Origin of the sequence: Sphingobacterium sp. UBA7253, assembly GCF_002472745.1 — a bacterium.
Classification (GTDB): Bacteria; Bacteroidota; Bacteroidia; order Sphingobacteriales; family Sphingobacteriaceae; genus Sphingobacterium; species Sphingobacterium siyangense.
Window position 1 is genome coordinate 1 of record NZ_DKSP01000249.1, and the last position, 43,110, is coordinate 43,110.

The window sequence follows — 43,110 nt, forward strand, 5'->3', positions numbered from 1 at the left end:
ACAGAAATCCAATCCTAAAATTTATTTAGGACAGATGTGACACAAAGAAAAATATTATAAAACTAACAAATAGAATGGCACAGATATTGAACATAGTTTGTTATACTTGAGAAAGTATACTTTTCATAAATTTAGGTTAATAATTGGTTAGGTTAAACACTTGAAGTTCCCCACTTCAAGTGTTTTTTTTAGCAAAAACTCAATCGAAGTAACATCAAATCCACTTCCCCCATCTTTTTTTAATTAGGACACTTTCCTTCATTAAAAGGTATATTAAAAATTTAAAACAATACATTGTATTACTATGTATTTTGTTATATATTTACTTCCATGAACAAAGAATTTATTGACAAATGGATTTCACAGCTAAAAAAAGGAAGTCTTTCTTTTGTTGTATTAGGTATTCTTGCCTATGATCAGGAATACTATGGCTATGATCTTATCCAGGAGGTCAAGAAGAAAACGGCCATTGATATTGCTGAAGGAACTTTATACCCCTTATTGATCCGTTTAAAAAACGAAGGCCTGGTCGAATCGAAATGGGTACCTCAGGAAACTGGGATTCCAAGAAAATATTACAAAATAACAAAGGAAGGCCAAAGTACTTTCTTAGAGATGAGAACGTACTGGACAAGCTTAAACCAACATTTAACCACTTTGACGCATGCATTATAACCAGATACCCTTTACAAATAGATTCTCAGCTCGGCTATATCAAGACTACATGTCAACAGCAACGGCTCTTGTAAAAAAATTAGCCTTGGAGCAAAGACAGGATATATTATGTGAAATCAATAGCCACATATTTGAGGCATTGCAACAGCAGCTTCCCCCACAGTTAATCCATGACGCCATGCCTAGTCAGCTCCAAGAAATCTTAGATAAACTCGGGTTACCAGAGACTTTTATCAAGGAAATGATTTTGTCAACGTCGATTGCCCCGTCAATAAAATCTCCTCGTAAATCCGTATCCTTATTACGGGTACCTATCATGCTCACACAAGGGATCGTAAACATGATTTATTATATCATCTATACCCTTATGCTCATCGCCGTATTTCTAGTCGTGGCCAAATTTATTGATCCTCAGGGAGTCGGATTCTTCTATGCGCCCAACAAGTTTTTCATATTCGGCAAACTTATTTTACAGCATGAAGAAGCCCTGCGTTACGAACAATTGGGCAATTATTTCATTCCGGCATTTCTATTTATCATCAGTGGACTTTACTATTCCTCCACGTTAATTTTGAAACTCAAAAAATCTATTCCCCATAAATTATGAAAAGAACCACAGTGTTATTGTTCCTCTTAGGAACCCTATCAAGCCCTATTCTCAAAGCCCAGGAATTCACAGCTGTTCGCATGGATAGCCTGATGTCCGTCATGGATAAAAATAATGTCTGGATGGGCAGTATTGCAATCAGCAAAGGCGATCAATTACTCTATCAAAAGGCAATTGGATATGCAGATGTAGCGCAGAAAAAGAAAGCGAACATAAATACGCGTTATGGCATAGGTTCAATCTCCAAAACTTTCACAGCAACACTTGTACTAAAAACAGTTGAGCTCGGAAAACTGAAGTTAGACGAACCAATATCTGCATTCTTTAAAGATATTCCAGACGCTGGAAAAATCACCGTTCGCCAATTGTTAAATCATAGCAGCGGATTACACAATATCACGGATGACAACGATTATTTGACATGGAATACTAAACCACAGACAGAGAAAGAACTTGTTGAACGCATCGTCAAAGGCGGAGCCGACTTTGCTCCCAGCAGTAAACATGCATATAGTAATTCAAACTACATTCTACTTACCTATATCTTAGACAAAGTTTGGAAAAAAGACTATGCTTTTTTATTGAAAGAATACATCTGTAAGCCATTAAACTTGCAAGAGACAACCTTTGGCCGTCCACAAAATAACAGCAGGGATGTTAGCGAATCTTATCGATTCACTCACGAATGGACCCTTGAACTACACACGGACAATTCTGTTCCGCTTGGAGCCGGAGCCGTTTGGTCAACTCCGGCAGATCTGGGCAAATTTTTCAATGGTTTATTTAGCCATAAAATAATCAATGCTGCAAGCCTGGAAGAGATGAAAAAAATAGATCAGGGCTATGGATTGGGTTTATTCCAATTACCATTCTATGAACATATAGGCTTTGGCCACACAGGTGGTATAGATGGATACTCCTCGGTAGCTGGTCATTTTGATGATGGTAATTATAATGTCGCTATCATTAGCAATGCCAACAATTATAATAATAATGAAATATTAAAGTTCAGCCTTGGCGAACTTTATAAAAAACCTTTTCCACTTCCTGATCTTGCGGAAATACAATTGACAGAGGAAGAAATTTCAAGCCTCGTCGGCGAATACAAAAGCGAACAGCCTCCTATTCAGATAAATATTACGAGAGAGGGCAACAAGGTGCTGGGTCAAGTTGTCGGTCAGCCGGCATTTCAACTGAAACCCAAGGATAGAAATACGCTGGTCCAACCGCAATTTGGCGTAAAAATAGTTTTCGAACGTAGCGAAAACAAAATGACACTCTACCAAAATGGGCATACTCTTGTATTGAAGAAATAAGGAGATACTGCGGTTAACTAATGTAAAGATTCATGGCCTTTATTTGGCACTATCTTACATTTTTCATTAGGTAGTTATGAAGTTTATATCGACATCCTCAATGAGGACCGAGGCCCGCGTCATCACGCAGTATCGCTAAAAGAGCAGCGGTTGAACTAAACCGCTGCTCTTTCAATTACGGTGTTTTACAGTTTTTCCAAATAGAAATCATCACCATACACCGTACCGTTCAAGGGTTTATAGAAATAGACCGTAGCAGTAGTATTATTGGCTCCAGTTGTAAAAGTTACCGAATTATTGGAGTAGCTGGTCGTACCTATAGTCGCATCGATCGCAGTTCCCCCATAATTTTTGACACCAATACTGACCGACTGGCCAGCTGCAGACACTTTGGCGTAGCCACCGAACCGATAAGTCGTATTTGGCGTTAAACCGGTCAGGTATTGTTCAATGGATGTCTCTCCGCCTGTTTCGCGGATACATTTGGTTCCTGTCCGGGCATCGGTGGAAACAACCGATGATCCACCGCCCCATGTTGTCCATGGATAGATGACACCGCTTTCGAAATCGCCATTACTAAATAAAGGCAGCTTATATACACGTACGTAATCCACCTGCATACTAAAGGGCAAGTCAGCATTTGTGATCGCCCCTGGCCATCCCGCTCCACCAGCCTGATTTAGAATCAGATAAAAAGGAACATCAAATGGCCATTGCTGCGTCCCCCCACCGGAAACTCTTGCGTAGGTATACTGCAATACATTGTTGATGTAAAATCGAATGTCGTTCGGACTCCAGATCATTGTATATAGATTGTAATCTGTCGTATTATAGGTGGCAGATTTCGATGCTGTGCTCCCACCATTTGCATTGGTAACTGAGCCATTATGGATCGTATGGTACATCACACTTTCGTTGTTGACATGCTCCATAATGTCAATTTCACCACAGCTAGGCCAGCCGCCATACGCTGTAGCGGGTTCGGGCATCATCCAAATAGCAGGCCATGAACCTCTTCCTTGTGTAAATTTAGCCCTCACTTCAACTTTTCCATAAGTCATACTAAATTTCCCCATCGACTTAACTCCTCCAGCATGATAAGCAACAGGATCTCCGGCTACAACGGCATTATCCATACGCAATACGAGATTGCTCCCATCTTGGGAGGCATAAGCTGGCAAGGAGGTCATATACTTATTCCATGCGACAGTGCCCCTGTCAGCATAAGACCATTTTGTGGAATCAAATCCCCCACTACTATTAAACTCATCCGACCAGATCAATTCGTAATCTGTTGTCGCTACGGTAGTCGCATTTAATAGCTTAGTCGAGGCCTTCGCCTTACTCACTTCCTGAATCGGATTTTTTGTTGCTGTAGAGTCTTTTTTGCAGGCAAAAATAGACAGGCTAGTTGCGATTAGGCTCAGCACCAGCCAAAATTTGGTTTTTCTCATTTAGTTTTGGATTATTGGTTTTATTTAAGTTTATATCGTCATTTGACAGCTTGTGGAGCAAGCTGCATAATAATCGAAGATTCATTTTTTTCTTTCATTCCTTCCTGTTTTAACCAAAAGGAAGAAATGAAAGAAAATGCATATTATATCGATAACACAATGTGCCCGATTACTTAAAATTTACGGGCAAAAAGACAATTTTGCTGTAATTTTCTTTTTCAAATAAAACGCCGAGTTTATTTTTATTTAAAAGTACTAAATCGGAATAAGCGGCATAATCCCCTTTCACACCCTCCGGCGCTTTGGCCACAACCTGATTAAAATACCATGTTTTGCCCTGATCATTACTTAATCGAACGGTTAGATTGTCTCTTCTATCGGTTGATGCAGCATTACACACAGCCAATATATATTTTCCTTTCTTTTGCCAGGAAAGCACTGAACCCTGGTTGACCGGATCGGGTAAGTTTTTATCATAATAGGTTGTATCCCAAGTAACCCCACCATCATTTGAATAAGACACAATCCTCGATTTGACATTACCTTGCTGATTACGGGAATTCATATACAGCCCTGTATGCGATATCTGCGCAGCCATTGTCTCATTTGATCCCTCAAATTTCACGCTTGCCCCTATCTTGAATGTCTTTCCATGATCGTCCGAGTAATACGAATGCGCAAAATAGTCCTTGCCATTTTCTTTCGGATTTCCTTCAGAATGGTTAGCAGGAATATAAATACGTCCTCTAAACTTACCAGAATCAAATTGTAAAGCATGTCCGGGCGTATTTGCGTAAGTCCGCCAGTCTTCCTTAAAAATATATTGTGCATTTACGGATGGTTGATTGGGACGATGCGTCTCAAGCGTTATGTTTTCTGGATTAGACCAGGTCTTACCACCGTCGGTCGAACTAATTGACCAACATTCTCGCAAACCATTTCCTTTACGGACTTCTCCCTCATGATTATTACCCGTATTATAAAAAAGAAACAGGCGTCCTTTCGGATATGCCGGATCCAATAGATCCACTACCGGAGCTGGATTTCCGACCTGCAAATTATCATTGTCAACAGCAACTTGCAATGGGCCCCATGTTTTTCCATTATCCTGACTAATTTTATAAACAATATCTACATTACCAAAATCGCCGGCATGATCCACCCTACCTTCTGCAAAAGCAATTAACCGTCCGCTTTTATCCTTTACAATAGCAGGTATGCGGTAGCTTTTATAGCCATCTTCGCCTGAAACAAATACATTCACTTCCTGAGCGTGGCAAATTCCTGCCAACAGTGCAAATACCAACACTGTCCCTAATTTCTTCATATCTATATAAGTTTTATTGTTACTCCTATTTAAAAAATTCATCTGTGTTAATACAATGCGATCGGTTATTTATTACTCCCTTTCAATCGGTAGGCAAGTAAACATCCATTTTAGTGGATTTTGCCAATCTCTCCCATTTAATTCTCCCACAGGAAGTTTCACCACAACTGTATTCCAGCCTTTCTCCAGCAGAACAATGCTTGGACTTCGGTAGCTGTAACCTTCATCAACCAATGGGAGCTCCAAATTTCCTTTTTGGCCAGCATGTTGCCAATTCGGTGGAAGCACTTCACGCCCGTTCACCCAAATTTTGCTCATTCTATCGTCCCAGGTTCCCAAATTTGGTGAATCACTGGCATATGAACGGGAGAGGTCGTTAAAACCGATCCAAAAACTTTGGTTTCCCCCTTTTTCACTCCATACTTTGCTCACAGCATATACGGTACTATTTTCAAGCGGCCGATCAATAGCCCCTTTTACCACATCAGCCCACCAATGGCGTAATACGATAGTCCCACCACAAAACTCACCGATCTTTTTTAAATTTGTAAATTTTCCTGTCGCTTCATTTTTTAAGACCATGCTCAGATCACCTTTATTTTCCACAGGCCCATACAACATCCATTTTTGCCCACTTTGTGCGTAATACGGAAAAATAAGATCTTTAAAATACAATCTTTTATGTTGGAGCAAACGCTTTTCAAATTCAGCAAATTGCGTTAATCCCTTTACATCCGTTTTGATATTACTACGCCATTCAAAATCTCCTCCTCCTCGCCAGCTTCGTTCCGCAAAAGTCAGCAAAGCCGGGTAAACAGCATTCTGATGGAATACATCACGTTCATGATGGACTGCACGATCGGGCCAGGAACATAACGTCGCACCCATTAACTTTTCATTTTCTGACGATTGACCACCTAATTCCCTATAGAACAAGGTCGTCACCGTTTCCAAAGGATCCATATGATTGATATACAAATGCTTTGAATCAATCACTTCAAAAGGTGAGTCATTGGTAATAGCCTGTGGCCCACCCATCCAAAACTGGCGGATTGTGTGTGCCTGCAAATTACCACCAGGCTCCCAGCCGATGGTTTTTAGACCTAAGTCCTCCGTCCATTTTGTCATCATCGGCAAAAATGCTTGGTTGTGAATTTTCACCTCATCCCCCCCAATATGCAGATAAGGTAGCCCGGGATAGGTGATCGCAAATTCCTTCACCAGTTCTTTGATGATCGCTATGCCGCTATCGCTCTGCATATCGGTTTTAAAATTACGGCGAAATGCTGCGGAATGCCCTGGCATATCAATTTCGGGTACGAGCTGAATATGACGATCACGACAATACCGGATCAGCTGCTGCATATCGTCGACTGTATAATACTTTCCCTTCCAACGCTCCATATTTGCCGAGTCGGTCAAACCGGGATATTTTTTGCTGATCAGTCGCCATGCAATATCCTCGGTGAAATGAAAGTGAAAAATATTCAGCTTATACCGCGCCATCATATCGATCTGCTCCTTCAACACCTGCATAGACTGAAAATTTCTTCCCACGTCTACCAAGTAGCCACGCCAACGAAAAGATGGATAATCTGTAATGACGCAATACGGCAACTTACCATCGCTGCCTCCCAGTTGACGCAAAGTTTGCAGAGCATAGAAACCCCCTTTACTCGCTCGGGCTTCAATGTTTACTCCCCTTTTATCTATAACGATGCGATAGCCTTCCATAGAAGACGAGGGAAGTTTCATTTCTTTATTGCAACTAATCGTTATAGCTATATTTTCCTTGCTATCGAAGTCTATGCGCCTTACATCCCAATCGCTTAGCAGCGCTGTCAAAGTTTGTCTATCTGTAGTTGACACTGCTCCTTTGGTGCGTACACACACAATATGTTTGACCTGGTAATACCCGGTTTTCCAGGTAACAGACTGCGGCATGGGAAGCAAAGGTCTGATAGTTTCGGACATACCATATAGCGGAGAGATCATCATGACAATCATCATCAGCCTTTGGAGGAACTTAGTTGTCGCTACAGTTTGTCGCCTCATGTTATCCCTTAATCGTGTTAAATTCCTTTAGTATTTTCATACAATACCACTCTTGACGAGGGAGATGGAATGGTCCTTTAAATAAATTACCTTTTGCCGTCTGCGCAATCTTCCCATCACGATGCAGATAGCCATACCATTCACCATTGATTTTATCATGAAAATGATCGTAGGCATACTGATTGATCTGCTGATGCCAACTTTTATATTTCTCATTTCCGGTCATTAGGTAAGCGAGTAATGTTGCTATAATCGTTTCATTCTGCGGCCACCAAAACTTCATATCCTGCCAGTATTCTTGTACCGGCTTTCCATAGACATCCCGAAAGTATAGTATACCACCATATTCTGTATCCCAGCCGCGCTCCCACATATAATCCAACATACGACAGCCCAGGTCAATCAGATGCGGATCGTTCGCCCGATATTTCGCTTCATGCAAGATAAACCACGCTCCTTCGATGGCATGTCCAGGGTTGAGTGTACGCCCGTCAATATGATCAACAATTTCACCTTCAGGACCAACCTGTTCCATCACACAGCGGATGTCATCTTTTACAAAATCACGTTCAATCTGCGCGATAAAATTACTGATAACGAAATCACAGCGTGGATCTCCAATTGTTTCGCGAATTTGCTGTGCTGTATTGATCATAATCATCGGCACACCGATCCCTTTCATTGGTCTGGTCTGTTCGTATTTTGGTTCCACCAATCTTTCTCCCTGTGCATAAGCTAGACAAATTCCAAACAGCTCACGTGCTTCCGCAGCAATATCAGTATCTCCCGTCGCTTTTGCATAGGCTGCAAAGGCGATTGCCGCAAAAGTCTCTGAAAAGAAATAACGACGCATACGAATTGGGTTACCGATGCGGTCTACATGAAAATACATTTTGCCGTTTGCATCAAAACAATGTTTCTTCAAAAATTCATAGCCTATCCGGGCCCCTTCCAGCCATTCCTCTTTTTGCTCAACCGTGTTGTAAAGTGTGGCCAGCAACCAGCATGCCCTTCCCTGTATCCAGACGGCTTTATCTGTATCAATCAAAGCCCCATCATGATCACGCATAAATAGGTAGCCGCCACATTCATGGTCAATCGATCGTGGAAACCAAAATGGTACAGTGTCTTTTAAAAGCTGATCACGATAAAAAACTTCCAACTCCTTCAAGTAATCAGTGTCTATTATATTTGCGGTATCTTTTATACTTGTCTGTTTCATCTGTTCTAGTTTTTGTGTCAATTTATTTATGTTTAGTTGATCGTCTTATGTTTAGTTGATCGTCAAATCAAAAGTGGACACTGGCGTTCCAATTTCATTTTGAAGATTTGCCCTGCTAAAAGGTTCATATCCATACAGGATTCTACTGATTCCGAAACTTGGTTTAACGATTTCGACGACATTGCCCGATAGGATATTTGCATTTACATCAGAAATTTCCCCCTTATTGTCCATTACCTGAAAACCTTTCACAGGCGCATTCCCCGGGGTTATTAATTTTATACAATGATCAAATGTCAATAACAGCTTATCATCACGAAGCGCATACCTGACCAGATCAGGATGATCTGCATTCAATTCAACACCATATACATGTTTACGCACTAAATTTGCCAACCTTCGGCCTACCACAATCTTTTCACGGGGATGTACATCCAAAGAATCACCTACATCGATCGTTACGGCCATGTATGTACCAGCAATGGCTTTCTCCAGTAAGCGTTGTGAGTTTCTAAAATCACCCCATGAAGGTCTATCTATACTTGTGAGCTGAACAAAGAAAAAAGGTAGATCTTGGTGAAAACTCTTCCGCCAGGAGGAAATCAATGTTTTAAAAAGACGTTCGTGAAGTTCTATATTATGCGCATTGCTCTCACCTTGATACCACAGTATACCTTTCAATCCTGTGCTCAACCATTTGCTGACACCCGCTTCAAAATTGTAAGCTGGTTGATACGGATGGCGTTGATTTTTCACCTTTGAAACTGCTAGATTTTGACTGGCGCGCTCACGGCAGAAATCCTGCAGGAAATCTGATTTTTGCCAGTTGTGAATATAAGAGGCAAGCAAATCGTCGTTTTCCAATGATTTTCGATCAATCCATGATTCGGTATTAGACCCACCTACCGATAGATCAATAATACCAATGGGAATATGCTGTTCGCTGGCGATCTGCTGGGCAAATGAATAAGCAACAGCTGAGAATTGCGCGGCCTCCGCCCCGGTAGCTTGCCGCCAGGCACCGCTGAAAAAGGACAAATCGTTTACTTTCCTTAAGGTCGCGGTATCCCATGCAACAGCATTGGTCTCCACAAGGCTGCGGCATTTAAAAAGGCGCACATTCTTTAAGTGCGGTGCATCTTTGATCAGCTCTTCGCCCTTTGTGGCTCCACGAAGTTGAAAAGCCATATTTGATTGTCCCGAAGCAAGGTATACATCGCCAAAAAGAATATTTTTCAACACTATTTTCTGCTTGCCCGAACGCACTGTTATTTCATAAGGTCCTCCGGCTTCCATTTTAGGCAACTTTATTTCCCAGAAGCCTTCGGGATTGACTTGGGTCTTATAGTTTTTCTTATTAAATGCAAGAGTGATCACATCGGCGGCAGTACCTTTACCATAGATGCTATTTTCCCAATTACGCTGGAGCACCATATCCGAACCGATGGTTTCGGCCACTTGCAAATCTTGGAGAACAGGGATCAATACATGCGCGACCTGTTCAGCAATCAATGCAGCTCCTTCCCTGTTCGGATGCAAGTAATCGTCAAAAAGATCAATCCGATACCGCAGTGGGCTGTTCAGATCGATCAGTCCCACTTGGTTATTTTTTGCTATCTGCGGTATAAGCACCTGAATTTGATCATACCAATCGCGTGTCCCGGATAAGAAGCGCGGATGACCACTAAAAATAGGAGTCAATCGACAGATGTAAATTTGTGCTTTGGGATTAACGGATCGTATGGAGTCAATCAGAGTCGCGTAATCCGATGCAAAGGAGTTCTTATAATTTGGCCAGTTTCTCGGATCAGTATCATTGAGTCCCAGGTGTATAATGGCAACATCAGGTTTATAATCCAAGGCTTTTCTGTATTCTTCCGTTTTATAATAAGGTCTATGCCCCTTACGTAAAAGTGTGGCCCCTGAATGACCAAAATTCCTCACTTCAAACCGCTGACCCAGCAAAGCCTGAAGCTGGCCCGGATAAGAGTCCTCTTTAGAATTTCCGAGCCCATAACCAAAGGTTACGGAGTTACCGATACAAGCTACTTTTGTCCGGGGTTGTCCCACTGCAATGGAGATGGAGACCATCAAACCTAAAAGTAGACCTCCTTTTTTTGAAATATAGGTATGCAGCGTGCTGATTAAGGATTTCATTTTCATCATCTATTCATTCAGGAAATAAAAGCGATTACTTCTCCGTTGTTTTGGGTTTGAGAAACAGGAGTTGCAAGAGTAGCGCTAGCAGTACCGCTGCCCCTAATAGTGCAAAGCCTAACCCAAAATGACCTTCATCCTTAAATTTCCCTAACCATTGCGTAATTACTGCTCCAGCAAACACGCCCACCATATTCATAAAACCATAAGCGGTTGCGCGCAATTTTTTAGGAACAACCTGACATAGGATAGGCATATTGTTGGCGTCGAATATGCCGAATCCAATTCCAAAACAGACTGCGGCTCCAACCACCGCAGGTAAGGTCTGGCCTAATCCCAAAAACAATAAAGCTGGTATGGTTAATCCAAGCCCAATTGCACTGGTATAAATGCGGCCGCGGATATGCTTTTGTACCCATCGGTCACTTAGTATTCCGCCGACGATAACTCCAATAAATGATGAGATCGCGATTGTGATGGTCGACAATGGACCAGCTTTGGCCATTGGAATATTCAGGCTATCGGCAAACAAGGTTGGCAACCAATTTTTGATGGCCCAGCCGGGTAAGCTTGGAGCCGCAAAATAAAATAATAGAATCCAAAACGCCACATTGGAAAATAGCAACAATAAACTTTTGGGAAGAGACAATCGTCCTTCCGAAGCAGGCTCCTCGAGGGATGGCTCATGTTTCTTCTCCACAAGCAAGATCGCTAATAGGACCGCATAACATATTCCGATAATTCCAAACCAATGAAAAGCGGTATGCCATCCTTTTGAAGCGGCCAATGTAGCACCAAAACCACCCAAGGCCTGACCTGTATAGAGTCCGGTCATATGTAAGCCAATCGCTAACGATCGATTTTTTCCGGTATGGTAATCCGCGATCAGCGAAAGAGCTGTGGGGATATACAATGCTTCACTAAATCCCATAATCGCCCGTAAAACCAATAGCATTGCATAATCGTGCGCCATCCCCATGCCATACGTTACGGCCGACCACACAAAAAGACTGCCTACGATCAGCCATTTTCTATTACTGCGATCGGCAACGATACCGGCTATAGGACTCATGATACCATAGATGTAAAGAAAAACGGCCATCAATACACCAAAAGTCTCGGCACGCTGCAGCTGTGGAATATCGACCTGCATGGCTTCACGCATAGTTGATAGCATCTGCCGATCCATATAATTCAGCAGAGCTACCCCCCAAAGGAGGGCTACAACGAGCCATGGGTAAAAAGATTTATGTCGTAAAGAAGAGATCATTTCAAGTTTATCAGGTTTATATTGAGTTCTTTATATCTTATTTTTTCAATCCTATTTCTTAGAAAATGTGGCTACTAAAATCTCCGGAGTACGAACGCCTGCCTTAATTTCGCCACTGGGCAAGATGATCATGTCGCCCCAAACAACAGCTGTCGTGGTTACAGGTCCATCCGACGGCAAATCCCCCATCCGCTTCCATTCCGCCGATTTCAGATCATAACGCCATACTGCTCTGCCAAAACCGGGATGATTGATTTGCAATTTATTCTTGGCATCAATCAATTTCTGTCGCCGTGATGGATTTGTTTCCTTTTTAGCATCAAAGATCAGCGCTTCCACCTGATGAAAGGTATTGCCCCGATCTGCACTCAACAACCATATTCCTTGGTCGGGCAATACACAAGCTGTTCCTGCTGCAGCAGGGAAAGGAATGTCGGTCCGTTTGGACCAAGTACTACCACCATCGGTTGAGCACCACAGTTCATGGTATAATGTTGAAGGGCTCTCTGGATGAGCCTTTCTTCCACCAAGCAGATAAAGGCCATTTTGACTATCAGACAACAATTGCAAATGGGAGACTGCATAGGGTAATTTCCCCACACAGACCCATCCTTTTTCAAGATGTGCTAAATCCAATTTTAACACTTGATCCGATACAGCATCAGGCCTTTCACCACCGGCAATAAAAAGTTTATTTCCATGAACTACCGCTCCCATATTAGCCAATGGAAATGGGAGGTTCGGAAAGTCTGACACCGTAATTTTCTTGGTAGAGCCATCATATTTAATCATTCTACAGGCGGCTGTTTTTCCATCAGGAGTCTCTCCACCGATAACCAGCAATCCATCGGGTAGACTTAGGCTGGCACCATAAGCAACCGCTATAGGAAGACTGTCCTGGGCTATTAAGCTCAGTCGTCCCCCTTTTTTTCCGTAAATAAAAACATCTTTTTGGATCTCTTTCGCCCCACCTTCCCAAGGGGGTAAATGCGGGAAATTCGCCCCACCAGCAACCAGGAGACAATCGCCTGTGACACCAGCTATTGGTCCTGCCATACCAATATGCCCCTTTCCATCTTGCATAGCTGGCAATGTAATGCCTTTATGCCATTCCAATCGACCACCCTGTGCATGAACAGCACCTGTAAACAGTATTCCCACAATAACTCCCATCCAATGTTGTTTTGTCATATCTATTTATTCTTGAACCTACAGTTCAGCCTGTAATTTCCCTCTCGATGTAAGCACTCATGATACCCATCTCGAGAGGGAGATCTATTTTACTGTGCACAAAACGTCTGAAAATTAAGTTTGTTCACATCACTCTCAAAGAGTTCAAATTGCTCCGCAGAAATATTCTTTACGGGTAGTCTAAATGCTCCGCAGTCAAGGCCAATCAATTTCATATACGATTTTCCTACTGAAATACCACCATACTTTCCTAACAATGTGATCATATCGATAGATTGCTGCTGCAAAGCATTAGCTTTTTCAAGATCTCCCCGGTCATAAGCCTCTATAAGCTCAAGATATAAAGGTGCAGCGTAGTTATAGGTACTTCCGACAGCTCCTTTGTTACCCAATACCAAAGCGGACAGCATATTCTCATCTCTTCCCCATAACATATCATACTTCCGATCTGCATAATTCAGACAGCTTAGAAAATCCATAAAATCTTCGTGCGTATATTTGATTCCCTTAAAATTTGGTATTACGCCATCAATTTTCTTCAACAGGTCGATCATCTGGAAGTTTCCACCGGTCAATACCGGGATATGATAATAATAGAAAGCCGTATTCGGGGCTGCACTAGCAATTTCGACACAACATTTTGCCAATTGTTCCACATTAGCAGGTTTGAAATAAGATGGTGAAGTAAATGAAACAACATCTACCCCTGCTTGCTCGGCCAGCCTAGCCAATTGTTGGCATTCTTTGATATTCGTTCCGCCAAGAAGCATCATGAGTGTAAATGCATTATCCTCTTTCGTTAATCTGGCCCAAGCAGTCATGACCGCAACTTTTTCCTCAAAAGTCAACGACACCCCTTCTCCGGTAGAGCCACAAATAAAGGCACCCGTTACCCGATTGCGCTTTAACATCGCATAGTATTGCGGAATCAGCTCAAGATTCAATTCTCCGTTTTCATCGAAAGGAGTAAATGGCGCTGCAATTAATCCTGAGATTTTTTGGTCTAGCATATGGTATTTTATATAAATAGTTAACAATATCCTGCCTCAGATCCTCGCATAGCGTTGAGACAGGCTATTCGTTTTTAGGTTCCCTTGTAACCCGGATTTTGCTGATCATTTAATTTAGGATCTGCAGTAAGTGTCCCCAAGTCTATTGGCCATAAGATTTTATGCTTCTGACCATCAATGTTGTTCAATACGCCGACTAAGTTTAAATCTTTACGAAATAACAAAGGCTTTCCAGTGACATCCTGCATGCGTCGCAAATCGAACCATCGCTTGCCCTCGGACACAAATTCTTTCGTACGTTCATAGAAGATCGCTAATTCGTTTGCCTCAAAACTGCCATTTATAAACAAAGGCGCTTTTCCAGCATAGGCGCGGTTACGCACAGCCATGATTTCAGCAGTTGGATCCTCGCCCAATTTATTCTTAATTTCCGCCAACAATAGATAAGCTTCGGATAAGCGATAAACAGGATAATCATCGGTATAGTTACGAACACCGTCTATCAAAGTTCCCAAGAATTTTCTAAATACTACTGCAGATGTATTTCCTTTATTAAAATTCAGAAATGTTGCATTTGCCCTTGTATCAGCTTTTTCATACAATCTATAGAGATCCATTTTATACTCATAACGGATCAAACCTGTAGCCCCGGTCTGAAGAGGATCTTTTGGAATTGCCAGTCCATTATCATCTACATAACCAGTAATATCATCACTTGCTGCATAAATGAAATTACTGAAAAATGAAGTTGCTTCTCCATTTAGGTAACGAAGTACAAAGATCATCTCAGAATTACCTTTCATCGCTGGTACACTGGCAGATTTAAAGGCTTCTGCAAAATTGCTGACGAGCGTATATTTAGGAATTACTTCTTCTATCGCGGCTTTCGCGAGTTTTAATTCCGCAAGACTATTCTCTGGGGCCTTTCCATCCATATCAACTTTGGCCGACCATAAGTACACCTCTGTTTTCAACATTTTTGTTGCTGCCAAAGACCATTGTGCTTTTTGATTTTTAGTCTCATAATTTCCTGAAAACGATTTTTCCGATTTATCAACTTCCGATTTGATAAAGTCTAAGGTTTCTTTTTCCGTTTCTGTTCGCGCTTTGTATGCCTCTTCCGCTGAGGTCGGGGTATTAATTGCGGCTTGTGGTTCTGTCACCAAAGGCACCCGGCCATAGGTTCTAAACAGATAGAAATAATAAAAAGCACGCAGTCCGTAGGCTTGCCCCAAATAATAGCCCTTTTGCACATCTGTCAAATAATCAGCTTTCTCTACCTGATAAATAAAATTATTAACCTGAAAAATTGGCGCGTACAATCCAGCCCAGCCCGATATGCCAGGAGAACTTTCACGAATATCCTGTGTAATTATCCCTGCTGAGTTCAATGATGCTGTTCCTGTAAAACTGGTACCATCTCTTAAGGTTCCCCCACGCAGTTCACCCAAATTCCATAGGTTTTGCTGTTGGCCACGCAATTGAGTATGAAGCCCCAGCATGGCTCCAGCGACCTGCTCATTGCTTTTCCAGAAACTCCCACTGGCAAAGTAATCCTCGGGACTAAGGTCTAGGTCAATTTCTTTACAAGAAGAAAACAGAAAAACTACAAGACCTATATATATAAATATCTTTTTCATAATTTGGAATTAAAATGTTAATTGAAGCCCAAGTATAAATGTTTTAGGAAGAGGGTACCCACCGCCATTTTGCCCAACACTTCCACTTTCAGGGGAGAACAACGTATTTTTTGACCAATAGTGTAAGTTTTGGCCTGTCGCGGAGATGCTTAAATCTTCCATTTTTAATCGGTTAGCAATGGATTTTGGCAATCGATAAGACACATTGATCTCTCTAAATGCCAGATAATTCCCCTTATTATAAAACATACTACTTTCCCGACTGGTATTATTTTTAAATAATTGATCAGCCCAATAATAAGTCGGATATTTTGCGTTTGGATTTTCAGGTGTCCATGTATCAAATACACTTGTTGTCGTATTGAATGTTCCCTGCATCATTCCAAGAAACCAAGCTCTCGGTCCATCATAAGCAACATATCCCAATGCATAATCAAAACGGGTACTCAAACTAATATTCTTCCAGCGTAAAGCAGCCCCAAAACCGCCCGTCCATCTCGGTACTGTATTTCCCATATACACCCTATCATAAGAATTGATTATACCATCCCCATTTACATCCTTCCACATAACATCGCCTAAAGCTAATGGATAGTATAAATTCTTCTCACTGCTGGACATCGCATTATAGACATCAGGATGTACCAATGTACGCGCACCGATCAGATCCTTCAATTGCAAGGCATAGCTATCCAACTGTTCTTTTGTCCGAATGATCCCGATGGCTTCATAAGCATAAGCAACATTCGGGTCTTGTCCCTCCTGATTCCCCCCTACCCAAACGAGTTCTTTGGATTTTGGATCATAAACCTGTAAACCGCCTTGCCTGTTATTTTCAACACCATTAAATGGTAGTTTTAAGATTTTGTTTTTATTGTAGGCCGTATTCCAGTTAAAGCTCAAATCCCAGTCTTTTCTCCGTAGAATTTGATAATTCACCCCAATCTCGACTCCCTGATTCTGCATATCGCCATTGTTGGTCGTAATTGTGGTAAAACCGGCTGAAGATGGTAATGATAGGCTTGCGATCTTATCTTTAGTTGTTCGATGATAATAGGCAAGACTCAAATCAATCTTATTTAAGATTCTGGATTCAAGTCCTACTTCTTTTGTAATCAGACTTTCCCATTTGAGGTTTGGAATTGAAAGCGTAGACATTGTGTACCCCACTTGCCCATCATACTTGTTTGTGCCATATGAACCTTGAAGTGTATAAGATCCGATTCCACTGACATTACCATTTCCCCCATAACTAGCGCGTAATTTTAACGTATTTACGATTTTATCAGTCCCTAAATAATCCTTCAAGAAATCTTCATGATGTAGTGCCCAACCGATTGAAACTCCAGGAAAGGTTCCCCATCGATTATTTAGCAATGTCGAATAACCATCTCTACGTGCAGTCAATGTCAAAAGGTATTTTTCTTTATAGTCATAGTTTACGCGTCCAAAATAGGACATGATACGTTGTCGATCATGGTATGAATCGATACTTCTTTTATTGGCATCTGGACTCGTTAATCCAAGATCCATAAAGTCGTCTGTGGGAGCCCCACTTCCAGCCGCTGTAAATCCATTGTTATAAGTATCAAAAAATTCAGAACCCAACATAGCGTCGATATGATGCGAACTCGCGATTTCAGTTCTGTAATTTAAAACGGCATTATAGGTTTGATTATATATTTTATCATAGGAAGCCGAGGAATTTCTTGTGCGAACATAATTTCCTGGGCTGGCTAGATAGTCTCTATTAAAGGACTCCGAAGTAGATTGGTTGAAAAACCAGTTACCACTTACACGTAAGCTAAGGTTCTCTAAAAAATTAATTGTAAAAGCTTGGGTAAGCGTAAGCTTCTGATTTAGGTTTTTACGAATGAACTTATCGTCATTTACCACAGGATTCCCATCTTGATAATCTCGACCAACGAGTAGATCACCATTGGCGTTCGTACCACGCATTGTTGGAGGAGCCCCCAATGCCCGCGTCATATAGTTTCCTTCTCCGTTAATAGCGTCACGCCATTTTGTATACGCGAAATTCACACCTGATAATGAATGTAGCCAAGGCTTAACTTTATATTCACCATTCAATACAAAAGTTGTACGATCATAAAAAGTATTGATTGGCATCCCTTTCTCATTATATTTCCCCACGCTTCCATAATATTTACCTTTATCGTTCCCACCTTGCAATGCGATATTGTAATCTTGCGTCAAACTAGCATCACGAAGTGCGTATTTAGCATAGTCAAAATCCTTAAAAATTAATTCTTTTCCTGTTACAGGATCAATCATAGTCTGCCATCCCTGTTGCAACAATTCACGATTGGTATCATCGAGCAACATGGTACTCCACACTGCATTGCTCGTAAGATTGCCATCTAAGATATTTCCCTTATCATCCTTATATTTATTCCCCGTACCAAAGGGCCCCACACTCGTCAATTGATTCAACTGGGACGGTTGATATTGCCCCGATACCTGAACACCTTTTCTACTCCAGTTTAAGTAATCTTTGGCACTCAGGAAATCAAAAGGGTTGTTCAATTTATTGACACCAACTTTAGACGACAATGTAATATTGGAAACACCTTCTTTTCCCCTTTTTGTGGTTATCAATATTACACCGTTTGCAGCTCTAGCACCATAAATAGCTGTAGCAGAAGCATCTTTTAAGACATCTATTGATTCGATATCATTTTGATTAATGTCATTAAATCCATTTCTAATCAACCCATCAACAATGACCAATGGGGTACCACCGCCGCCATAGGTAGTTCCGCCACGAAGCACAACTGTGGGTACAGCTCCCGGTCTTCCTGAAGTTTGCTGGACCCGAATACCCGGTATTGTACCCGCCAAAGCAGAAGCTGGGTTCGAACGAACTCCAGTTTCAAGCACTTTTTTATCCAAGCTGCTAACAGACCCCGTTAAATTCGCCTTTTTCATTTTTCCATATCCAACCACCACAACTTCATCCATTTGCTCAACCTTGGACTCGAGTTTGATATCCAATTGATTTAATTGTCCAACTTTTACTTCATATGGTCTATACCCCGTAGACGTGATGACTAAAATAGTATTGGGATTGGTACTGATTGAGAAAGTCCCATCAGCATTTGTCTGCAAAGATTGGTTGGATCCTTTGACTTTTACAGTCACGTTGCCGAGCAACTCCCCTGTCTTTGCATCGGTAATTTTTCCCCGCACCGCATGGTCTTGTGCCTGGGCTAAAAGCAAATTGCCCATCAAAACAGACAGCGTGAGAAGGGTTCGTAATTTTAGGTTTGAATACATATTGGTTTGTATTAAGTATTACATATATACAAATATATAAATTACTAAATGTAAAAAACAAATTTAAATCAAATTATGTATAACATATTAATCACTTTTATTAATTATCTTTGTCTTAATGCGCCTAATGCGCGATATGTAATATATATGGAACCGAATTCTTCGCTGATAGAACATCTTAATACAATTGATACCTCTTCACTAGTAGACCGTGCTGAAAAAGAAATCATCAATCTTTTTGTCAACCAAGGCTTAAAGGTTGGAGATGCTTTACCTAAGGAAATTGAATTGGCCGAAACCCTTGGTGTAAGTCGTACAGTAGTTCGCGAAGCTATGTTGCGGTTACGTATGGTCGGATTGATCGAATCAAAAAAACATCGTGGGGCCGTTCTAACAAGTCCAGATCTCATAAAACCGCTACGCAAATCACTTTACCCAACCATTATGGAAAACAAGACCTTACAGGATCTTTTTGAAATGCGCATGGTGCTGGAGGTGGGTATGGCGGATATTCTTTTTGAACATATACAGGAAAAAGACATTGAGGAGCTGGAAGCGATCGTTGCCAAGGAACCTATAAATGCAGATAATACAATTTTCGACATTGAAACTGAAGTAGCCTTTCACGGTAAGCTTTATGAAATCACTGGAAATACGATTCTCAAAGATTTCCAGAACATGCTGTTACCTGTTTTTCAATATGTCCATAGCAGCGGCTTACTGACTAGTCCCAGTTCATCGAAAAGCTTTATTTCACACCGAGGCCTAGTTGATATATTGAAGGTCGGCAATGCCGAGGTTTTTCGAAATGCCATGCGCAAGCATCTTGACAATCATTATCAGCGACTCTTTTTATATAAGAAATCTATTGGATAATCTGTTTAACATGATTGATTTACAACACTATAAAAAAGCCCAATCATATGATTGGGCTTTTTCTTTAAAGCATCTCCACTTAATCCTTTTACTTGGTTATCGTACAATTTGACACTTTGTTATTCAGACAGCAACAGTACAATGATTCCATGCGGAGGAAGAATGAATTTTGTATTCTGACCAAGGTTTCCTTCATCGCGATGAAGCCATAAATCTCTGACGCGATTTTTTGGAGACAAATTCAGCGCTTTAATATCCAGTTTAAACATCGTTTCTTTGTCCGACCGATTAAGAATTGCAAATGCTTTATGCTTTGGATCTGCCAGATCTTTTTTCCAGACTTCTACCTCACCCGCTTTATGAACGACTTGTGCTTGTTTAAAAGCCTTATCCTGATTCAGAGCTATGAGCTCTTTGTTAGTCAATATAGAAAGTGTCTGTTTCGAGATTTTCCGAAGGTCGTTTCCAGCCATCAAAGGTGAATTCAACATACACCACATCGAGAAATGCGTTTTATCCTCTTCATGAGTCATTCCATTACCCACTTGAAGCATATCCATATCATTATAATGCCCCGGAGAGCTATAGGGATAAAGATTACGATTGAGATCAATAATATGCAACACTGAAGCAAAATTTGGTTGTATATCTTGCGAGATACGCCAGGAATCCACTTGTTTAATTGCCCAGTCACCCGGGAATTGCCAGCGGCAAAGATTAAAGCCTACATCTAGGCGAACAGCCTTCACTGCCGTTATTATTTTTGTATATTGTTCGCGATCATCTAGCTTCATTTCCAATCCACCACACCAATCCACTTTGATGAAATCAAAATTCCACTCTTTAAAAAATAACTGCGCGTCTTGGTCTTCATGTCCATACATCCCTACCCCGATGCCTTTTGGGTCTTTGTCCCAGATAGAACCACAGGTATTTTTTCCACCTTCCGAATACAATCCCGCTTTTAATCCCTTAGAATGAATATAATCGGATAGGGCCCGCATTCCACCGGGAAATTTTGAACGGTCTTCGTAAAGTTTTCCCGCTTGGTCACGCCCCCCGAAATACCCGTCATCCACATTGACATAACTGTATCCCGCATCGTGCAAGCCAGTCGCGACCATGGCATCTGCCTGTTCCCGAATCAACTTTTCATCAATATGGATCCGAAAGCTATTCCAGCTGCTCCAACCCATTATTGGTGGTTTTGCCTCTTGACACAACCCTTTTAGACTCCAAGCGCCTACTAAAGCCCTCAAAAGTATACCCTTAAATAACAACTTAAATCCCATAATTGTAGTATAAAAAAAGATCTGATCTATCCTTTGTTTTTATTTTAATCTGCATCAAAAATACATAGAGACAATGATATGAAAAAGTAAATTCAATCACTCAATTATTTTATGTAATACATAATAATCCTTATCTTAGTCAGCGTTATCACCATCGTGAAATTTACACTATTTTCAAATAGCATAGCTTAAAAAAGCTTGATACATTCAATTTAAACCAAAAAACACAATGAAACTCAGCATCTTTTTATTTGCCGTAATCGCAACACTTCTCTATAAAAATGCTTCTGCACAAAAAATGCCTAATATCATCATCATTATTTCCGATGATCATGCCTATCAAGCAATCGGTGCCTATGGTTCGAAATACGGGAAAACACCACAAATAGACCGCATCGCTGATCAGGGTGCACTATTTAAAAATGCCTTCGTCAACAATTCCATCTGCGGACCATCCAGAGCGACATTATTAACGGGTAAATACAGCCATAAAAATGGATTCAAAGACAATGAAACTTCTGAATTCGACTTTAGTCAGGATCTTTTTGTGAAACAGCTGCAAAACGTAGGTTACAATACCGCTTGGGTGGGTAAAATTCACTTAGGAGACAAACTGCAGGGTTTCAACTATTATGACATTCTTGTTGGGCAGGGAACCTATTTTAATCCAGATTTTATCAGCAAAGAGGGCCGCAAACGCGCTGAAGGGTATGTATCTGATATCGTAACCGAAAAAGCTATTAATTGGCTCGATACGGTAGACGCTGATAAGCCATTTTGTCTAGTCATCGGTCATAAAGCCACACACCGTACCTGGATGCCAGATCCAAAGGACTTCGGCACCTACGATACTGTAAATTTCACCTTACCCGCTACTTTCTACGACAATTACCAAAGTAGGTCGGCAGCAGCATTGCAGGAAATGTCCATTGACAAGGACATGAAAATGGGCTACGATCTCAAAATGTTCAATTCGTTCGAAGACATGATGGCCGACGGTAACTTCAAGCGGATGAACCAAGCTCAAAAGGATAGCTATATCGCCTATTACCGGCCCATTTATGAACAACTAAAGCAAGGTAATTTGACGGGCAAGCAACTTGCAGAATGGAAGTTCAGACGTTATATGATTGATTATCTCAATACTGCCCAATCTATGGACCGCAATATAGGGAAAGTACTAGATTATCTGGATCAAAAACCACTCAGTGAAAATACAATTGTAATCTATCTTTCAGACCAAGGTTTTTATATGGGTGAGCATGGTTGGTTCGACAAACGTTGGATGTATGAGGAATCTTTTCGTACCCCAATGGTCATGCGGTACCCAGCCCTATTACGCTCAAAATCAACCATAAACGCCAAAATTGTCAACGCTGATATAGCTCCCACGCTATTGGAGTTAGCTGCTATCAAAAAACCGAAAGACATGCAAGGTGAATCTTTTGTACATGTCCTGAAAAATAACAAAGAGGAACATCGAAAAGATCTTTTCTATCATTATTTTGAAAATGGAGAACATGCCGTGAGCCCCCATTTTGGTGTTCGTAATGACCGTTATAAATTGATCCGCTATTATAAACGAATTGAAAATTGGGAACTCTTTGACCTCCAAAAGGACCCCAATGAACTCCATAATGTTTACAAGGATCCTGCCTATCAAAGCGTCGTCAAACTGATGAAAAAGAAACTGATCACACAAATGCGCCAATTTGATGACAAAGAAGCAGAAGCTATTTACAAAATCAACATCGACTAATGATGCCATCAGGGTATCCGATCTATTGGATGCCCTTTTTTTATTGCTATACGTTCCTTCAAGATGTTTATTGAAATGCTGCCTATATAGTTAAGTCCAATAGGGTCATTGTAAATAGGTTGTTTTGCAGACACATAATCTTAAAAAAATTGCAATAAATAGAATCCGTAATCGATTGTCTTATAAATAAATTTTCATTTATAGTATAATTTTCATTTATTTAATGTATTATTAAAATGATTTACATAAAATCATTTTAATCACCATTATAGCCAAGATACACGTACTTAATTTTATGAGAATTTACTTGTTTTTAATTTTATTACTCACTACAAATATAGTTATAGGTCAATCGAAGGGCAAAGTTCTCGGAACTGTTTTTGCTCAAAATGCTGAACCGTTAGAAAAAGCGACTGTAACGATTCTCAATTCAAAAGACTCTTCCGTAGTTTCCTACCTCCTTACTGACACAAAAGGTAAATTTGAATTTGTTAAAATTCCCACAGGGACCGCATTAACGCTTTTTATTTCACATGTCAATGCAAATCCTTTTCGTAAGGAATTTACTATACCTAACGGAGAAAATTATGATTTCGCTCACTTAAAGCTCGACTCGAAAAGCCTCGAAGAAGTAGTCGTCAATATTGTTCCCCCCGTATGGATGAATAAAGATACGTTAGAATATAACACCAACTTCTTCAAAACTCGTCCCAACGCCAACGTAGAGGAATTGCTCAAAGAACTACCTGGTCTTCAGGTTAATATGGATGGCTCTATTTACTATCAAGGGAAAGAGGTTTCCAAAGTAAAAGTAAACGACAAGGATTTCTTTTCGAGTGACGTACGTATAGCCACACGAAATTTGGATGCTTCTCTTATCAAAACAGTACAGGTGTACCGTGATAAGGGCGAAACAAAAAAAGAGAACGAAGACGAAGATAAACTGCCGATCACGATTAACCTAAAATTTAAGAAAGATTTTCTCAAGGCCAGTTTTGGAAAACTTTATGGTAGTGCGGGTACACGCAGCAGGTATGAGGCCGGTGGTTTATTCAATACATTTAAAGACACACTACAGCTAAGTTTCCTAGGTTTCGGAAATAACATTAACCGCCAAAGTTTTGATTACAATGAATTGAACCAAGAAGCTGGACTTGGACGTGCCGAAAACTATGGATTTGATAATTTTGGAGGTAGGAACTATTCGGGTAAGGCCAACGATATTGGCTTGGGCTTTAATCTCAACAATGACTGGGGAAAGAAGACCAAGTTGAACATCATGTACATGCTGAAATATAATAAAGCCGAAAATCAAAATACCGGCAATCAAATCTCTTTATACGATCAGGAAAAACAATATTCAACATCCGATTACCAGCAACAGGAGAAATCTGTAGGACATAATCTCAAAACCCTCCTCCGACATCGTATGGATACAACAGCCTATTTTGAATTTACACCGAATTTGGGTATCAATTCAAAAAACAATTCAACCTTCGGAATGAACCGCTCCTATACGGATCTCAAAAAACTAAATGACGCAACAGGTACGGGCGGAAATAAGGAAAATACCCTGAACTATTCACATGGATTCTATATCGAAAAACAACTCAATAAAAACCACATCGTATCTTTTAGAAATACCATTTCCATCAATACAAATGAAAAAACCGACACCTCTTTTCAAAATACCTTTATATATGATACAGCTAAGCCGCGGACTAGTTTATGGTATAAAAACCGAACACAAAATAATTCCAACAACCTATATTTCAGTGCAGCCTATTATAATAAAATAATTAAAAAACTAAACTTTGACTACTACTTTACCTATGTCACTAACCGCCAAGGGCCACAGGAAAGTGTATATATCAATCGCGACAGCACTGGAGAAATGCATGCAGCTCCTTATGAAAATAGCTATCGTTACAAATACCAAGATTATATTACGGGTATTATATTTTACTGGAGACCCACCAAAGATTTTAACGTAAAGTTTGGAACAGCCTATCAAGTAAAGGTAAATCATTTTGATTTACTTAAAATCAACTCTGCCGAGAAATCATCTTTAGGCTACTGGTTGCCTAATATTAATATCCGTTATAAAGATCTAAACCTCGGCTGGTATAAAGATCTCGAGTCTCCCGAACTCTACGGAATTCAGCAACTCGTCATGGATCTAAATCCATTGTATACACGAAAGACATCCTTTATATTCAACAATATCGAAAAACAGAATGTCAGTATATCATACTATAAGTATACCTCGAAATTGCAGTTTAATGTAAATGGAAATATCAATTATGTCAATAACAGCATCGGGTCCCGTAGTTGGCGAAACAACAATACAGGACAAATGACCACGCAGATGTTTCTCGCTGGATCAAAATATAACTATAGTACCTATACTTACCTGAGATACAACCTAAAAGCCAGCAAAAATTGGTCATTCTATCTATCGCAAAACAACAGTATCTATACCTATGAAAATTATAGTTCCATCAATGATGTTGATAATAAAGGGACCAATATAGGGATCAATGCCAGCCAACAATTTTCCGCGACGTGGAAAAACCTAGTGACGATATCACCACAGTATACCTATTCTTGGAACAAGAACATAAATTCGGTAAAAGATAACCCCGACTTTATTGAATCAACTTATTCAATCCGTAAAATTGGTGCAGGATTGAATATTAATCCAATCCACGGATTTTCGCTAGAATCAACATACTCCTTAGATAACCGGGCCAGCGGATTGAGCGGCAGAAAAAACTACCATATATTAAATGCGTCAGTCTATTATACCTTTAAAAATAATTCACAGCTAAAATTGACCGGCTTTGATATATTGAATCAGAATACCCAAAATTATTGGGGCAGTCAAGGCAACGTAACATATTTTGGGAATTCACTTACATTGAAACAATATTTTATGTTGGGCTATGTCCATAAATTTAATATTATAAAAACAAAGAAATAGATCCGGTAAAGAGCTGAACCTTGCTTATAGCAACAACAAAAATGATTATTACAATCTTTCAATATTCGATATCCTACTTTTCATTTCTTCAAGTTCGGCACGCGATAAACGTTGCTTTTCCGAATAGCTATCTGTATGTTGCTCGCGCAATTTGCGTAGACCCTTTCGGCTATCCGCTTCATAATCGTTTAGGTCAAAGGTAACAGAGTCGGTCGTTAAATTCGCGATACGATAAAGCGTACGCATTGTTTTTCCATCTTTTGTATAGGAAACCTCATACACATCACCAACCTTTGGATCTTTCAGGTATTTTTCCTTCTTTTTTGCACCGTAAATTCCTGCTATAACAATAGCAGATACAAAAAGCCCAATCAGAACTAAGCCCGCAAAATATCCAAAAGGTGTTTTACGGATAGCTCCCGAAGATATGGCCTGACGTGTTTGTGGGTTGATTTCACGTTGGTAACTCAACTTCTTGCAATGATTGCAAATGGTTATGACCTCCGAACTATAGGGAAATATGGGTATCCAAAAAACATGGAAATATTTAATTTGCCTGTAGACAAAAAGGGATTGAACTGTGCCACAATAATCGCAGTTTCCGATTGCCGATTGCGATTTATTAGCTAAAACTTTTGTTCTTGTGCCAAAAATAATCATCGTGTTAACGTTTTAATTTACCATCATGGAGACACAAGAACATTGCCCTTTCTTATTCGAAAATACGAGGATTTACAATCCGTGCGTTGTCGCTTACGATTCGCACCTACCAATCAATATTCTGACAGGCAACATATTGCAAAGAAAACAAGAAGGTGTTCCGAAAAGAAAAAAAACTTGATGCCCCAGCTACTCCTCACCTATAAAAACCGCATCTTATCATTCTGACTCAAAAATTACAAAAAACAAAAAAACAAAGTATAGTTATCAGGTAGATTTTATATATTTGCATTAACATTTTTTAACACATGAAACAGCATACAGATAATATCCTTAAAAAACGAATGTCCTAAGGGGATGTTTTTACAGGTAAATTTCAAATATCTCCTATAACTCAACTCAAACAATAAACTCACTATTATAATTAGTATGGCAAAAAACAACATAAATTTTGTCGTAATGGCCGCGCTTTGTCTTAGTACTGGTGCACTATACGCACAAACCACTATAAAAGGAAAGGTAGTCGACAACAATAATAATCCTATTCAAGGGGCTACAGTTACCGAAACAAACAGTAAAAAACAGGTTCAAACAGATGTAAATGGACTATTTGAGTTCCCTTCGACCGGAAGCTCACTTAACATCAGCATTCAATATATTGGCTTTGAAACTAAGACTGTTCAAACCAATACTACAGGTTTCACCACGGTTCAACTTCTGCCAACGACTTCTCAACTAGACGAAGTTGTTGTGACGGCATTGAATATCTCGAAAGAAAAAAAGACATTGGGATATTCTATTCAGGAGCTGAAAGGAAAGGATCTTTCCGAAGCAAAAGAAAGTAATTTAGTCAATTCACTTGCTGGAAAGGTTGCAGGTGTTCAAGTCACAAATAGTCAAGGTAATATGGGGTCCTCCCGGATTATTATCCGTGGAGAAACATCAATTGCAGGAAATAATCAGCCATTATTTGTGATCGACGGAACCCCCGTTGATAATTCCCAGTTGGGTACGAGCGGTAATCGGGATTATGCCAATGCAATCTCAGACATCAACAGTGAAGATATTGAATCGATCAGTGTACTAAAGGGCCCCAATGCTGCTGCATTATATGGTTCAAGGGCCGCTGCTGGGGTAATTTTGATTACGACAAAATCTGGAAAAAAACGCAAAGGACTGGGAATAAACATCAATTCAAATAATACAATCGAACGACTCGCCGTTTTACCCGATTATCAAAATGTTTTTGGACAGGGTGCCGATGGAAAATTCAGCTATGTAGATGGCAAGGGCGGGGGTATCAATGATGGTGTGGACGAAAGCTGGGGTCCAAAGATGGACGGCAGACTGACTCCTCAGTTTTATTCCAATGGTGAAGCCGTGCCATTCGTAGCACACCCGGATAACGTCAGGAGTTTCTTTGGCACGGGAAGAACCTTAAATAATGGCATTTCAATTGCCGATGCGACTGAGAAGATTGATTACCGTTTCTCCTATAATAACAGCAATCAAACGGGGATTGTTCCCAATTCTTCTATTGAAAAAAATAATTTCAATATCAATACCCGTTATAAAATCACAGAAGATCTAACACTTACTGCTAATGCAAACTATGTGCGTACGAATTCTGGTAATTTACCTGGTGTAGGTGGTTTCCGTTCTAATGGTTACATGTTACAATTTACATGGTTTGGAAGACAAGTGGATGTTTCGCGTCTAAAAAATTATCGGGATGCTAACGGCAATCTAGTCAATTGGAACAATAGTTATTATAGCAACCCGTATTTCATTGCGGAAGAGAATACGGTTCAGCAACAACGCGACCGCATTTTTGGCAATATTGGTTTGAACTATAAAATCAATAAGTATTTGACGGCAAACTTCCGTACGGGCAACGATTATTATACAGATCGACGCAAAATTAGGATCGCATATGGCACGAATGGTACGCCCTATGGATCTTACGAAGAGGACGCATACACAGTAAATGAAAATAATACAGAGTTTACGCTGAATTATAACCGTCCCCTTTCCAATGATTTCACATTGGATATCCTAGGAGGTGGAAACATACGAAGCCAGTCCCGACAAAGGAATAACCAGAAGGCACCGCGTTTGGCAGTACCAGATGTATATACACTGGCAAACTCAAGAGATGCTTTAATTTCAACAGGTGAATATAGTCCTTTGAAAGCTTACAGCATCTTTTCTTCCGCGCAATTGGGGTATAAAAATTATGCCTTTTTGAATTTGACGGCACGTAATGATTGGTCCTCAACCCTACCTGTTGACAATCTATCTTATTTCTACCCATCAGCAAACGCAAGTATCGTACTGACAGATGCTTTCTCCATTCAAAGCAATGTACTCTCTTTTTGGAAATTACGTGGAGGATGGTCTAAAGTAGGTAAAGATACCGATCCGTTCAACTTGATCGATTCTTATCTTTTTAGCGCTCCTTACGGAAATAGTCCACAATTATCGGTCAATGACATTAAGAAAAATCCAGATTTAAAACCGGAAACAACAACCTCTACTGAATTAGGTACCGAGTTGGCATTCCTCAAAAGTCGGGTACGTTTGGATCTAAGTTTATACAATATCAATAGTATCAATCAAATCCTAAGCGTCGATGTAAGCCCTTCAACTGGTTACAAAAAACAACTAGTCAACGCCGGAAAAATCAACAATAAAGGGTTGGAAATTCAACTCGGAGTTACCCCGATAAAAAAACAGGATTTTCAATGGGACATCAATGTAAATTTTGCTACAAATAAAAGTAAAGTGGTAGAATTAGACGATGCGGGGTTGCTACAAAGCTATACGATCGGTTCTTCGGGAACGGTGCAGGTTTTGGCTGCAGTCGGAAAACCTTATGGAACTCTCTATGGAACCGGCTTTTTAAGAAATGAAGCTGGACGTATTATTGTCAATGCAGATGGGACTCCTGCTACTGACCCTGTCAACCATTATTTTGGAAAATTTACACCGAACTGGTTAGGTGGAATTACCAATCAATTCCGTTACAAAGATTTTGATCTGAGCTTTTTGATCGACATCAAACATGGTGGAAAACTGTATTCTGGCACGAATGCCACAGGTACAGGCACAGGGGTATTAGCCTCTACCCTTCCTGGAAGAGATGCTGAACATGGTGGCTTAAGCTATACCCTGAACGGTATAACATACGATGACGGTATCATTGCAGATGGTGTGAATGCAGATGGCTCAGAAAATACAAAAGTTGTTTCGGCACAACAATATTATAAAACATTATACAGAACCAATGAAGCAAATGTATTCGATGCGTCTTATGTCAAATTACGCGAAGTAAAATTAGGCTACCAATTACCTAATCGCTGGATTTCCAAAATTGGTTTTCAGGGAGCATCTTTCTCTTTAGTAGGTCGTAATTTGTGGATTATTCATAAGAATGCCCCCAATATTGATCCGGAAACAGCTTTTAATACAGGAAATGCCCAAGGTTTGGAAAGTTTGCAATTGCCCACTACGAGAAGCTTTGGTTTCAATTTGAACCTGAAGTTTTAAGAAAATGGAACAATCGAATTAAAAATAGAACAAAACTTACGGATTTATACAAATAACTGGCAATCAACATCTACAAAGCAAATAAGGCACAAGTACAGTTGATAACAGATAATTGATAAACAAATAACGATTAGAAAATGAAAATAAATAGCAAACATATAGCAGGACTTTTTCTCTTACTAGGTCTAACGACGTCCTGTAAAGACGAGTTAGCAAAAGTAAACCAAAATCAGAATGAAGCGGAAACTCCTCAGCCTGCCTACCTGCTAACCAGTACAATTAAGACGACAACAGATAGCTACTGGGGTATAAGTAACAACCTCGCGTCTAGCCTTTTATTTGTTCAACATTGGGCGAGAATACAATATACTGATCCCGACCGTTACATCTTTACAAATAATGATTTTAACGAAGGTTGGTCCACTTGGTATTCGAAAAGCATAAGTCAGTTGAAAATCATTCAAAAACTGGCGGAAAACACAGGAAATGACAACTATAAGGGGGTAGCAATCGTCCTACAGTCCTGGGTATTTTCTTTACTTACAGACGCTTATGGCGAAATACCTTACACAGAAGCCGGAAACATTGACGTCTATCTTACACCGCATTACGATACGCAAGAGAAAGTATACACAGGCTTATTAAACGATCTGAAAAGTGCTCAGGCTTTATTAAATCCGAGTGGAAAAAATATTGAAGGAGACATTATTTATAATGGTAGCATCGCGCAATGGAAGCGTTTTACAAATGCACTTCGTCTACGCATTGCTTTACGTATCGCAGATCGATTACCAAATCTCCCCAAAACAACATTACAGGAGATTGCCGCAGAGGGAAGTGGATATTTGACCTCAAATGCAGACAATGCACAGCTTATCTACCGCGACGCACCCTATCGCAATCCGGTCAGTGCATCGTTTGAAGCACGGGAGGACTATAGAGTGAGTAAGACAATTGTCGACAAACTGCGCTCACTCAACGATCCGCGTTTGGGTATTTATGCCGATACGACCACTACCTCAACGCCAGAACAATATATCGGAGTACCAAATGGTTTAACGGCAAGTGACGCTAGTAACTTGGGCTTCGCTCGCACTTCAAGACCAGGTATCTATTTTAGAGATCCACATGCTCCAGCAGTAATCTTAAGCTTTTCGGAAACACTTTTTGGTTTGTCCGAAGCAGTGAGCAGAGGATTTATCACAGGTGATGCAGCAGATTATTACCAAAAGGCAATCCGTGCTTCTTTGGAACAATACAACATTGGCAATGACCAAATCGTTAGCTACCTCAGCCAGACAGCCATTAAGTTCGATTCCAACCGCTACAAAAAATCCATTGGGGAACAAAAGTGGATTGCCTTGTACGGACAGGGCTTAGAAGCCTTTGCAGAATGGCGTCGGTTAGATTATCCGCAATTAACGCCTGCGAAGGCCGGGGCTTTAAACGGCAAAATTCCTTTGCGGTTTCTGTATCCCGGAACCGAACAATCACTCAACGGAACGAGCTATAAGGAAGCAATCGCACGTCAGGGCAGCAATACTTTACTCACTAAATTGTGGTTTGATGTAGAATAAATGTAGGTTAAAACAATTTTAAAAAAGCGGAAGAAGTTATTTTTCCGCTTTTTTCTGTAGATTTCTTATCTTCGTATAGCACTCTAAAGAATAAAATGTTATGGACGATCAAACATTAGACAGAATAGACCAACTTAGCGAGGAAGGAAACATCCAATGTGATGAAGGGAACTATCAGGCGGCGATCCGGGTGTGGACCGAAGCACTTGATCTAGTCCCTAGTCCACAACATGTTCATGCGGAAAGTCTTTGGCTCGAAGCTTCCATAGGAGATGCCTTTTTCTTACTGGACGATTTTGACAATGCCCTTTCCCATTTTGAAAAAGCAAAACAGAACATTATCGAAAATGCCTACGAAAACCCTTTTATCATGCTACGCTTAGGACAGTGCTATTTGGAAGACAACAATAGCGAGTCTGCCCAGGAATATCTTCTTCGCGCCTATATGATGGAAGGAAGAGACATTTTCGAAGATGAATCGCCTAAGTATCTTAAATTTTTAGATGACAATATCGATTTGGATTGATCATAATCCGTTAAAACGAATCGATTACTTCACCAACTTCCATAGGGAGATCCGACTCAAGAATGGAGGCTCCTTCCGCAAATATGGCCCTATACTTTTCGGTGCGTTCTGCCTTTGTCTTCAACTTATCGTAGGTAGACGCCGCTGAAATCATGCACATCACACCTTTGTTGTTGAAGAATTGATACATTGCCTGATTAGAATCCTTTAGTTCTGGCCCAATATAGACAATCATACGGTCGTAGGGTAATCCAGAGGATTTAAATTTTTCCAATGCAGCCTGATCTTTAATATTCATAGACATATACTGTTCTGGATTCTGCGCCAAATAAAACGCTACCTGTTCAGTATTATGTACCGTAACCCACACCCAACTGTAGGCATTGTATTTTTTTAGTATTGCTGCTGTGGCCGCCAATGGCAAGTCTTTCTTATCTAAGTTCAGAATGGTTTTACCTTTTGCCCATTGAATGACTTCATCAAGTGTGTTAATACCATACCGGGTAATATTTCCAGCCTGATCCTTTAATTTCAGCTTATGCAGTTCATCCCAGGTATAGTCAGATACTTTTCCTTTTCCATTTGTGGTTCTATCCAATGTCGCATCGTGCATCAAAATAGCAACACTATCCTTGGTGTAACGCGGATCGATTTCAAAAATAGCCGGTGTTTTTCGTAATACGGCTTCAAATGCCGCAATCGAATTTTCAGGAAGTCCAGCCTCCATCGTTCCCCGATGACCACTTACAATTTTTTTATCTTTAGCATAGGTAAAATAATCACGCATCGCCTTTGGAGAAGCAAACTCAAGTGAATGGATTTTTTGTCCGACGACTACTGAGTACGACGAAACAAAAAGAAAAAAAGTGAAAAATGTTCTTCTCATGGATTTATAATTACGTTAAAATTCTTAAGCCTTTGATACACAAAACAACATGCTAAACTAATCATCCAAGATCAATAAATCTTTAACAAAACATTCAATTCATGTAAACAAGCTAGTCTGTAAACATGAGCCTAGCAGATCAAACTCATCCACTGTGGCAAAATGTACCTGAAAATCACTGTATACCATCTCTAAAAATTAAAAAAAAATATAATATAGCTGTTGGCACAACTATAAAATAAACTATATTTGCGCATTAATTTATATTTGATCTAAATAAATTACCATGAAAAACAGAACACGATATATGATGTTCAGCAGCGGAATTCTTTTGCTTTTAAGTGCTCAGCTACATGCACAAGAATTATCCCTTATCGTAAAAGACAGAGACAATAAACCATTAAGCCAAGCGAATATCAAAGTTGACGGAAAAAGCGTCGGCTATTCTAATCAACTTGGACAATTCATTTTTGCCAAAAGACCTTTGAATAATCCGATTCAATTGCGGGTATCATACACAGGCTTTTCAACGGTTGAAAAAATGGTCAATTTAGATACCGTTCAACGTCCATTGTCAGTTCAGCTTAATTCTACCCAAGTGTTAGATGAGATTATCGTAACAGCAGGACGTAAGCCGGAAAGCATCTCCACTGTTCCTTCTTCAGTAACGATCTTGACCACAAAAGAAATTGAGGCCCAAAGCCAAATCAGCACCAATCTTTCAACAATTTTAGGGAATACTGTTCCCGGTCTTGGAACATCGACCAATAAAGCGACAAACTCCGGACAAACACTTCGTGGGAGATCTGTGCTTGTTTTGATCGACGGTATTCCACAATCAACGCCTTTGATGAATGGACAACGTGATCTTCGGACCATTGACCCGAGTGTCATCGAACGGGTTGAGGTTATCAAAGGTGCTACATCTATCTATGGAAATGGATCCGCAGGTGGTATTATCAACTACATTACACGCAATCCATCGAAAGACGCTGCTCCGATACAAGGGATCACAAGTCTTAGAACTACTTTCAATCCAGTTCATAGCGCCGGTACTATGGGCTATCGCATCGGACAAACCTTATACGGACAAAAAAATAAATGGAATTATACCGTCAGTGGATCCGCCGATTATGTTGGCCTGCAACGCGATGGCGACGGAGTTCCCCTTGGTCAGACAGACGGTCTTTCGAACACCTATCAATACAATGCGTTTCTAAAAGCAGGGTACCGTATCGATAGTAGCTCCAATATCACAGCAGTGTACAACTTCTATCGAAGTAACCAACACAATAGATACATCAGCCAAACAGGTGTATATGGTCAAACGCCAACGATAGGCGTGAAAGGCGAAGATCCAGGTAAACCTGCTGGAACTCCGTATAACCACAATGCCATGTTGACCTATACTAAAAGTAATCTATTCGCGTCGACATCTTTAACTGCTTCTGCATACTACAATACATTTCGATCCATGAACCGTTATGTCGAGAAAGCTTCTGCATGGTATGGTCCAGGACAAACACAAATCAATTCGGAGAAAAAAGGCTTACGCGTTAACTTAAACACACCTTTTCAGGTATTGGGTTCAAATGCAGATATCACCTATGGTGTAGATTTACTAAATGATGTAACAGATCAAAATCTGACCGACGGCAGGGTCTATATTCCCTATATGAACATGTTAAACGTTGCTCCATACGCCCAGGTAAAAATTGATTTCCTAGAAAACTTAATCTTTAAAGGCGGTGTACGTTATGAAAATGCAACAGTCAAAATAAAGGATTTCAATACCATTGCTACAGGGCCCAACAACGAAGGAAGTATTGCCGTAAAAGGAGGTAATATCCCCTACAAAGGAGCGACCTTCAATGCAGGTTTGCGTTACAACAAATTCGCGATCTTTAATCCCTTCGTAAGTTTCTCACAAGGTTTCGCAATCAATGAACTCGGTCGTATTGTACGTCGGGCAACAGATAATGATTTAGATAGCCTAAAAACCGACCCTATTATCACCAATAATTACGAAATCGGTTTCTCAAGCAATTACAGCATTTTCCAGCTATCAGCATCTTATTACTACAGTACTTCCAAAATGGGCGTTGAACTAGTGGATATTGGTGGTTACCTGATGCCACAACGCCTTCCAGAAGATGTGTATGGGTACGAAATTGCATTGAGCGCTAATATTTCGCCTCAATTGACCATCGGTGGAACCTATGCCTATGTGGAAGGAAAGTCAAAAAAAGACGATGGATCAAAATCCTACCTCAATGGCTCACGTATCTCGCCAGACAAAGCAACGGGATACATCTACTATACTCCGATAAAACCCTTAACCTTTCAGCTTTTTTGGGTGCATACCGGGTCCCGGGATCGCTTTCTTCCAAACGATAAAGGCGTATACAAAAACAGCGAAGGCCCCGTTAAGACCGTTGACCTATTTAACTTAAACGGAAATTACCAAGTAAACAAACAATGGTCTATCGGCATGGGGGTAGAGAACTTATTCAATAAAAACTATTACCCTGTTGTCAGTCAATACCGTGCCTTAAATGAAGAATACGTCAAAGGACAAGGTATGCTGGCCTCATTTAACATCAACTACAAATTCTAATATGTTTAAAACTGTCATTCTTTGGTTGCATAAATGGCTCGGAATCATCACCGGAGTTGTGGAATTCATCCTAAGCCTGACGGGCAGCATATACACTTTTCAGGATGAGCTCAAGCTCTGGGCTTATCCTGAAAAATATTTTATCTCCGACACAACCAACCACTCAAAAACTCCACTACCTTTAAGCACACTTCTTTACAGCGCACAGAAAAGCCTCGAAAAAAATCAAAAAATCACGCGGGTTGATCTCTATCCTTCGAAGAATCGTACCTGGGTATTTCGTGCCATAAAAACGGACGAAAAAGCATTTGGCCATTGGAATTATTACCGCTATTACAAACGCGTTTTCATCAATCCATATACTGGTCAAGTACAGCAAGTAGAAAATTCAAAAACAGAATTCTTTCAACTGGTGCTTCAGCTTCACCTAAACCTCCTCTTGGGCAAGCAATATGGCCATCCTATCGTCGCCTGGTCAACGGCCATTTTTGTCCTTATCTTACTTAGTGGCATTGTTCTTTGGTGGCCAAAAAAATGGAAGGGCAAGAATCTTAAGCGCAGTTTTTGGTTAGATACCAAAGTAAAATGGAAGCGACTGAACCACGACATCCACAATGTCATCGGATTTTACAGTTTATTTATCGGATTGATTTTTGCCATTACGGGCCTCGCATTTGCTTTTCCGGATTTCAAAAAGACCTATATCGCAACATTCAATTTATTGCAGCCGCCAACAGCTTCTTCCACACGCAGCTCCCCTATACCCTTGCCCGTTGTGGAAAAGAAATTTCAGGACAATGCGCTGCGGTATGCCTTGACAAATTATCCAGATGCTGAAATGATGTCGATCCGACTAAAAAAAGAAACCGAAACAGCAATGGATATACAGGTGAGACATCATGAAAAACGAAGCGGTGTATTTGATTGGCTTTATTATAATAAAGAAGAAAACAGTCTTACAGCAGTCAAATCCAGCAACAAATTGCAGTATGGGGATAAGCTCGGTGCACTTAACTATGATATTCATACCGGTGGCATCGGTGGACTCACAACAAAAATTATCGCTTGCCTAGCTAGTCTCTTTTGTGCTTCCTTACCCATCACAGGATATATCATCTGGATGAACAAAAGCAAAAAGAAGAAAAAGAAAGGTTATCAACATAATGTTAATAAGTACTGTTAATAACTGCATTTTTCTTTTAAACAGGTTTTCAACAGCGTTATTAACATAATGTGGAAAACTAACCCTTACCCTATTTACCGACACCATCTCTTGTGCAATTTATAGGAATGCGATACACCATCTGAAAAAACAACATACAAAACAAAAAGACGACAGTCTTTAAACCGAGAAGATCCCAACGCTAAGCCGCGCAAACAGGGCAACACTAAAAAAAGGAAGCATTCTTCAACAAAAGGAAGCAAAGCACACAGCCAAAAAAGAAAGTCGCGTGAGAAAAAAAGAAAATCCGATACACAGAAGTGCACCGGATCTCTTCAATAACAAACCAACAACTAACATACTAAAGATTCGGATTTCGCACCGTCTCTTCGTATGGTATAGCAAACAAATAATAAGGACTGTTTTCTACAAAATTAGAACCATCAGGAAATTTAATAACCCGGTGCCCTTGACCATTAACCAGCTTAGGCTTACCGTCTGCACCCACAATTTCTACTTGAATAGGTTTTCCCTCAGCATCAAGATAGGATTTACGCACAACCTTTCCCTGAGTCCGAAGAATATCCGACAAAGCAAATCCTTCACCCCAAAGTTCCTTGCGTCTTTCAACAAGAATGGCAGCAATTAATTGTCCATTATCATTTCCTGAAAACAGCTTAGCGTTTCTAGCCGTCCGTAATTTATTCAGCGCTGCTACCGCTTTATCGTTTTCACCAGCTCTTGCATAACCTTCAGCCGCAATCAAAACCATTTCAGAAGCACGCATGTATACAATATCTCCAATTAAATTGGACTTAAACTTAAACTTCTTATACCGTAGGAAACCTTCCCGACCAGGTAAATTATCCCATTCAAATAAAGCGTAACGCACATCACTGGTATCGAATAAATCTTTAAAATAAGGATCGGCCATAAAACTATAGTAATAAGATCCAGCTGACGACACATCCAAATAATGAAATGTATAACTTGCCACATTTTGCTCGTTAGTCTGCTGATGTCCCCAAATCCACTCGCTATTTCCAAGATCATTAAAACCTGCCTGATAATCTGACGGAGTCATTAAATTATACTTCTGAGCTGCTTTTTCAGCATATTCAGCGGCTAGCTTCCATTCGCCTACCTGCAAATAGGTTCTCGCAAGCAGACCATACACGACATCCGCATTGATTTCGTATTTATCCGCTCTACTAGCAGAAGCCAACAAGCTTTCACTGTCTTTGAGATCTTTCAAGATAAGTTCATACACTTCTTCCTGTGTTGACCTTGATTTTCCTTCAGTCGACAATGTACTGGGTTCGGTATAGATCGGAACAGACTTGGCATTTTTATCTTTCAGATAACTGAACTGATAAAAAGTCGCCAGGTTTAGATAAGAAAACGCGCGCAATGCTTTCGCTCTTCCTTTCAATACATTTTTGGTTTCGACAGATCCCTCAGCTCCATCCACTTTCGCGATCACATTATTCATATTATCGATCACTTTATACAGCATTATCCAAAAAGAATTAACGCGATTAGAACGATTGTTTGTTAATTCGGTAAATGCGTATGCATCGCGATAACCGTATTTGGTCGTCACCGCAACATCACTTCCCATTGCATCACTTGTACGCATTACCGCCGTATAACCTGGATTGGCATAAGTAAAATAAGTATCATTTAAATACTTCCAGGTACCGTTGATCACCGTAGCAACATTGTCGGTATTTTTAAACACTTCACCTTCCGGCACAGAAGTGGTTGGATCCAGCTCAAGCGCATCCTTACATGATGCATTCACTAGGGAGAGCGCCAATATGATATATACAATTTTTAGTTTCATGATTTTCATTTAAATTCTCAGATTAACAATAAGGCATTAAAAAACAAGCTGAATACCACCAGAGATTGTTCGCATTGCCGGATAGCGAAAATAGGTCGCCCCATTCACCGTCTGTTCTGGATCCATTCCTTGATGACCATAAAATGTCAATAGATTTTCGGCCGTTGCAAAGACACGAAGTTTTTCTACACCTATCCGCTTCAATAAATCCGAAGGTAATCTATAGCCCAAACTCACATTTTTAAGGCGTGCATAAGTGCCACTGTAAAGAAAACGTGTGGACGAAGAGGTCCAATTCAAGTTATCGGTAGTCAATTTAGGCACATCGGTCTGCGTATGCTCAGGCGTCCAGCGCTCGAGGATCTCCTTGGACCAGGCACGTCCTGGATTATTACCGCTATGCATAAGCTGAATATAATCGTTATCTAATATCTGTCCACCCAAACTAAAACTCAGCAAAGCAGACAAATCAAAATTTTTGTAAGTGAAACTGTTTTGAATCCCACCGACAAGATCTGGCAATGAAGTCCCGGCAATAAAATTACCGGCCTTACTGTATTCCGAAGTTTTTTCACCTGTTTTATTACCGTCCTTATCAGCGGTATACCATTGAGGCAGACCGTTATCTGGATTTACTCCAGCCCATTCCGGCAGATAAAAATCATAGATACTTCCGCCTACACGCAAAAGCTTATTCCCCGTAATGATCGGTTTGTTATCTTTTGGCAAAGCTGTAATCTTGTTTTTGTAATGCGAAAGATTGACGTCTAAATTCCATTTAAAATTTTCATTTCGAACCGGGACAGTACGAATATCCACGTCGATACCGGTATTTTTCAGCGCTCCAATATTTGCATCATAGCCCGTATAGCCTGTTGAATAAGCCATCGGCATGGTGAACAGCAAATCCTTACTCCGACGGTTAAAGTACTCCACACTCAATGAAACCCGGTTTTCAAATGCAGATACATCGACACCTACGTTCAAATTGAGGTTCGACTCCCATTTTAGATCTGGTGTAGCCAACCTACCGGTATACGTTCCGCCTTTACCCAAACTATTTGCAATGGTATAAAGTCCTTTATAAGCATAATAGGTACCTAAATTATCGTTTCCTTGTCCACCATAACTTGCTCTTACCGTCAGCTGATCAATCGTTGTGTTATCCTTCAAAAATTCTTCCTGTTTCAGCTTCCAAGATCCACCCACAGACCAGAATGTTCCCCAACGTTTTGCTGGCGAAAAGCGCGACGAACCATCAGTACGTAACGAAGTCGATAAATAATATTTGTTATCATAATTATACTCCGCTCTTCCCAAGAAACTCAATAGCCTATACCCAGCACTTGATCCCGTGAAGTTATTGAGTTGTGATGCCGCAGCAGGTTCATCAAAGTAAGGGAGCACAAATTGCTGTCTGCTACCGTTGATATTACTATTGTTAAAATCATAGTATTCCTGGCCGGCCAATACATTGAGGTAATGTAAGCCAAACTGCTTCTCATAAGTCAATAAATTGTTCCAGGTCTGCGCTACGGTACGTACATTTGAACGATAAACATAGCCGCCCGTATTCACACCGTCTCCCAGTAAAGGATTGGTATAGTCGTGTGTATTCCCGTTGATGTAATCAACATTATATGTCGACTTAAATTTTAAATTTTTAGAAAACAACACTTCCAGATAAGTCCGGGCAGATAGATTTTCCCGACGGATATCATTTCTGTCCAAAGGAAGAGAAGCAGCTAAATTATTACGTGGTGTTGCACCACTTGGACGATATTCTCCAAAATCGTAAATCTTATTTCCGGCTCCATCAAGCACAAATGAACCATCCGCATTGCGCTCATAGTATGGATAAAAAGATGGCACCAGTCTCGTAAAATTTATAATGTTTGCCGTATTGCTGTCCTCAGACTGCGGATATTTTTGTTGTGTACTGCTACCACCTATATTGAGACCGACATTTAACCAGGATTTCACTTTGCTGTCAAGATTTGCGCGCAGGTTGTACCTTTTAAATCCAGATTCAATCGCTATCCCCTGATCGTTCAGATAACCACCCGAAATATAATAGGTGCTTTTGGCACTACCACCACTAAACCCTAGATCTGCTTGTGTACGCACTCCCGTACGTTGCAATACGTCGGTCCATGGATCATCCCATAGTGTCTTAGCTCCGGCAACCAACTTACCATCTACTCCGACCGGCTGCGGGTATTGACTGCCATACGGATTGATATTTAAATCTGTCAATACGGTCTTACTTGCGTTGGACGCCGCTTGCTCTGCTGTAAGGCCATTTGACAGGTTTTTGTTTCTCAAAGCTTCCCAATAGAGCTGAAAATATTCATCGGTCGATACCTGGTCATAGTCACGAACTGCACGGGTTGAATAGCCCTGTGTAAAATTGAGATTAATCTTGGTGTTGTCGGAAGACACACCAGACTTAGTAGTAATAATAATCACACCATTCGCCCCTCTGGATCCGTAAAGTGCACTTGATGCTGCATCTTTTAAAACAGAGATAGACTGAATGTCATTCGGATTGATGGAGTTAATATCCCCGGCATAAGGACTACCATCCAACACGATCAGAGGTGAACTGGAGGCATTAATGGAGCCGATACCCCTAATACGGATGGCTGCTTCAGTACCTGGCTGTCCCGAGGACGCTACGGACTGTAAGCCCGGTACCTGTCCCTCCAGGGCCTTCGTAATATTTGATACCTGTCTATTTTCAATAGCTTTGCTGCTCACCGTACTGACCGACCCCGTTATGTTTGTACGTTTGGCAGTACCGTAAGCCACCACCACCACTTCTTCCAGATCTGTACTGGAGGGTTTCAAGGACAATGTTAAGTTTGTACTTGTTGCTTTTAGCTGCTGAGATTCATAACCTACAAAGGAAAATTCCAATACAGGTAATACGTCACCTGTGACATTGATTGTAAACTCTCCTTTTGAATTCGTTAAGGTTCCTTGATTTTGCCCCGAAATGCGAACATTTACTCCAGGAAGTAGGTGACCGGTTTTGGCATCAACAACTTTTCCTTGTATAGCCCGCTGCTGAGCATACAACCTGTTCATATTGACACCTGATAATGCTATCGCAGCAATAGGAATGTATTTAAGTTTTGCGTACATCGTAAGAATGCTTTACTAAATAAGTTAAGTGTGATTAAATACAAAAAACACAGTGGCTCCTTGCATTCCAATAAAATCTACTGAATAAGTAGTTTTTGCTGGAACGCAAATATATAACAAAATCTATTGAATTAATAGATTTTGTTTCGCTAAAACACAAAACACTATAAATAAAGTACTTAAAATTAAAAACTAAGCTTATAAAAGTCATTTAGTAAGCTAACTTACTATTATTGATCAAGCCATTTTTGAAACTTCGGAGATCGTTCCTCACTAACAATGACTACAATTCCCGATGGAGTTGAGGGCATTAACGCTAATTTGATTCTATTTCGACTAATTTTTAACATGGATTGAATCGCATCTATTCGAACAAGAAATTTACGATTGATCTGGAAAAAAACTGTTGGATCTACCTGTGTAACGAGATGAGTGATGGTATCTTCAATAATATATGCAATTCCAGATCCTTTTTCTACAGCATACAACTCTTTGTCTTCTGCCATAAAATAAGCAATATCAGCAATGGCCAGCGACTTTAAAAAATTACCATATTTCACTAAAAAACGCTGTTTGAGCCGAGGTTCTACTTTAGGTAGTAGCGGTTCGATACGTTTCATGACCTCAGTCAACTCGTCGCTGTCGAAAGGTTTTAACAAATAGGCATACCCTCTATTTTGGAAGGCCTCCAAGGCATATTGTTCGTAAGCCGTCGTAAAAATAAGCGGCACATCGATAGATACCTGCTTAAAAATTTCAAAGCTCAGCCCATCCATCAGGTGGATATCCATAAAAATCAGATCGAATTGATTTCTATTGATTGTCACCACCGCTTCCTGAACCTCTTTTGCATTGGTAAAGGTCAGTTCACTTTCTCCATAGCGCGCAGTCAACATCTCCTTTAAGCCTACAAAAGCCCAGTCTTCGTCTTCGACAATCAGTATTTTCCATCCCATGGGTTGAATGTAATAAAAAATCCATTTCCTAAAAAGAAAATGGATTAATATAT

At 40.3% G+C, this 43,110-nt stretch carries 27 protein-coding genes; 11 read left to right on the forward strand and 16 right to left on the reverse strand.

The window, feature by feature from the left end; genetic code table 11:
- The first annotated feature begins 330 nt into the window (after positions 1-330).
- The 3 genes from B2X72_RS26100 to B2X72_RS26110 are packed head-to-tail and all read left to right on the forward strand — an operon-like array spanning position 331 to position 2,598.
- Complete coding sequence (locus B2X72_RS26100) at positions 331-675, forward strand: PadR family transcriptional regulator (protein ID WP_248933055.1); 345 nt, start codon at positions 331-333, stop codon at positions 673-675.
- Positions 676-724: 49 nt separating this feature from the next.
- A complete protein-coding gene (locus tag B2X72_RS26105) occupies positions 725-1,282 on the forward strand; it encodes a hypothetical protein (RefSeq protein ID WP_286852115.1) in 558 nt (185 codons plus the stop codon).
- Complete coding sequence (locus tag B2X72_RS26110; RefSeq protein WP_286852117.1) at positions 1,279-2,598, forward strand: serine hydrolase domain-containing protein; 1,320 nt, start codon at positions 1,279-1,281, stop codon at positions 2,596-2,598. The genes B2X72_RS26105 and B2X72_RS26110 overlap by 4 nt, the downstream gene beginning before the upstream one ends.
- 185 nt (positions 2,599-2,783) lie before the next feature.
- On the opposite strand, the gene B2X72_RS26115 is transcribed toward B2X72_RS26110, so the two are convergent.
- From B2X72_RS26115 to B2X72_RS26160, 10 genes are all read right to left on the reverse strand, one after another.
- The gene (locus B2X72_RS26115; protein WP_286852119.1) at positions 2,784-4,052 is read right to left on the reverse strand and encodes a family 16 glycosylhydrolase; all 1,269 of its coding nucleotides are present in this window, start codon (positions 4,050-4,052) and stop codon (positions 2,784-2,786) included.
- 169 nt (positions 4,053-4,221) lie between these two features.
- Positions 4,222-5,379, reverse strand: a complete 1,158-nt coding sequence (locus B2X72_RS26120; RefSeq protein WP_286852120.1) for a sialidase family protein — start codon at positions 5,377-5,379, stop codon at positions 4,222-4,224.
- A gap of 72 nt (positions 5,380-5,451) precedes the next feature.
- Complete coding sequence (locus tag B2X72_RS26125) at positions 5,452-7,434, reverse strand: family 20 glycosylhydrolase (protein ID WP_286852122.1); 1,983 nt, start codon at positions 7,432-7,434, stop codon at positions 5,452-5,454.
- 1 nt (position 7,435) lies between these two features.
- Complete coding sequence (locus B2X72_RS26130; protein WP_286852124.1) at positions 7,436-8,656, reverse strand: AGE family epimerase/isomerase; 1,221 nt, start codon at positions 8,654-8,656, stop codon at positions 7,436-7,438.
- 51 nt (positions 8,657-8,707) lie between these two features.
- Positions 8,708-10,813 carry a GDSL-type esterase/lipase family protein gene (locus B2X72_RS26135; RefSeq protein ID WP_286852126.1) on the reverse strand — a complete coding sequence of 702 codons (2,106 nt, stop codon included), beginning with the start codon at positions 10,811-10,813 and terminating at the stop codon, positions 8,708-8,710.
- A gap of 34 nt (positions 10,814-10,847) precedes the next feature.
- A complete protein-coding gene (locus B2X72_RS26140; RefSeq protein ID WP_145328188.1) occupies positions 10,848-12,083 on the reverse strand; it encodes an MFS transporter in 1,236 nt (411 codons plus the stop codon).
- Between the two features lie 51 nt (positions 12,084-12,134).
- Positions 12,135-13,274 (reverse strand): hypothetical protein, encoded by a 1,140-nt coding sequence (locus B2X72_RS26145; protein ID WP_088160386.1) that lies wholly within the window; start codon positions 13,272-13,274, stop codon positions 12,135-12,137.
- Positions 13,275-13,363: 89 nt separating this feature from the next.
- Positions 13,364-14,284, reverse strand: coding sequence for a dihydrodipicolinate synthase family protein (locus tag B2X72_RS26150; protein ID WP_286735933.1), 921 nt, complete (start codon positions 14,282-14,284; stop codon positions 13,364-13,366).
- Between the two features lie 74 nt (positions 14,285-14,358).
- Entirely contained in the window at positions 14,359-15,924 is a 1,566-nt protein-coding gene (locus tag B2X72_RS26155) for a RagB/SusD family nutrient uptake outer membrane protein (RefSeq protein WP_088160384.1), read from the reverse strand.
- Positions 15,925-15,933: 9 nt separating this feature from the next.
- A complete protein-coding gene (locus B2X72_RS26160; protein ID WP_088160383.1) occupies positions 15,934-19,221 on the reverse strand; it encodes a SusC/RagA family TonB-linked outer membrane protein in 3,288 nt (1,095 codons plus the stop codon).
- Positions 19,222-19,296: 75 nt separating this feature from the next.
- Between B2X72_RS26160 and B2X72_RS26165 the strand changes: the two genes are divergently transcribed.
- Positions 19,297-20,097, forward strand: coding sequence for a FadR/GntR family transcriptional regulator (locus B2X72_RS26165; protein ID WP_244294475.1), 801 nt, complete (start codon positions 19,297-19,299; stop codon positions 20,095-20,097).
- Between the two features lie 119 nt (positions 20,098-20,216).
- Here the strand turns inward: B2X72_RS26165 and B2X72_RS26170 are convergent, their stop codons facing one another.
- Positions 20,217-21,293, reverse strand: a complete 1,077-nt coding sequence (locus B2X72_RS26170) for a glycoside hydrolase family 27 protein (RefSeq protein WP_232475685.1) — start codon at positions 21,291-21,293, stop codon at positions 20,217-20,219.
- A 325-nt stretch (positions 21,294-21,618) separates the two neighbouring features.
- Here B2X72_RS26170 and B2X72_RS26175 point away from each other — a divergent pair, with 325 nt between their 5' ends.
- Positions 21,619-23,148 (forward strand): sulfatase family protein, encoded by a 1,530-nt coding sequence (locus B2X72_RS26175; protein ID WP_286852129.1) that lies wholly within the window; start codon positions 21,619-21,621, stop codon positions 23,146-23,148.
- Positions 23,149-23,443: 295 nt separating this feature from the next.
- Positions 23,444-26,131, forward strand: a complete 2,688-nt coding sequence (locus B2X72_RS26180) for a carboxypeptidase-like regulatory domain-containing protein (RefSeq protein WP_088160380.1) — start codon at positions 23,444-23,446, stop codon at positions 26,129-26,131.
- 48 nt (positions 26,132-26,179) lie between these two features.
- On the opposite strand, the gene B2X72_RS26185 is transcribed toward B2X72_RS26180, so the two are convergent.
- Positions 26,180-26,791: a zinc-ribbon domain-containing protein gene (locus B2X72_RS26185; protein ID WP_088160379.1), complete on the reverse strand. Its 612-nt coding sequence runs from the start codon at positions 26,789-26,791 to the stop codon at positions 26,180-26,182.
- Between the two features lie 429 nt (positions 26,792-27,220).
- On the opposite strand from B2X72_RS26185, the gene B2X72_RS26190 reads away from it, so the two are divergent.
- The 3 genes from B2X72_RS26190 (at position 27,221) to B2X72_RS26200 (ending at position 32,443) form a co-directional block, all read left to right on the forward strand.
- Positions 27,221-30,340 carry a SusC/RagA family TonB-linked outer membrane protein gene (locus tag B2X72_RS26190; RefSeq protein WP_286852131.1) on the forward strand — a complete coding sequence of 1,040 codons (3,120 nt, stop codon included), beginning with the start codon at positions 27,221-27,223 and terminating at the stop codon, positions 30,338-30,340.
- 137 nt (positions 30,341-30,477) lie between these two features.
- The gene (locus B2X72_RS26195) at positions 30,478-31,917 is read left to right on the forward strand and encodes a SusD/RagB family nutrient-binding outer membrane lipoprotein (protein WP_286852133.1); all 1,440 of its coding nucleotides are present in this window, start codon (positions 30,478-30,480) and stop codon (positions 31,915-31,917) included.
- Between the two features lie 100 nt (positions 31,918-32,017).
- Positions 32,018-32,443, forward strand: a complete 426-nt coding sequence (locus tag B2X72_RS26200) for a tetratricopeptide repeat protein (RefSeq protein ID WP_120335308.1) — start codon at positions 32,018-32,020, stop codon at positions 32,441-32,443.
- 10 nt (positions 32,444-32,453) lie between these two features.
- Here the strand turns inward: B2X72_RS26200 and B2X72_RS26205 are convergent, their stop codons facing one another.
- Complete coding sequence (locus B2X72_RS26205) at positions 32,454-33,329, reverse strand: glycerophosphodiester phosphodiesterase family protein (RefSeq protein ID WP_286852134.1); 876 nt, start codon at positions 33,327-33,329, stop codon at positions 32,454-32,456.
- A gap of 286 nt (positions 33,330-33,615) precedes the next feature.
- Between B2X72_RS26205 and B2X72_RS26210 the strand changes: the two genes are divergently transcribed.
- Together B2X72_RS26210 and B2X72_RS26215 are read left to right on the forward strand one after the other, a co-directional pair.
- Entirely contained in the window at positions 33,616-35,946 is a 2,331-nt protein-coding gene (locus B2X72_RS26210; protein WP_286852136.1) for a TonB-dependent receptor, read from the forward strand.
- Between the two features lies 1 nt (position 35,947).
- Complete coding sequence (locus tag B2X72_RS26215) at positions 35,948-37,129, forward strand: PepSY-associated TM helix domain-containing protein (RefSeq protein WP_286852137.1); 1,182 nt, start codon at positions 35,948-35,950, stop codon at positions 37,127-37,129.
- A gap of 340 nt (positions 37,130-37,469) precedes the next feature.
- On the opposite strand, the gene B2X72_RS26220 is transcribed toward B2X72_RS26215, so the two are convergent.
- The 3 genes from B2X72_RS26220 to B2X72_RS26230 form a co-directional block, all read right to left on the reverse strand.
- Positions 37,470-38,954: a RagB/SusD family nutrient uptake outer membrane protein gene (locus B2X72_RS26220; RefSeq protein WP_286852139.1), complete on the reverse strand. Its 1,485-nt coding sequence runs from the start codon at positions 38,952-38,954 to the stop codon at positions 37,470-37,472.
- Positions 38,955-38,990: 36 nt separating this feature from the next.
- The gene (locus B2X72_RS26225; RefSeq protein WP_286852141.1) at positions 38,991-42,101 is read right to left on the reverse strand and encodes a SusC/RagA family TonB-linked outer membrane protein; all 3,111 of its coding nucleotides are present in this window, start codon (positions 42,099-42,101) and stop codon (positions 38,991-38,993) included.
- Between the two features lie 230 nt (positions 42,102-42,331).
- The coding region (locus B2X72_RS26230) for a LytR/AlgR family response regulator transcription factor (protein ID WP_286852144.1) at positions 42,332-43,110 on the reverse strand (779 nt) is incomplete at its 5' end.

Excerpts from the sequence above, each read along its gene's own strand:
- B2X72_RS26170 (WP_232475685.1), bottom strand. The coding sequence starts at position 21,293 with ATGGGTTGGAGCAGCTGGAATAGCTTTCGGATCCATATTGATGAAAAG.
- B2X72_RS26180 (WP_088160380.1), top strand. The coding sequence starts at position 23,444 with ATGAGAATTTACTTGTTTTTAATTTTATTACTCACTACAAATATAGTT.
- B2X72_RS26135 (WP_286852126.1), bottom strand. The coding sequence starts at position 10,813 with ATGAAATCCTTAATCAGCACGCTGCATACCTATATTTCAAAAAAAGGA.
- B2X72_RS26140 (WP_145328188.1), bottom strand. The coding sequence starts at position 12,083 with ATGATCTCTTCTTTACGACATAAATCTTTTTACCCATGGCTCGTTGTA.
- B2X72_RS26165 (WP_244294475.1), top strand. The coding sequence starts at position 19,297 with ATGTATAACATATTAATCACTTTTATTAATTATCTTTGTCTTAATGCG.
- B2X72_RS26150 (WP_286735933.1), bottom strand. The coding sequence starts at position 14,284 with ATGCTAGACCAAAAAATCTCAGGATTAATTGCAGCGCCATTTACTCCT.
- B2X72_RS26210 (WP_286852136.1), top strand. The coding sequence starts at position 33,616 with ATGAAAAACAGAACACGATATATGATGTTCAGCAGCGGAATTCTTTTG.
- B2X72_RS26190 (WP_286852131.1), top strand. The coding sequence starts at position 27,221 with ATGGCAAAAAACAACATAAATTTTGTCGTAATGGCCGCGCTTTGTCTT.
- B2X72_RS26120 (WP_286852120.1), bottom strand. The coding sequence starts at position 5,379 with ATGAAGAAATTAGGGACAGTGTTGGTATTTGCACTGTTGGCAGGAATT.
- B2X72_RS26145 (WP_088160386.1), bottom strand. The coding sequence starts at position 13,274 with ATGACAAAACAACATTGGATGGGAGTTATTGTGGGAATACTGTTTACA.
- B2X72_RS26220 (WP_286852139.1), bottom strand. The coding sequence starts at position 38,954 with ATGAAACTAAAAATTGTATATATCATATTGGCGCTCTCCCTAGTGAAT.
- B2X72_RS26215 (WP_286852137.1), top strand. The coding sequence starts at position 35,948 with ATGTTTAAAACTGTCATTCTTTGGTTGCATAAATGGCTCGGAATCATC.
- B2X72_RS26100 (WP_248933055.1), top strand. The coding sequence starts at position 331 with ATGAACAAAGAATTTATTGACAAATGGATTTCACAGCTAAAAAAAGGA.
- B2X72_RS26175 (WP_286852129.1), top strand. The coding sequence starts at position 21,619 with ATGAAACTCAGCATCTTTTTATTTGCCGTAATCGCAACACTTCTCTAT.
- B2X72_RS26160 (WP_088160383.1), bottom strand. The coding sequence starts at position 19,221 with ATGTATTCAAACCTAAAATTACGAACCCTTCTCACGCTGTCTGTTTTG.
- B2X72_RS26115 (WP_286852119.1), bottom strand. The coding sequence starts at position 4,052 with ATGAGAAAAACCAAATTTTGGCTGGTGCTGAGCCTAATCGCAACTAGC.
- B2X72_RS26125 (WP_286852122.1), bottom strand. The coding sequence starts at position 7,434 with ATGAGGCGACAAACTGTAGCGACAACTAAGTTCCTCCAAAGGCTGATG.
- B2X72_RS26110 (WP_286852117.1), top strand. The coding sequence starts at position 1,279 with ATGAAAAGAACCACAGTGTTATTGTTCCTCTTAGGAACCCTATCAAGC.
- B2X72_RS26205 (WP_286852134.1), bottom strand. The coding sequence starts at position 33,329 with ATGAGAAGAACATTTTTCACTTTTTTTCTTTTTGTTTCGTCGTACTCA.
- B2X72_RS26155 (WP_088160384.1), bottom strand. The coding sequence starts at position 15,924 with ATGAAAAAGATATTTATATATATAGGTCTTGTAGTTTTTCTGTTTTCT.
- B2X72_RS26105 (WP_286852115.1), top strand. The coding sequence starts at position 725 with ATGTCAACAGCAACGGCTCTTGTAAAAAAATTAGCCTTGGAGCAAAGA.
- B2X72_RS26130 (WP_286852124.1), bottom strand. The coding sequence starts at position 8,656 with ATGAAACAGACAAGTATAAAAGATACCGCAAATATAATAGACACTGAT.
- B2X72_RS26225 (WP_286852141.1), bottom strand. The coding sequence starts at position 42,101 with ATGTACGCAAAACTTAAATACATTCCTATTGCTGCGATAGCATTATCA.
- B2X72_RS26195 (WP_286852133.1), top strand. The coding sequence starts at position 30,478 with ATGAAAATAAATAGCAAACATATAGCAGGACTTTTTCTCTTACTAGGT.
- B2X72_RS26200 (WP_120335308.1), top strand. The coding sequence starts at position 32,018 with ATGGACGATCAAACATTAGACAGAATAGACCAACTTAGCGAGGAAGGA.
- B2X72_RS26185 (WP_088160379.1), bottom strand. The coding sequence starts at position 26,791 with ATGATTATTTTTGGCACAAGAACAAAAGTTTTAGCTAATAAATCGCAA.